50 protein-coding genes, 3 pseudogenes and 1 riboswitch (2 of these 54 cut by a window edge) are annotated in these 56,981 nt (G+C 71.3%); of the genes and pseudogenes, 25 read left to right on the forward strand and 28 right to left on the reverse strand.

Annotated elements, in window-relative coordinates; translation table 11 throughout:
* Positions 1–510: the start of a glycosyltransferase 87 family protein gene (locus tag CP973_RS36305; protein ID WP_150248427.1), read on the reverse strand. The gene continues 792 nt to the left of window position 1, outside the view; 510 of the gene's 1,302 nt are visible here — the first part of the coding sequence; it begins with the start codon at positions 508–510; its stop codon lies off the left edge, out of view.
* A 247-nt stretch (positions 511–757) separates the two neighbouring features.
* Positions 758–952 carry a hypothetical protein gene (locus CP973_RS36310; RefSeq protein ID WP_150248429.1) on the reverse strand — a complete coding sequence of 65 codons (195 nt, stop codon included), beginning with the start codon at positions 950–952 and terminating at the stop codon, positions 758–760.
* 357 nt (positions 953–1,309) lie between these two features.
* Here CP973_RS36310 and CP973_RS36315 point away from each other — a divergent pair, with 357 nt between their 5' ends.
* The gene (locus CP973_RS36315) at positions 1,310–3,397 is read left to right on the forward strand and encodes a HelD family protein (RefSeq protein ID WP_150248431.1); all 2,088 of its coding nucleotides are present in this window, start codon (positions 1,310–1,312) and stop codon (positions 3,395–3,397) included.
* A gap of 123 nt (positions 3,398–3,520) precedes the next feature.
* On the opposite strand, the gene CP973_RS36320 is transcribed toward CP973_RS36315, so the two are convergent.
* Positions 3,521–4,225 (reverse strand): copper homeostasis protein CutC, encoded by a 705-nt coding sequence (locus CP973_RS36320; RefSeq protein WP_150248433.1) that lies wholly within the window; start codon positions 4,223–4,225, stop codon positions 3,521–3,523.
* A 199-nt stretch (positions 4,226–4,424) separates the two neighbouring features.
* On the opposite strand from CP973_RS36320, the gene CP973_RS36325 reads away from it, so the two are divergent.
* Positions 4,425–5,156 carry an HD domain-containing protein gene (locus CP973_RS36325; RefSeq protein ID WP_244410209.1) on the forward strand — a complete coding sequence of 244 codons (732 nt, stop codon included), beginning with the start codon at positions 4,425–4,427 and terminating at the stop codon, positions 5,154–5,156.
* Here the strand turns inward: CP973_RS36325 and CP973_RS36330 are convergent.
* A complete protein-coding gene (locus tag CP973_RS36330) occupies positions 5,143–5,952 on the reverse strand; it encodes a cytochrome c oxidase assembly protein (protein WP_150248435.1) in 810 nt (269 codons plus the stop codon). The genes CP973_RS36325 and CP973_RS36330 overlap by 14 nt on opposite strands.
* Positions 5,949–6,419 (reverse strand): DUF2243 domain-containing protein, encoded by a 471-nt coding sequence (locus CP973_RS36335; RefSeq protein WP_150248437.1) that lies wholly within the window; start codon positions 6,417–6,419, stop codon positions 5,949–5,951. The genes CP973_RS36330 and CP973_RS36335 overlap by 4 nt, the downstream gene beginning before the upstream one ends.
* Before the next feature lie 233 nt (positions 6,420–6,652).
* Here CP973_RS36335 and CP973_RS36340 point away from each other — a divergent pair, with 233 nt between their 5' ends.
* Complete coding sequence (locus tag CP973_RS36340; RefSeq protein ID WP_150248439.1) at positions 6,653–7,876, forward strand: Cmx/CmrA family chloramphenicol efflux MFS transporter; 1,224 nt, start codon at positions 6,653–6,655, stop codon at positions 7,874–7,876.
* Between the two features lie 105 nt (positions 7,877–7,981).
* Here CP973_RS36340 and CP973_RS36345 read toward each other — a convergent pair whose 3' ends face one another.
* Both CP973_RS36345 and CP973_RS36350 read right to left on the reverse strand, forming a co-directional pair.
* Entirely contained in the window at positions 7,982–8,254 is a 273-nt protein-coding gene (locus CP973_RS36345) for a DUF4031 domain-containing protein (protein WP_150248441.1), read from the reverse strand.
* A gap of 1 nt (position 8,255) precedes the next feature.
* Positions 8,256–8,618, reverse strand: a complete 363-nt coding sequence (locus CP973_RS36350) for a hypothetical protein (RefSeq protein WP_150248443.1) — start codon at positions 8,616–8,618, stop codon at positions 8,256–8,258.
* Between the two features lie 111 nt (positions 8,619–8,729).
* Here CP973_RS36350 and CP973_RS36355 point away from each other — a divergent pair, with 111 nt between their 5' ends.
* The 3 genes from CP973_RS36355 to CP973_RS36365 all read left to right on the forward strand — a co-directional run bounded on the left by CP973_RS36355 (position 8,730) and on the right by CP973_RS36365 (position 12,370).
* Complete coding sequence (locus tag CP973_RS36355; protein WP_150248445.1) at positions 8,730–9,677, forward strand: MurR/RpiR family transcriptional regulator; 948 nt, start codon at positions 8,730–8,732, stop codon at positions 9,675–9,677.
* A gap of 102 nt (positions 9,678–9,779) precedes the next feature.
* Positions 9,780–10,739, forward strand: a complete 960-nt coding sequence (gene murQ, locus CP973_RS36360; protein WP_150248447.1) for an N-acetylmuramic acid 6-phosphate etherase — start codon at positions 9,780–9,782, stop codon at positions 10,737–10,739.
* A gap of 56 nt (positions 10,740–10,795) precedes the next feature.
* Positions 10,796–12,370, forward strand: coding sequence for a PTS transporter subunit EIIC (locus CP973_RS36365; RefSeq protein WP_150248449.1), 1,575 nt, complete (start codon positions 10,796–10,798; stop codon positions 12,368–12,370).
* Here the strand turns inward: CP973_RS36365 and CP973_RS36370 are convergent.
* Positions 12,360–13,283 carry an alpha/beta fold hydrolase gene (locus CP973_RS36370; RefSeq protein WP_150248451.1) on the reverse strand — a complete coding sequence of 308 codons (924 nt, stop codon included), beginning with the start codon at positions 13,281–13,283 and terminating at the stop codon, positions 12,360–12,362. The genes CP973_RS36365 and CP973_RS36370 overlap by 11 nt on opposite strands.
* Before the next feature lie 120 nt (positions 13,284–13,403).
* Here CP973_RS36370 and CP973_RS36375 point away from each other — a divergent pair, with 120 nt between their 5' ends.
* Positions 13,404–13,994: a CGNR zinc finger domain-containing protein gene (locus CP973_RS36375; RefSeq protein WP_150248452.1), complete on the forward strand. Its 591-nt coding sequence runs from the start codon at positions 13,404–13,406 to the stop codon at positions 13,992–13,994.
* Between the two features lie 13 nt (positions 13,995–14,007).
* Here CP973_RS36375 and CP973_RS36380 read toward each other — a convergent pair whose 3' ends face one another.
* The 6 genes from CP973_RS36380 to thrC all read right to left on the reverse strand — a co-directional run bounded on the left by CP973_RS36380 (position 14,008) and on the right by thrC (position 21,144).
* Positions 14,008–15,483: an alanine/glycine:cation symporter family protein gene (locus tag CP973_RS36380; RefSeq protein WP_150248454.1), complete on the reverse strand. Its 1,476-nt coding sequence runs from the start codon at positions 15,481–15,483 to the stop codon at positions 14,008–14,010.
* Positions 15,484–15,651: 168 nt separating this feature from the next.
* Positions 15,652–16,527, reverse strand: a complete 876-nt coding sequence (locus tag CP973_RS36385) for an SDR family NAD(P)-dependent oxidoreductase (protein WP_150248456.1) — start codon at positions 16,525–16,527, stop codon at positions 15,652–15,654.
* 168 nt (positions 16,528–16,695) lie between these two features.
* Positions 16,696–18,321, reverse strand: coding sequence for a chaperonin GroEL (gene groL, locus CP973_RS36390; RefSeq protein WP_030678850.1), 1,626 nt, complete (start codon positions 18,319–18,321; stop codon positions 16,696–16,698).
* 529 nt (positions 18,322–18,850) lie between these two features.
* On the reverse strand, positions 18,851–19,054 hold the full coding sequence (locus CP973_RS36395; protein ID WP_003986833.1) for a cold-shock protein: 204 nt from the start codon (positions 19,052–19,054) through the stop codon (positions 18,851–18,853).
* Positions 19,055–19,511: 457 nt separating this feature from the next.
* The gene (locus CP973_RS36400) at positions 19,512–19,790 is read right to left on the reverse strand and encodes a MoaD/ThiS family protein (protein WP_150248460.1); all 279 of its coding nucleotides are present in this window, start codon (positions 19,788–19,790) and stop codon (positions 19,512–19,514) included.
* Between the two features lie 64 nt (positions 19,791–19,854).
* Entirely contained in the window at positions 19,855–21,144 is a 1,290-nt protein-coding gene (gene thrC / locus CP973_RS36405) for a threonine synthase (RefSeq protein WP_150248463.1), read from the reverse strand.
* 17 nt (positions 21,145–21,161) lie between these two features.
* Positions 21,162–21,320, reverse strand: a riboswitch (SAM riboswitch).
* A 163-nt stretch (positions 21,321–21,483) separates the two neighbouring features.
* On the opposite strand from thrC, the gene CP973_RS36410 reads away from it, so the two are divergent.
* The gene (locus CP973_RS36410; protein ID WP_150248466.1) at positions 21,484–22,431 is read left to right on the forward strand and encodes a glucosyl-3-phosphoglycerate synthase; all 948 of its coding nucleotides are present in this window, start codon (positions 21,484–21,486) and stop codon (positions 22,429–22,431) included.
* 106 nt (positions 22,432–22,537) lie between these two features.
* Positions 22,538–23,998, forward strand: coding sequence for an alpha,alpha-trehalose-phosphate synthase (UDP-forming) (locus tag CP973_RS36415; RefSeq protein WP_150248469.1), 1,461 nt, complete (start codon positions 22,538–22,540; stop codon positions 23,996–23,998).
* Positions 23,999–24,031: 33 nt separating this feature from the next.
* Here the strand turns inward: CP973_RS36415 and otsB are convergent, their stop codons facing one another.
* From otsB to CP973_RS36430, 3 genes are all read right to left on the reverse strand, one after another.
* Entirely contained in the window at positions 24,032–24,889 is an 858-nt protein-coding gene (otsB, locus tag CP973_RS36420) for a trehalose-phosphatase (protein ID WP_150248472.1), read from the reverse strand.
* Positions 24,890–24,990: 101 nt separating this feature from the next.
* The gene (locus tag CP973_RS36425) at positions 24,991–25,260 is read right to left on the reverse strand and encodes a DUF3263 domain-containing protein (RefSeq protein ID WP_150250772.1); all 270 of its coding nucleotides are present in this window, start codon (positions 25,258–25,260) and stop codon (positions 24,991–24,993) included.
* Between the two features lie 91 nt (positions 25,261–25,351).
* Positions 25,352–26,620: an extracellular solute-binding protein gene (locus CP973_RS36430; RefSeq protein ID WP_150250774.1), complete on the reverse strand. Its 1,269-nt coding sequence runs from the start codon at positions 26,618–26,620 to the stop codon at positions 25,352–25,354.
* Between the two features lie 259 nt (positions 26,621–26,879).
* Between CP973_RS36430 and CP973_RS36435 the strand changes: the two genes are divergently transcribed.
* From CP973_RS36435 to CP973_RS36445, 3 genes are all read left to right on the forward strand, one after another.
* Positions 26,880–27,812, forward strand: a complete 933-nt coding sequence (locus tag CP973_RS36435) for an ROK family protein (protein WP_150248475.1) — start codon at positions 26,880–26,882, stop codon at positions 27,810–27,812.
* Positions 27,812–29,020: an N-acetylglucosamine-6-phosphate deacetylase gene (gene nagA, locus CP973_RS36440; RefSeq protein WP_150248479.1), complete on the forward strand. Its 1,209-nt coding sequence runs from the start codon at positions 27,812–27,814 to the stop codon at positions 29,018–29,020. The genes CP973_RS36435 and nagA overlap by 1 nt, the downstream gene beginning before the upstream one ends.
* 507 nt (positions 29,021–29,527) lie before the next feature.
* Positions 29,528–30,457, forward strand: coding sequence for a 1-phosphofructokinase family hexose kinase (locus tag CP973_RS36445; RefSeq protein ID WP_150248483.1), 930 nt, complete (start codon positions 29,528–29,530; stop codon positions 30,455–30,457).
* Positions 30,458–30,545: 88 nt separating this feature from the next.
* Here CP973_RS36445 and CP973_RS36450 read toward each other — a convergent pair whose 3' ends face one another.
* Entirely contained in the window at positions 30,546–31,484 is a 939-nt protein-coding gene (locus CP973_RS36450; RefSeq protein WP_150248486.1) for a carbohydrate-binding protein, read from the reverse strand.
* A gap of 211 nt (positions 31,485–31,695) precedes the next feature.
* Entirely contained in the window at positions 31,696–33,384 is a 1,689-nt protein-coding gene (gene cdgB / locus CP973_RS36455) for a diguanylate cyclase CdgB (protein ID WP_150248489.1), read from the reverse strand.
* 404 nt (positions 33,385–33,788) lie between these two features.
* Here cdgB and CP973_RS36460 point away from each other — a divergent pair, with 404 nt between their 5' ends.
* Positions 33,789–34,289 (forward strand): flavin reductase family protein, encoded by a 501-nt coding sequence (locus CP973_RS36460; protein WP_150248492.1) that lies wholly within the window; start codon positions 33,789–33,791, stop codon positions 34,287–34,289.
* 216 nt (positions 34,290–34,505) lie between these two features.
* On the opposite strand, the gene arfB is transcribed toward CP973_RS36460, so the two are convergent.
* A complete protein-coding gene (gene arfB, locus CP973_RS36465) occupies positions 34,506–34,943 on the reverse strand; it encodes an alternative ribosome rescue aminoacyl-tRNA hydrolase ArfB (protein ID WP_150248497.1) in 438 nt (145 codons plus the stop codon).
* A 372-nt stretch (positions 34,944–35,315) separates the two neighbouring features.
* Here arfB and CP973_RS36470 point away from each other — a divergent pair, with 372 nt between their 5' ends.
* Entirely contained in the window at positions 35,316–35,891 is a 576-nt protein-coding gene (locus CP973_RS36470; protein WP_030604881.1) for a TerD family protein, read from the forward strand.
* A gap of 300 nt (positions 35,892–36,191) precedes the next feature.
* On the opposite strand, the gene CP973_RS36475 is transcribed toward CP973_RS36470, so the two are convergent.
* Entirely contained in the window at positions 36,192–36,626 is a 435-nt protein-coding gene (locus tag CP973_RS36475) for a type II toxin-antitoxin system Phd/YefM family antitoxin (RefSeq protein WP_150248499.1), read from the reverse strand.
* A gap of 607 nt (positions 36,627–37,233) precedes the next feature.
* Here CP973_RS36475 and CP973_RS36480 point away from each other — a divergent pair.
* Complete coding sequence (locus CP973_RS36480) at positions 37,234–38,544, forward strand: erythromycin esterase family protein (protein WP_150248502.1); 1,311 nt, start codon at positions 37,234–37,236, stop codon at positions 38,542–38,544.
* 264 nt (positions 38,545–38,808) lie between these two features.
* On the opposite strand, the gene CP973_RS36485 is transcribed toward CP973_RS36480, so the two are convergent.
* Positions 38,809–40,155, reverse strand: coding sequence for an SGNH/GDSL hydrolase family protein (locus CP973_RS36485; RefSeq protein WP_150248505.1), 1,347 nt, complete (start codon positions 40,153–40,155; stop codon positions 38,809–38,811).
* A 352-nt stretch (positions 40,156–40,507) separates the two neighbouring features.
* Here CP973_RS36485 and CP973_RS36490 point away from each other — a divergent pair, with 352 nt between their 5' ends.
* Positions 40,508–41,005, forward strand: coding sequence for a hypothetical protein (locus CP973_RS36490; protein ID WP_150248508.1), 498 nt, complete (start codon positions 40,508–40,510; stop codon positions 41,003–41,005).
* A 66-nt stretch (positions 41,006–41,071) separates the two neighbouring features.
* On the opposite strand, the gene CP973_RS36495 is transcribed toward CP973_RS36490, so the two are convergent.
* Entirely contained in the window at positions 41,072–41,716 is a 645-nt protein-coding gene (locus CP973_RS36495; protein ID WP_150248511.1) for a pentapeptide repeat-containing protein, read from the reverse strand.
* A 472-nt stretch (positions 41,717–42,188) separates the two neighbouring features.
* Here CP973_RS36495 and CP973_RS36500 point away from each other — a divergent pair.
* Together CP973_RS36500 and CP973_RS36505 are read left to right on the forward strand one after the other, a co-directional pair.
* Positions 42,189–43,334 (forward strand): annotated as a pseudogene (locus CP973_RS36500) (FAD-dependent oxidoreductase); the annotation flags it as partial.
* Positions 43,335–43,758: 424 nt separating this feature from the next.
* Positions 43,759–44,772: a zinc-binding dehydrogenase gene (locus CP973_RS36505; RefSeq protein WP_150248513.1), complete on the forward strand. Its 1,014-nt coding sequence runs from the start codon at positions 43,759–43,761 to the stop codon at positions 44,770–44,772.
* Between the two features lie 123 nt (positions 44,773–44,895).
* On the opposite strand, the gene CP973_RS36510 is transcribed toward CP973_RS36505, so the two are convergent.
* The gene (locus CP973_RS36510) at positions 44,896–46,029 is read right to left on the reverse strand and encodes an aminopeptidase P family protein (RefSeq protein ID WP_244410211.1); all 1,134 of its coding nucleotides are present in this window, start codon (positions 46,027–46,029) and stop codon (positions 44,896–44,898) included.
* A gap of 144 nt (positions 46,030–46,173) precedes the next feature.
* Between CP973_RS36510 and CP973_RS36515 the strand changes: the two genes are divergently transcribed.
* Entirely contained in the window at positions 46,174–47,214 is a 1,041-nt protein-coding gene (locus CP973_RS36515; protein ID WP_150248517.1) for an AraC family transcriptional regulator, read from the forward strand.
* A 126-nt stretch (positions 47,215–47,340) separates the two neighbouring features.
* On the opposite strand, the gene CP973_RS36520 is transcribed toward CP973_RS36515, so the two are convergent.
* From CP973_RS36520 to CP973_RS36530, 3 genes are all read right to left on the reverse strand, one after another.
* Complete coding sequence (locus CP973_RS36520; protein ID WP_150248520.1) at positions 47,341–47,778, reverse strand: nuclear transport factor 2 family protein; 438 nt, start codon at positions 47,776–47,778, stop codon at positions 47,341–47,343.
* A gap of 306 nt (positions 47,779–48,084) precedes the next feature.
* On the reverse strand, positions 48,085–49,188 hold the full coding sequence (locus CP973_RS36525) for a sensor histidine kinase (RefSeq protein WP_150248523.1): 1,104 nt from the start codon (positions 49,186–49,188) through the stop codon (positions 48,085–48,087).
* Positions 49,188–49,763: a response regulator transcription factor gene (locus CP973_RS36530; RefSeq protein ID WP_150248526.1), complete on the reverse strand. Its 576-nt coding sequence runs from the start codon at positions 49,761–49,763 to the stop codon at positions 49,188–49,190. Before CP973_RS36530 ends, CP973_RS36525 begins: the two co-directional genes overlap by 1 nt.
* A gap of 152 nt (positions 49,764–49,915) precedes the next feature.
* Between CP973_RS36530 and CP973_RS36535 the strand changes: the two genes are divergently transcribed.
* From CP973_RS36535 to CP973_RS36555, 4 genes and pseudogenes are all read left to right on the forward strand, one after another.
* On the forward strand, positions 49,916–50,695 hold the full coding sequence (locus CP973_RS36535) for a BPL-N domain-containing protein (RefSeq protein ID WP_150248529.1): 780 nt from the start codon (positions 49,916–49,918) through the stop codon (positions 50,693–50,695).
* Positions 50,696–51,299: 604 nt separating this feature from the next.
* Positions 51,300–52,355, forward strand: a pseudogene (locus CP973_RS41875) (IS630 family transposase).
* Positions 52,356–53,370: 1,015 nt separating this feature from the next.
* Positions 53,371–54,960, forward strand: a complete 1,590-nt coding sequence (locus CP973_RS36550) for an alpha/beta hydrolase (protein WP_150248532.1) — start codon at positions 53,371–53,373, stop codon at positions 54,958–54,960.
* 105 nt (positions 54,961–55,065) lie between these two features.
* Positions 55,066–55,524 carry a hypothetical protein gene (locus CP973_RS36555; protein WP_150248534.1) on the forward strand — a complete coding sequence of 153 codons (459 nt, stop codon included), beginning with the start codon at positions 55,066–55,068 and terminating at the stop codon, positions 55,522–55,524.
* A 277-nt stretch (positions 55,525–55,801) separates the two neighbouring features.
* Here CP973_RS36555 and CP973_RS41880 read toward each other — a convergent pair whose 3' ends face one another.
* Positions 55,802–56,152: a UTRA domain-containing protein gene (locus tag CP973_RS41880; protein WP_150250778.1), complete on the reverse strand. Its 351-nt coding sequence runs from the start codon at positions 56,150–56,152 to the stop codon at positions 55,802–55,804.
* A 222-nt stretch (positions 56,153–56,374) separates the two neighbouring features.
* Between CP973_RS41880 and CP973_RS41260 the strand changes: the two are divergent.
* Both CP973_RS41260 and CP973_RS36570 read left to right on the forward strand, forming a co-directional pair.
* Positions 56,375–56,698: pseudogene (locus CP973_RS41260) on the forward strand (UTRA domain-containing protein); the annotation flags it as partial.
* Between the two features lie 43 nt (positions 56,699–56,741).
* On the forward strand, positions 56,742–56,981 hold the start of the coding sequence (locus CP973_RS36570; RefSeq protein WP_150250780.1) for an FkbM family methyltransferase. 684 nt of this gene lie beyond the right edge of the window; only the first 240 of its 924 coding nucleotides appear in the window; the start codon lies at positions 56,742–56,744; its stop codon lies beyond the right edge, outside the window.

The raw sequence follows: 56,981 nt of genomic DNA on the forward strand, positions 1-56,981 counted from the left end.
GGCCAGGTCCCACAGGACGAGGCAGGTGAGGGCGAGGTTGATCTGCCCGAACGCGATGGTCTGGAAGACCGGTTCGAGCCAGATGGCTAGCGCGGTCCCGGCGAGGACGACGGGCAGTGTGCGCGCGGCGCTCAGCCGGGCCGTGCCGCCGCGGTCAGCGGTGCCGGGGGTGTACGCGGCCTTGTACGACAGGTGCAGCAGCACCGGGATGAGGGCCACGTTGACGAGGACGGAGACGACCTTGAGAGCGCCGAGCGGGAGCCAGGTCGTCGGGATGAACAGCAGGGCGGCGAAGGGCGGGTAGGTGGCGGGCAGCTTCCACTCGGTGACGGTGAAGCCGTACAGGTCGCCGCCGCTCGCCGCGGCCTCGCCTTCGGCCCGGTAGACCGCTATGTCCGACATGGACAGCGAGACCAGCCGGAACACGGCGGCCAGCGCGCCCGCGGACGACACCACCAGCAGCAGTACGGCGGTGATCGTCTTCCTGTCGGGGCGCGTGATGTGACGCACCCACGGCCGTCTCTGTGGTACCGGTCGCGTCCCCTCGGCGGCAGACACTTGTTTGGCCCCTCCTCGTCGCCGAACGCACGCTGTCTGCGGCGACGCTAGTCGATCGAGACCGACTGTTTGTAACGGTTTCCGGTCATCCGGTTGCTGAACAGGGTCGATCGAGGGCCGGGACGCGGAATGGTGGTCGGGACTGCGGGAGGCGGGTCAGTAGGAGGCGGGCCAGTGGGAGCGGGCCAGTGGGGGCGGGTCAGTCCTCCGCGTACTCCCCGAGGAGGACGACGCTGACCGCGGCGGCGGCGAAGACCTTCACCGCGCGGAAGACGTTGCCAACTATGTGGCGCTGGTCGTGGGAGCGGGGCGCGCGGTCGGCGGCGTCCGGGCCGAGGGCGGTGGCGCCGTGGGTCGGGTGCAGGGTGCCTGGGGTGATGGTTGCGCTGCTCATGTCCTCCATCATGGTTTTCCCGGCGGCACGGCACATCGGCCCACGGGCCCATCCCTGCCCCGGCTTTGGTCAGTCCGTGGTCCCATACCGTCCCCTACGGGAGATGGAGGCCGCCGGGCCGAAGGATCAGGGTCGGGCCGGGGAGGGCTCCCGCGGGGCGCCCTCCCCCGCTCGAAATTCGTTGGCGCCCCTGAAACCTGCTGGATACAATCGCCGGTCTTCCCGCCTCCCGCAGCGGAGTGCCACCGGCCGCACGGAAACCGGCCGGCTTCCTGTGTCACGCAGCCGCATACGTCACGCCCAGGGCTACGTCCGCCGTCAGGCCCGTACGTAGCCGGACCCGCCGGAGGCAACACCGTGCCCACGCACGCCCATGACCAAGCGCACGCCCATGACCGCACGCCCGGCCGACAGGACCCCCTGGAGCGCGAACGCGCCCACCTCGCCGCCTCCCGGAAGGCGCTGCGCGCCATGCGCCGCGACGCCGAGGCGCTCAACATCGCGGACGTCACCGCGAACTGGGTCAACGCCGAAGTGCTCCAGGGCGAGGTGGAGGCCCGGATCAAGGCGCTCGCCGACCTGGCCGACACCCCGCTCTTCTTCGGCCGCCTCGACTACCTGCACGCGCCGGGCACCGACCTGGCCGAGGGCGCGGCGGGCGAGAACTTCTACATCGGCCGGCGGCACGTCCACGACGCCGACGGCGACCCGATGGTCATCGACTGGCGCGCCCCGGTCTCCCAGCCGTTCTACCGGGCCTCCAAGAAGGACCCGATGGACCTCCGGCTGCGCCGCCGCTTCGGTTACACGGGCGGGCAGCTGACCGCGTACGAGGACGAGCACCTGACCGACCCGGCGGAGGCGGAGCAGCACAGCAAGCTGCTCCAGGACGAGATCGAGCGGCCGCGTGTCGGCCCGATGCGCGACATCGTCGCGACGATCCAGCCCGAGCAGGACGAGATCGTGCGCGCCGGGATCGGCGGCACGGTGTGTGTCCAGGGGGCGCCGGGCACCGGAAAGACCGCGGTGGGCCTGCACCGCGTCGCGTACCTGCTGTACGCGCACCGCGAGCGGCTGGCCCGCTCCGGCACCCTCGTCATCGGCCCGAACCGCTCGTTCCTGCACTACATCGAGCAGGTGCTGCCCGCGCTGGGCGAGCTGGAGGTCAAGCAGGCCACGGTCGACGACCTGGTGGCGCACGTCGAGGTGCGGGGCACGGACGACGCCGCGGCGGCGACGGTCAAGGGCGACGCGCGGCTCGCGGAGGTGCTGCGGCGGGCGGTGTGGTCGCACGTGCGCAAGCCGGCCGAGGCGTGTGTGGTGGTGCGCGGTTCGCGGCGCTGGCGGGTGCCCGCGTACGAGATCGAGGAGATCGTCGACGAGCTGCTGCGCCGCGACATCCGGTACGGCGCGGCGCGGGAGGCCCTGCCGCAGCGGATCGCGCACGCGGTGCTCGTACGGATGGAACAGGCGGGCGAGGCGCCGGACGACCGGGTGCAGGACGCGGTGGCGCGCAACGCGGCGGTCAAGGCCGTGGTCAAGGAGGTCTGGCCGCCGGTCGACCCGGCCAAGCTGGTGCTGCGGCTGCTCGGCGACGCGGAGTTCCTGGCCGCGCAGGCGGAGGGCATCCTGACGCCGGAGGAGCAGAAGACGATCCTGTGGGCGAAGCCGGCCCGCAGCGTGAAGAGCGCCAAGTGGTCGGCGGCGGACGCGGTGCTGATCGACGAGGCGGCGGACCTGGTCTCCCGTACGCCCTCCCTGGGCCACGTGGTGCTGGACGAGGCGCAGGACCTGTCGCCGATGCAGTACCGGGCGGTGGGCCGGCGCTGTACGACCGGTTCGGCGACGGTCCTGGGCGACATCGCGCAGGGCACCACGCCGTGGGCCACCGACACGTGGGAGGAGGCGCTGGCCCACCTGGGCAAGCCGGACGCCCGGATCGAGGAGCTGACGCTGGGCTTCCGGGTGCCGCGCGAGGTGATCGCGTACGCCTCGCGGCTGCTGCCCGCGATCGCCCCGGACCTGACCGAGGCCACCTCCATCCGCGAGTCGGCGGGCGACTTCACGATCCGGCGGGTGCCGGCGGCGGAGCTGGACGCGGCGGTCGTCGCCGCCTGCCACGAGGCGCTGGCCAAGGAAGGATCGATCGGCCTGATCGCGGCCGAGGCCCGGCTGCCCGCGCTGCGCGCGGCGCTGGACGCGGCGGGCCTGGCCGTCCTGGCACCCGGCGAGGAGACCTCCGCGGAGGCCCGGCTGACCCTGGTCCCCGCCACCCTCGCCAAGGGCCTCGAATACGACTACGTCGTGCTCGACGAGCCCGCCGCGATCGTCGACGGCGAACCGGACGAGCGCACGGGCCTGCGCCGCCTGTACGTCTGCCTGACCCGGCCGGTGTCCGGGCTGAGGGTGGTGCACGCGGCGGGGCTGCCGGAGCGGCTCGGATGAGCCGGCGGGTCCGTACGCCGTACGGATCCGCCCCGTACGCCGTACGGATCCGCCCCGTGCCCGTACGCGCCCGCCCCGTGCTCGTACGGACCCGCCCCGCGCTCCGTTGAACCGGTACCCCCTCTAAACCGGTACTCCCTCCAGCGCCCCCCGCCACTCCGCCACCGCCGCCGCGTCCACCGGGGCGTCCCAGCCGGACGGGCGGGCCGCGCCGCCGATGTGGAAGGCGTCCACGCCGGCCGCCTGGAGCTGCGGGAGGTGGGCGAGGACTAGGCCGCCGCCGACCAGCAGCCGCGGCTCGTAGCCGGGCTCGCCGTCCGCGGTACGGGCCCGCTCGGCCAGCAGGGTGGGCAGGCCGTCGGCGACGCCCGCGGGCGAGCCCGCGGTCAGGTACGTGTCCAGGCCGGGCAGCCCGGCCAGTTCCTTGCGCAGCGCGGCGCGGTCGGCGGCCCGGTCGATGGCCCGGTGGAACGTCCAGCGGCAGCCCTCGACGGCCCCGGCCAGCGTGCGGACGGCGGCCAGGTCGGGCCGTCCGTCCGCGTCGAGGAAGCCGAAGACGAACTCCTCGGCGCCCTCGGCCCGCAGCGCGGCGGCCGCCGCGCACAGCGCGTCCACCTCGCCGGCCGCGAACCCGTCGGCGGCGCGCAGCATCACCCGCACCGGGATGTCCACGGCCGCCCGGACCGCCGCGAAGGTGCGCGGCGTGGGGGTGAGGCCGTCGGCGGCCATGTCGCTGACGAGTTCGAGGCGGTCGGCGCCGCCGGCCTCGGCGGCCACCGCGTCCGCGGCGTCGAGCGCGATCACCTCCAGGAGTGCGCGCTTGGTCATGGGTCCCCATTCCTTCGACGTGACGACTTCACGTGACGACTGCAGCAGGACGAGACGGGATGCCGACGCGGACAGCGAGAGGACGACAGGTCTAGTCCAATGTCCAGGGTACGGGCCGGCCCGCCCCCGTGGTCCACAACGCCCCGCTACTCGACCTGAAACTCCCTCTTGACCGCCGGCCCCGGGCACAATGGCCGGTATGGCGCGCACGACACCTCCGTCCGGCTCGGCCCACACCCACTTCGGTGGCGGTGCCGATCCGTTCCCGGACCTGCACCACCGCTGGGCCAACGCCGTCGCCGGGGCCCGGGGCGGCAGCGGCCCCTCGGACCCGGACCCGGCCCCGTACGCGGACAACCTGCTCTCCCGCTGGTCGGAGCCGCAGCGCCGCTACCACACCACCGATCACCTGCTCGCCGTCCTGGACCGCGTCGACGAGCTGGCGGTGCACGCGACGGACCTGGACGCCGGGGTGCCGGTGGACTGGGACGCCGTCCGGCTGGCCGCGTGGTTCCACGACGCCGTCTACCGGCCCGAGCGCTCCGAGAACGAGGAGCGCAGCGCGGCGCTCGCCGAGCGCGCCCTGCCCGAGCTGGGCATCGACGACGCCTGTACGGCCGAGGTCGCCCGCCTGGTACGCCTGACCGCGACCCACGACCCGGCGCCGGACGACCACAACGGCGCGGCCCTGTGCGACGCGGACCTGGCGGTCCTGGCGGGCGCGCCCGAGCAGTACGCGGCCTACGCCGCCGCCGTCCGCGAGGAGTACGTGTTCATTCCGGACCGGGAGTTCCGCGCCGGGCGTGCGGACGTGCTGCGCCGGCTCCTGGACATGGAGAGCCTCTTCCGTACGCCGTACGGCAAGCAGCAGTGGGAACGGGTGGCGCGGCGCAATCTGACCACCGAGCTGGAACTGCTCACGGCCGGGTAGCGGCGGCGGCCGCGCCGCCGGCCCCCGCGCGCCCCGCGCGGCGCAGGGCGCGGCCCCCGGCCCGGTACCACTGCCACGCCACGACGGCCGCCAGCGCCAGCTCGACCGCGTCACCGCCGTAGTACATGACCTGGGATGCCAGGTGCAGGTCGGCCGTGCCGAAGGAGGTGCCGGGCGGGCCCGCCGCGTACAGGGACTTGGCGAGGACGGCGTGGGCCGTGCCCGCGGTCAGCAGTACGACGGCCCGCAGCCCGTAGCCGGGGCGGTGGCGTACGGGGTCCAGGGCCAGCACCCCGAAGGAGAACAGGACGCCCGCGAGCAGGATGTGGACGTGCACGAGCGTGTTCAGCCAGGGGCTGTGGTGGCTGACGGACAGCAGCGGGGTGCGGTAGAGCAGCCACAGCCCGCCGAAGTCGAGCAGGGCGGCCACCGGCGGCAGGGCCGGGACCGTCGCCCAGCGCGATCGGGTCAGCGCCACCAGGCCGCGGCGCAGCGGTACGGGCGCGGTGCGCAGGAGCAGCGTCAGCGGGCGGCCGAGCACCAGGAGCAGCGGGGCGAGCATGCCGACGCACAGGTGCGTGAGCATGTGCGCGGTGAACGGCGGCGCGGTGCCCCAGGGCTCGGCGACGCCCGCGACCAGCACCGCGCCGCCCGCGGCGACCAGCGCGTCGCGCCCGTACGGCCAGGCGTCGCCGCGGGCCCGCAGCCGGGCCGCGGCGGTCAGGTAGGCGAGGCAGCCCAGGACGGTGGCGGTGGCGACGGCCACGGTGAAGGGTGCGGGCAGGGCGGACGTCATCGGGTGCGGGACGGGGTGCGCGGTTCCGTACGCGGGGCGGCGCGTGACGGCGTACGGGAGGCGCGGACGAGCAGCAGCGCGCCGACCACCAGGAGGAGTACGGCGATCCCGTTCCACGTCCAGTCGTACGGCGCCAGGTCCACGCCGTAGCGGATCTGGTGGATGCCCAGGCCCTTGTGCTGGAACGTGCCGTCGTAGAGCTGGAAGCCGCCCAGCCCCAGGAACAGCCCGCCCCACCACTTCCGGGGCACCAGCGTCCCGCGGCGCCGCACGTCCGCGTACAGGACCAGGCCGGCCACCATGGCGAGCCAGCTGCCCGCGTGGAACAGCCCGTCGGAGACCAGACCGATGTCCGTGGTGGACTTGTCGTAGAAGTGATGCCAGTGCAGCAGCTGGTGGAACACCGTCTCGTCGATGAACGCAGCCGTGCCGATCCCCGTGAGTACGCCACTGAGCACCGACCGCATGGGACCTCCTCGCTTCGTGGGCCGGGCGGAGCCGCCGGGGTACCCCTGGCCCGGACGGCGAAACGCCGGTGCGACGCGACCCGGCCACGGGTGCGGAACCGGCCGGTACCGTTGCGGGGTTTACGGCCCGGCCGGGAATGTCAGGCGCGTCGGTGCTGTTCGTGCCTGACATGCCAGACCATCCCGCTCCCACTTCTGCCCCTGCCACCCCACCCGCCCCTGCCCGCACCCGTATGCCCTTGGCCGTCTACGTCCTCGGCCTGTCCGTCTTCGCCCTCGGGACCAGCGAGTTCATGCTCTCAGGCATCCTCCAGCCGCTGGCCCGGGACATGGGGGTGTCCATTCCGCAGGCCGGGCTGCTGGTCTCCGCCTTCGCGATCGGCATGGTGGTCGGCGCGCCGGTGCTCGCCGGGGCCACCCTCCAACTGCCGCGCCGCACCACGCTGATCGCGCTGCTCACGGTCTTCGGGCTCGGACAGGTGGCGGGCGCGGTGGCGCCCTCGTACGGCGTGCTGTTCGTCTCGCGTGTGGTGAGCGCGCTGGCCTGCGCCGGGTTCTGGGCGGTCGGCGCGGCCGTCGCGGTGTCGCTGGTGCCGGTCACGGCGCGGGCCCGGGCGATGGCCGTGATGGTCGGCGGGCTGAGCATCGCCAACATCGCGGGCGTCCCGGCGGGCGCGCTGCTCGGCCAGCACGCGGGCTGGCGGTCGGCGTTCTGGGCCGTGGCGGTCCTGTCGGCGGTCGGCCTGATCGGCGTGATCGCGCTGGTGCCCCGTACGGCCGTGCCGACCGGTGACGATCGTCCCGCGCTCCGCCGCGAACTGAGCATCTACCGGGACAAGCAGGTCTGGCTGGCGCTGATCGGCACCGCGCTGAACGGCGCGGCGGTCTTCGCGCTGTTCTCCTACCTGGCGCCGCTGCTGACCGACACCGCGGGGCTCTCCGAGGGCAGCGTGCCGACCGTGCTGGCGCTGTTCGGCGTGGGCGCGCTGATCGGTACGTTCGTCGGCGGGCGCATCGCGGACGCGCACCCGTTCGGGACGATCCTCGGGGGCATCGGCTCCTCGGCGACCGTGCTGGCGCTGCTGGCGCTGACCGCGCACAGCCCCGTCGCCGCCGTCACGCTCTCGCTGCTGCTCGGCGTGACCGCGTTCGCCACCGCGCCGGCCCTGAACGCCCGGATGTTCAACGTGGCGCACGCCGCGCCCACGCTGGCCGGGGCGACCACCACGTCGGCCTTCAACATGGGCAACACCATCGGGCCGTGGCTCGGCGGGCTCGTCATCGGCGCCGGCTGGGGCTACCCGGCGGTCGCGTGGACGGGCGCGCTGCTCGCGGCGCTGGGCGTCGGCACCACGGCCGTCGCCCTGCGGCTGCACCGTACGCGCAGCGCTTCCCGCCTGGTGGCCTCGTCGGAGGACGCACGGCGCGCACCGGTCGAGGCGGCCCACCGGGGCTGACCCCCGGGGTCCTGCCCCGGGCAGGACCCCGCCCTACCGGCTCGCCTGCCCGCTCCCCCCCCCGGATGGCCACCGCCCCACCTGCCGGATCGTCGGCCGGCTCGGCTACCTGCTCGTCTCCCGGCTCTTCGGCCTGCGCAGCCCCGCCGCCCGCAGCCGGTGGACCAGTTCCCTGCTGCCGATCTCCGCGGCGCCCGCGCGCACCGCGGCGCCGTACCGCTCCGCCGGTATGTCGTAGTGATCGCGGTCGAAGGCCTTGCGCGGGCAGCCCAGGCGCTCCGCGAACGCGTGCAGTTCCTCGAACGAGGCGTCGCTGACCAGGTGGGACCACATCCGGCCGTGGCCCGGCCAGGTCGGCGGGTCGATGTAGAGCGCCATGTCAGCCTCCCGAGGCGGCGCCCAGCGAGCCGACCCGCGCCACCGATACGGCCGTCTCGGGACAGACCCAGTGCGGGTCGGGGCCCAACTCGGGCTGCACGTCCAGGGCGTGGGGCTCGCCGCCGTGCAGGCACACCGGGCACAGGGGCCAGCGGCCGTACCGTTCCAGCAGGGCGTCCTGCACGTCCTGCGCTATCAGCCCGGCCACATACGCGGCGCCCTCGGGCCACTGCTCGACCCACCATCGGCGGTGCGTCACGGAGTCCTCGACGAGCGAGACGATCTCCGCGTCGGCGACTTCGCCCGCCACCAGGTCCGCGAGGACCAGCGCACGGGCCGCGTGCAGTGCCTGTTCGAGCTCCATGCCCCCATTCTCTCCCGCACCACCGACAACCGCTCCGGCGTCACCGGTCACGGGCGCCGCGGCTGTCCACAGGGTATTGACGCGGACCGGCCGTGAAATTACTTTTCAGCTGTGCGCCCAGATGTGAAGGAAACTTTCAAGGACTCCGGTGCCGCGCTCCGGCCCGCCCCGAGCCCGCCCGCCCCCGCGGCCCTGGCCGCCAAGGTGCGCACGCTCGCGCCGTCCATGACCCGCTCCATGCAACGGGTCGCGGAGGCCGTCGCGAGCGACCCGGCCGGGTGCGCCGCGCTCACCGTCACGGGCCTGGCGGCGCGCACGGGCACCAGCGAGGCCACCGTCGTGCGCACCTCGCGCCTGCTCGGCTACCCCGGCTACCGCGACCTGCGGCTCGCCCTGGCCGCCCTCGCCGCCCAGCAGGCCACCGGCCGCGCGCCCGCCGTCACCGCCGACATAGCGGTCGACGACGCGCTCCCGGACGTGGTCGCCAAGCTGGCCCAGGAGGAGCAGCAGTGCCTGGCCGACACCGCCGCCGGGCTGGACCTGACGCAGCTGGAGGCGGCGGTCGGCGCACTGGCCGCCGCCCGGCGCATCGATGTGTACGGCATAGGCGCCTCCAACCTCGTCGGCCAGGACCTGGTCCAGAAGCTGCTGCGGATCGGCCTGATCGCGCACGCCCACTCCGACCCGCACCTCGCCGTGACGAACGCGGTCCAGATGCGCGCCGGTGACGTGGCCATCGCGATCACCCACTCCGGGCGCACGACCGATGTCATAGAGCCGCTGCGGGTGGCCTTCGACCACGGCGCGACGACCATCGCGATCACCGGCCGCCCGGACGGCGACATCGCCTCGTACGCCGACCACATCCTCACCACGTCCACCGCCCGCGAGAGCGAGCTGCGCCCCGCCGCCATGTCCTCCCGGACGAGCCAACTGCTGGTGGTGGACTGTCTTTTCGTCGGCGTGGCACAGCGTACGTACGAGACCGCCGCGCCCGCCCTGTCCGCCTCCTACGAAGCGCTCGCCCACCGCCACTCGCCCCGCGCCCCCACCCGCTGACCCCGGGCGCGGCCCGCCCCCGGCCACCGCCCGCCGCTCCTCCTCCCCCGTCTCCGTCCCCCCGTACAGAGCCGTACGAGCCCGGAAAGAGCCGCCACCGCCATGACCTCCCCCGCCGAGTACGCCCGGTTGCGCGCGCAGCTGGACACGCTGACCACCGAGGCCTTCCGGCCAGACCTGGCCGAGATCGACCGGCTGTCCACCCTGGAGATCGCCCGCACGATGAACGGCGAGGACGCCACCGTGCCCGCCGCCGTCGCCGACCAGCTGCCCGCGATCGCCGCCGCCATCGACGCCACCGCCGAGCGGATGGCCCGCGGCGGACGGCTGATCTACGCGGGCGCCGGTACGGCCGGGCGCCTCGGCGTGCTGGACGCGAGCGAGTGCCCGCCCACCTTCAACACCGACCCGGCCGAGGTCGTGGGCCTGATCGCGGGCGGCCCCGCCGCCATGGTCGCGGCCGTCGAAGGTGCCGAGGACCGCCCGGACCTGGCCGCCGCCGACCTGGACGCACTGGGCCTGACCGGCAACGACACGGTCGTCGGCATCTCCGCCTCGGGCCGTACGCCGTACGCGGTCGGCGCCGTCGAGCACGCCCGCGCGGCCCGCGGCGCGCTGACCATCGGCCTGTCCTGCAACGCTGGCTCCGCGCTGGCCGCGGCCGCCGACCACGGCATCGAGGTCGTCGTCGGCCCCGAACTCCTCACCGGGTCCACCCGGCTGAAGGCCGGCACGGCGCAGAAGCTGGTCCTCAACATGCTCTCGACGATCACCATGATCCGGCTGGGCAAGACGTACGGGAACCTGATGGTGGACGTCCGGGCCTCCAACGAGAAGCTGCGGGCCCGTTCCCGCCGGATCGTGGCGCTGGCCACCGGCGCCGGGGACGCGGAGATCGAGGCCGCGCTCGCCGCCACGGACGGGGAGGTCAAGAACGCCATCCTCGTCGTGCTCGCCGGGATCGACGGGCCGGCGGCGGCCCGCCTGCTGGCCGAATCCCGCGGCCACCTCCGGGCCGCCCTGCACACCGCCCTGCACACCCCGCCCCTTCAGGACGGCTGATCCACGCGCTTCCCCGCCCGTCCCGTCCCGGCACGCACAGCAAGGCAGCACCACTCATGTCCGACGACAAGAACCGCGCCACCGCCGCCGCGCTCCTCCCCCTGGTCGGCGGCGCCGCCAACGTCACCTCCGTCACCCACTGCATGACCCGGCTCCGCCTCGGCGTCCGGGACCGCTCGCTGGTCCGGGACGCGGCGCTGAAGGCGCTGCCCGCCGTGCTGGGCGTGGTGGAGGACGACACGTACCAGATCGTGCTCGGCCCCGGTACGGTCGCCCGCGTCACGCCGGAGTTCGCGGCGCTGGTGGAGGCGGGGGCCGATGGGGCGGAAGCCGGCACGGCGGCGGCCGGAGAGACGGCAGCCGGAGAGGCCGGGAGCGCCCCGGCCACCGACACCACCGCACCCGCTACCACCTCCGCCTCCACCGCCCCCGCCACCGCCGACGAACTGGCCGCCCAAGGCGCCACCCTGAAAGCCCGCCAGAAAGCCCGCAACGCCACCCCGGTCAAGCTCTTCCTGCGCCGGATCGCCGACATCTTCGTCCCGCTGATCCCCGCCCTCATCGGCTGCGGCATCATCGCCGGGCTGAACGGCCTGCTGACCAACTTCGGCGTGCTCCCCGCCCTGGTCCCGGCGCTGGCCGCCATCGCCTCCGGCTTCATGTCGCTGATCGCGGTCTTCGTCGGGCACAACACCGCGAAGGAGTTCGGCGGCACGCCCGTGCTGGGCGGCGCGGTCGCCGCGATCATCGTGTACGTGGGCGTCGCCAAGGTCACCGCCTTCGGGCAGCAGCTCTCGCCGGGCCAGGGCGGCGTCCTGGGCGCGCTCGGGGCGGCGCTGCTCGCCGTACAGATCGAGAAGTGGTGCCGCCGGCACGTCCCCGAGGCGCTGGACGTGCTGGTCACCCCCACCGTGACCGTGCTGCTGTCCGGCCTGGTCACACTCTTCGGGCTGATGTTCGTGGCCGGTGAGGTCGCCACCGCCATCGGCACCTGCGCGAACTGGCTGCTCGCCCACGGCGGCGCCGCGGCCGGGTTCCTGCTCGGCGGCCTCTTCCTCCCGCTCGTCATGCTCGGCCTGCACCAGGCCCTGATCCCGATCCACACCACGCTGATCGAGCAGCAGGGCTACACGGTGCTGCTGCCGATCCTCGCGATGGCCGGGGCCGGCCAGGTGGGCGCCGCGCTGGCGGTCTACTTCCGGCTGCCGGGCAACCGCTCGATCCGTACGACCATCAGGTCCGCGCTGCCCGCCGGCCTCCTCGGTGTCGGCGAACCCCTCATCTACGGCGTCTCGCTGCCGCTGGGCCGCCCGTTCGTCACCGCCTGCGTGGGCGGAGCGTTCGGCGGCGGCTTCGTGGGCCTGTTCAACCAGCTCGGCACGACGGCGGGTTCGACCGCCATCGGCCCGTCCGGCTGGGCCCTGTTCCCCCTCCTGAAGGGCAACGGGTCCCTCGGCGCGACACTCCTCGTCTACGCCCTGGGCCTGCTCATCGGCTACGCGGCGGGCTTCCTGGCCACGTACTTCTTCGGCTTCGGCAAGCAGGCCCTGGCGGATCTGAACACCGTCACCCCCGCGCCCGCCACCGGCGTGCCGGCCGCGTCCCGGCCGGAGGCGCAGGTCAGTCCCTGAGGAACGGCAGCAGGTGGCCGAGGAGCGCGTCGGGCTGCTCCTCCGGTACGTAGTGTCCGCAGTCGGGCAGGACGACGCTGTCGAGCCGTTCGGTCACCGGACCGAGGAGAGCGCCGAGACGTTCCCCCTGGCTCCGGTCCCCCGCCACGCCGAGCACCGGCATGGCGAGCGGCCGCCGCCTGCGCCGGGTGTTCTGGGCGATGTTCTCGTCGGTGGCCCGGTAGTAGTCGAAGCTGGCGCGCAGCGCCTCGGGGTCGCGGGCGAGGGTTTCGACGTAGAAGTCGACCGCGGAGTCCGGCAGCGGGCGCGCGGCCTTGTGGCGGAACTGGTCGCCGTAATAGATGTGCTCCCGGCGGCGGACGAGCTGTTCGTTGAGGGACCGCTTGCGGTTGAAGGCGAAGTGCCACAAAAGGTCGTTCTGTGCCTCGGGCCCGAACAGGTCCACCGGCGGCGCGAGGCCGGGGATGGTGGCGTCGAGCAGGGCGAGGCGTTCGACGGCGTCCCCGTGGTCGGCGGCGAGGGCGTAGCCGAGCCACATGCCGACGTCGTGCCCGGCCATCGCGAAGCGCTGGTGGCCGAGCGTGCGCATGAGGGCGGCGAGTTCGGCCGCCACGGTGCCGGTGTCGTAGCCGCCGTGGGGCTTGTCGGAGCGGCCGACGCCGCGCGGGTCGACCGCCACGACGCGGAAGTGCTCCGCCAGGCGCGGCATGACGTGGCGCCACACGTACCAGTTCTGCGGCCACCCGCCGACGAGCAGGAGGGGCCGCCCGGCGCCGCCCTGCACGGTGTGCAGCCCGACCTCGCCGACGCGGACGAGGGTGCTCTCGAAGACGTCCGTGAATCCGTCCGGGAGCCAGGGGACGCCGGTCACGGTGCCGAAGCCGGTGAGCGGGCGGACGGTCGTCGGGGTCATGTCTCCTCCTGGACGGTCGTTGAACCGTTTCAAGCGGTTCATGAGAACCGATTAAGACGGTTCGAGTCGCAGAAGTCAACCGTTGGCCCGGCCACGGCGGAGCGGCTACCCTGAACCCCCATGACCGGTTCACCCACCCCCCAGCCCGCGCAGCGCGCCGCGGACGGCTTCCGGCTCGGGAACGAGATCCTCGCGTTCCGCTTCGTCGCCACGCTCGGCGAGCGGCGCGGCGCCCCGGTGGAGCGGATCGCCACCCCGGACCGGCTACGGGCCTGGCTCGTCGCCAACGGGCTCGGCGATACGGGGATGCCGGTCTCCGAAGCCCTCCTGCGGGACGCCCGTGCCCTGCGCGAGGCCGTCCACCGGGCCGGTACCGCCGTCGCCTCCGGCAGCGCCCCGGACCGGGCGGACGAGGAACTGCTCAACCGCTGGAGCGCACGGCACCGGGCGCGGCTCGTCCTTGAGGGCGGGCAGGCGCGGTGGCACCTCCCGGAAGCCGACCCCGCGCGCGCCGCGCTCGCCGTCGTCGCGCTGGACGCCGTCGCGACCCTCGGCGGTCACCGCGACGGCGTGGTCAAGCGCTGCGAGCAGGACACCTGCGACGGGCTCTTCGTGGACACCAGCCGCGGCGGGCGGCGGCGCTGGTGCTCCATGGCGACCTGCGGGAACAAGGTGAAGAAGGCCAACCTCAAGGCGGCCAGGGGCGGGTGACGCACGCAGCGGCTCAGCGCGCGCCCGCGCCCACCCGTTCCCCGCGCTCCGCCGCGGGCGCGGGCCGCTCGTCCGGCCAGCACTCCACCCCCTTCAGGTCCGGCATCCGCGAGGCCGTGAAGACCGGGTCGCGCCCCGCCCGGCGCTGGGCCTGGTAGTCGTCCAGCAGACGGAAGGCGATGGCCGAGAGGGGGAGGATCGCGAGCAGGTTGATCAGCGCCATGACGCCCATGAACACGTCGGCGAGGTTCCAGACGACGCCCACCGAGCCCAGCGCGCCCAGGAAGACCACCGCCAGGACGATGGCGCGATAGACGGGCAGGACCCAGGCGCGCCGCGTCAGGAAGCCGATGTTGGACTCGCCGTAGTAGTAGTTCCCGATCATGGAGCTGAAGGCGAGCAGGAAGACGACGGCCGTCAGCACGTGCCCGGCCCAGCCGCCGAGCGTGTCGGTCAGCGCGGTCTGGGTGAGGTCGGCGCCCTGCCGGCTGCCCGGCCGCGGGCTCGTCGTCAGGATGATGAAGGCGGTCATCGAGCAGATCAGCAGGGTGTCGAAGAAGACGCCGAGGGACTGCACGAGGCCCTGCTTGACCGGGTGGGTGACCTCGGCCGCCGCGCCCGCGTTGGGCGCCGAGCCCAGGCCCGCCTCGTTGGAGAACATGCCGCGCCGGATGCCCTGCTGGATCGCCGCGCCGAGCCCGCCGGCCGCCAGTTCCTTGAGGCCGAAGGCGCCGCCGACGATGTCGCCGAGGACGCGCGGCAGGTCGTCCAGGTTGAGGAGGACGACGGCGGTGCCCATCAGCAGGTAGACGACGGCCATGACCGGCACGAGGACGGTCGTGACCGAGGAGATGCGGCGCACACCGCCGCAGATCGCGATGCCCAGCAGTACGGCCAGCAGCAGGCCGACCGCCGGGGCGAACCACCCCGGCCCGCCGCCGGACACCGACCCCGAGGCGACGGCCGTGATCGTGTTGGACTGCACGGCGTTGAAGACGAAACCGAAGGTCACGGTGATGGCGACGGCGAACAGGACGCCGGGCCAGCGCTTCCCGAGGCCGCGCTGCATGTAGTACGCGGGGCCGCCCCGGTACGTACCCGACCCGTCGCGGTCGCGCACCTTGTAGAGCTGGGCCAGCGCCGACTCGACGAACGCAGAGGCGCCGCCGATGAGTGCCATCACCCACATCCAGAACACCGCGCCCGCGCCGCCCAGGGTGATGGCGGTGGCGACGCCCGCGATATTGCCCGTACCGACGCGCGCCGCCGCCGAGATGGTGAAGGCGCCGAAGGACGAGACCGGCTTGGAGCCGTCCGCCCGGGGCCGCGACCTGTCCTTGAGCACCCGCAGCATCTCGGGGAAGAGCCGCAGCTGTACGGCCTTGGACCGGACCGTGAAGTACAGGCCCGCGCAGATCACCAGCGGTATCAGCAGGTAGGACCACAGACCGTCGTTGAGGCCGACGATCAGGGAGTCGAGCGTGCTCATGGGCGTCCTCGCGGGGCGTCCGGGGGCGGGGGGCGGCCGTACCGGAAGATCGTCTTCCGGGGAGGCTCCGGAAAGTATGGCCGCCATCCCCATACCAGGACCAGAGGCGCTTACATGCCGTATCTCACAGAAAGCGACATAACGACATGACGCCCCGGCGACACCCTCTCACAGCGCGCAGCCGTGCAGCCCGCCGTCCACCACCAGGTCCTGCCCGTTGATGTACGACGCCTCGCCGGACGCGAGGAAGGCGACCGCGTCGGCGATCTCCTCCGGGTGCCCGAACCGGCCCGCCGCCGTCTGCGCCCGCAGCTTCTCCGCCTCCGCCGGATCGATGTCCGAGCCCGCGAACATCGGCGTGTCGACATAGCCGGGGCTGACCGAGTTGACGCGGATGCCGCGCCCGGCGAGCGCCGCCGCGAGGGTCCGGGCGAGGTTGTGCGCGGCGGCCTTGGTCGCGGAGTGCAGGGTGGCGTCCGCCTGCCCGCGCTGGAGCAGCGACGAGGCGTTGATGACGACCGCGCCGCCGTCCCGCAGCAGCGGCAGCGCGCGCTGGACGGTGAAGAAGACGCCCTTGAAGTTCACGCCGACCGCGCGGTCGAAATCCGCCTCGGTGATCTCTTCGAAAGGGGCCGCGGCGTACATACCGGCGTTGGCGAAGATGATGTCCAGGCGCCCGAAGTGATCCCGTACGGCCCGCACGACGGCGTCGAGGTCGGCGACGGAGGCGGTGTCGGCCCGTACGGCCAGCACCCGGCCGGCGGCCACGCCGGCGACGCCCGTACCGCCGCCGGGGACGCCCGTCGCACCGGCCGCGGCGGCCGGCTCGCCGCCCGTCACCGCCGCTTCCGCCCGCTCCCTCAGATGCGCGGCGGCCGCGTCGAGCCGGCGCTCGTCGCGCCCGCACACCACCACCCGCGCGCCGTCGTCGAGCAGCCGCCGCGCGGCCGCCAGGCCCACGCCGCTGCTGCCGCCGGTGATCAGCGCGACGGTGTCCGCGTCGAACCGGTCCGGTCGGGCGGTCCGCCCGTTTCGAGTCGTCATGGGCCGATCGTGCACCGATGGCCCGGGGGCGGCGCAAGGACCGCCGTACGGAACCGGCGGACCTCAGCCGTACGAGACCCATGCACGCCGGACGAAAACGCCGCCGGGGCGGCACCCCCTGGAAGGAGGGTGCCGCCCCGGCGGTCGAGGACAGGTGATCCGGGAGGATCAGAAGTCCATGTCACCGCCCGGCATGCCGCCCGGAGCACCGGCCGCGGCGGCCTTCTCCGGCTTGTCGGCGATGACGGCCTCGGTGGTCAGGAACAGCGCGGCGATCGACGCGGCGTTCTGCAGCGCGGAACGGGTGACCTTGGCGGGGTCGATGATGCCCTCGGCGATCATGTCGACGTACTCGCCGGTCGCGGCGTTCAGACCGTGGCCGACGGCCAGGTTGCGCACCTTCTCCACCACGACGCCGCCCTCAAGGCCGCCGTTGACGGAGATCTGCTTCAGCGGGGCCTCCAGCGCCAGCTTCACAGCGGCGGCACCGGTGGCCTCGTCGCCCTCCAGCTCCAGCTTCTCGAAGACCGAGGAGGCCTGCAGCAGGGCCACGCCACCGCCGGCGACGATGCCCTCCTCGACGGCCGCCTTCGCGTTGCGCACGGCGTCCTCGATGCGGTGCTTGCGCTCCTTGAGCTCGACCTCGGTGGCGGCACCGGCCTTGATGACGGCCACGCCGCCGGCCAGCTTCGCCAGACGCTCCTGGAGCTTCTCGCGGTCGTAGTCCGAGTCGCTGTTCTCGATCTCGGCGCGGATCTGGTTGACGCGGCCCTGGACCTGGTCGCTGTCACCGGCACCGTCGACGATGGTGGTCTCGTCCTTGGTGATGACGACCTTGCGGGCGCGGCCCAGCAGGTCGAGACCGGCGTTCTCCAGCTTGAGGCCGACCTCCTCGGAGATGACCGTGCCACCGGTGAGGATGGCGATGTCGCCGAGCATGGCCTTGCGGCGGTCGCCGAAGCCCGGGGCCTTGACGGCGACGGACTTGAAGGTGCCGCGGATCTTGTTGACGACCAGGGTCGACAGGGCCTCGCCCTCGACGTCCTCGGCGATGATCAGCAGCGGCTTGCCCGACTGCATGACCTTCTCCAGCAGCGGGAGCAGGTCCTTCACGTTGCTGATCTTGGAGTTGACGATCAGGATGTACGGGTCGTCGAGCGACGCCTCCATACGCTCCATGTCGGTGGCGAAGTACGCCGAGATGTAGCCCTTGTCGAAGCGCATACCCTCGGTGAGCTCCAGTTCCAGACCGAAGGTCTGGGACTCCTCGACGGTGATGACGCCTTCCTTGCCGACCTTGTCCATGGCCTCGGCGATCAGCTCGCCGATCTGGGTGTCGGCGGCGGAGATGGAGGCGGTGGAGGCGATCTGCTCCTTGGTCTCCACGTCCTTCGCCTGCTCCAGCAGGGCGGCGGAGACGGCCTCGACGGCGCGCTCGATACCGCGCTTGAGGGCCATCGGGTTGGCGCCGGCGGCGACGTTGCGCAGGCCCTCGCGGACCAGGGCCTGGGCCAGGACGGTCGCGGTCGTCGTGCCGTCACCGGCGACGTCGTCCGTCTTCTTCGCGACCTCCTTGACCAGCTCGGCGCCGATCTTCTCGTACGGGTCCTCCAGCTCGATCTCCTTGGCGATGGACACACCATCGTTGGTGATCGTGGGGGCGCCCCACTTCTTCTCAAGGACGACGTTGCGGCCCTTGGGGCCGAGGGTGACCTTTACGGCGTCGGCGAGCTGGTTCATCCCGCGCTCGAGACCGCGCCGTGCCTCCTCGTCGAACGCGATGATCTTGGCCATGTGAAGTGGTCCTCCCGGACTGGGGGTCCCCCCGGACGGAGTCTGGGGGAGGGTGGATACTCCGGACCGCGCTGGCGCCCGCGACGGACGGTCTGCGACCCTGTGGTTCCTTGCCCCACCGGCCCGCCGACCTCACCGAGTCGGTCCTTAGCTGTCACTCTCACTCGTAGAGTGCTAACGCAATGATTAGCACTCGGCACACGAGAGTGCAAGCGGCTTCGCAGAAGCCTCCTACAGGGGTGGCGGTCGGGCGACGGGAGGGAGCAAGCGGCTTCGCAGGAGCCTCCTCCAGGGGTGGCGGTCGGGCGACGGGAGGGAGCAAGCGGCTTCGCAGAAGCCTCCTACAGGGGTGGCGGCCGGGCGACGGGAGGGAGCAAGCGGCTTGGGGGAGCCTCCCCGCCGCGTCCCCGGCGTCAAACCGGGCGGGGCCGGGCGACCCGGCCTCCCCCGCAAGATCCACCCCAACACAGAAGGTCCGCGCCCCCACGGGAGGACGCGGACCTTCGTACGCAGCAGTCGGTCGGCGCTATCAGCCGGCCACGCGGACCATGTCCGCCTGCGGCCCTTTCTGGCCCTGCGAGATCTCGAACTCGACCCGCTGACCCTCCTCAAGGGTGCGGTAACCGTCCATCTGGATCGCGCTGTAGTGGACGAAAACATCCGCACCACCGTCGACCGCGATGAAGCCGTACCCCTTCTCCGCGTTGAACCACTTGACGGTGCCCTGAGCCATGCCTAACTCCCCTATTACTGGCCCTTGCACAGGACCGCACTCCGCGGACCCGGGTCAGACCTCACCCCCCGACAGGAGGGGGTGTGCGCCGGAACGCGTCGACCGCCGCTGAATGTATCTGTCCAACTGCCCAGCGCAACAGGTCAATCGGACGAGAATTCTGCTCGCGAACAATCGCAAAAATGCGGTTATAAGCCCTTACTCCCGGGCAAGTCGGGCCGGGCAAAGCTCACCAATGGGACGAACCACGTCCGCACTTCGCCCGCAACTTGCCGGGGTCTCAGATGCGTTCGGCACGGGCTCGACGAGGGGTCACCCCAACTGTATCGCCTTTAACAACACGGAATCGCCCCGTCCGCTTCGCGGTGGACGGGGCGATTCCGGCCGTCGGCCCCCGAAAGGGCCGGAAACGATCCTTACGATTTCCCGGCGCTGTTCCCGGTGCTCTGCCCGGCGCTCAGCAGCCGCCGGCCACCGCCGGGATGATCGAGACGCCCGCGCCGTCCGGCGTCGGGGTCTCCAGGCCCTGCTCGAAGCGCACGTCGTCGTCGTTGACGTAGACGTTCACGAAGCGGCGCAGCTTGCCGGTGTCGTCCAGGACGCGTGCCGCGATGCCGGCGTGGTTCTTCTCCAGGTTCTGGATGACCTCGGAGAGGGTCGCCCCTTCGGCGGGCACCTCGGCCCGGCCGCCGGTGTAGGTGCGCAGGATGGTCGGGATGCGGACGTTGACGCTCATGGTGTTCTGCCTTCCAGGTCGCGGGAGGAGTGGGCGGAGGGACGGGCGGACCGGGGTCCGGCGGTCAGCCCGCCAGGCCGGCCGCGCGGAACGCGTCCAGGCTCGGCCGGATGGTGGCCGTGGGCCCGGTGGTCGGCGCGACCGCGTCCAGCGTCTTGAGCCCGTCGCCGGTGTTCAGCACGACGGTGGTCAGCGCCGGGTCGAGCAGGCCGTTCTCGATCAGCTTCTTGGTGACGCCCACGGTCACACCGCCGGCGGTCTCCGCGAAGATGCCCTCCGTACGGGCCAGCAGCTTGATCGCGTCCACCACCTGCGCGTCGTTGACGTCCTCGACCGCGCCGCCCGTACGCCGGGCGATGTCGAGCACGTACGGGCCGTCGGCCGGGTTGCCGATGGCCAGCGACTTGGCGATGGTGTCCGGCTTCTGCGGCCGTACGACGTCGTGACCGGCCTTGAAGGCGGTCGAGACCGGCGAGCAGCCCTCGGCCTGGGCACCGAAGATCTTGTACGGCCGGTCCTCGACCAGTCCGAGCGCGATCAGCTCCTTCAGACCCTTGTCGATCTTCGTGAGCTGGGAGCCCGACGCGATCGGGATGACGATCTGGTCCGGCAGCCGCCAGCCGAGCTGCTCGCAGATCTCGTACGCGAGGGTCTTGGAGCCCTCGCCGTAGTACGGGCGCAGATTGACGTTGACGAAACCCCAGCCCTCGCCGAGCGGGTCGCCGATCAGCTCGGAGCAGAAGCGGTTGACGTCGTCGTAGGTGCCCTCGATGCCGACCAGCTCGCCGCCGTAGACCGCGGCCATGACGACCTTGCCCGCCTCCAGGTCGTGCGGGATGAAGACGCAGGAGCGGAAGCCGGCGCGGGCCGCCGCGGCGCCCACCGCGCCGGCCAGGTTGCCGGTGGAGGAGCAGGACAGGGTGGTGAAGCCGAAGGCGCGGGCGGCCTCGACGGCGATGGCGACGACGCGGTCCTTGAAGGAGTGCGTCGGGTTGCCGGAGTCGTCCTTGACGTACAGGCCGCCGGTGACGCCCAGCTCACGGGCCAGGTTGTCGGCCTTGACGAGCTTGGTCAGGCCCGGGTTCAGGTTGGGCTTGTCCGCCACGTCGGCCGGGACGGGCAGCAGCGGCGCGTACCGCCAGATGCTGTTCGGGCCCGCCTCGATGCGCTGGCGCAGGCCCTCGGGGTCGCCGGCCGGCAGGTCGTACGCCACCTCCAGCGGACCGAAGCAGGCCGCGCAGGCGAAGATCGGGCCGAGGTCGAAGCGCTCGCCGCACTCGCGGCAGGACAGCGCGGCGGCGGGGCCCAGGGAAACAGTGGGGCGGGTGGTGCTTTCAGCAGACTGCACAGCCATGGAGGCGAGGCCCTTTCTCCTCATCTTCCTCGCGGCGCATCTCGCCACGAGACGGAATTGGCACCTTCCCTAGCCGGGAGCCTCGCGGGCCGCGTGCGATGCCGCGGCGACGGAGACCGGCTGGAGGGTTGCCGGGGCTTCAACGGGCCGTATCCCTCTGCCCCTCTGGATGAGCGGTATGGCGCTGGGCCGGAGCCCAGGCGTTTGTCGCGCCGACCCCGGCATGCCCGGGACGATCGCGTTGTTCAAGACTGTAGCCGAAGGGCCGGGCGGTCGAGACAGTCGTCCGCACCGCGAGATGGATCACACCGTGGTCCCGGGAACGAAGGAGACGCGCAGGTGCTGCAAGAGGTGGAGCGCTGGCTGGGCAGCCGGTCCTGGTCGGCCGCCGACCGCCCGCTCGACCGGCTGCTGGCCGCCAGGCGCGAGACGGGGCAGACGGTCTCCGTCGTGCTGCCGGCGCTCGACGAGGAGGCGACGGTCGGCGCGATCGTCGAGACGATCCGCACGGAACTGATGACACCGTCGGTGCCGCTCGTCGACGAGCTGGTGGTGCTGGACTCCGGGTCCACGGACGGCACGGCCAAGGTCGCGGCCGAGGCGGGCGCGCGGGTGGTCCACCGGGACGAGGTGCTGCCGCGGCTGCCCGCGCTGCCCGGCAAGGGCGAGGTGCTGTGGCGCTCCCTGCTGGCCACCCGCGGTGACATCGTCTGCTTCATCGACGCCGACCTGCGCGAGTTCTCCGCCACGTTCGTCTCCGGGATCGTCGGCCCGCTGCTGACCGACCCGGGCGTGCAGTTCGTCAAGGGCATGTACGACCGTCCGCTGGGCGAGGCGGCCGGACAGGGCGGCCGGGTCACCGAGCTGGTCGCCCGCCCGCTGCTGAACCTGCACTGGCCGCAGCTGGCCGGGTTCGTGCAGCCGCTGGGCGGGGAGTACGCGGCCCGCAGGTCCCTGCTGGAGCGGCTGCCGTTCCCGGTGGGGTACGGCGTGGAGCTGGGCCTGCTGGTCGACGCGCTGCACACGGCCGGGCTGGACGCGCTGGGCCAGGTGGACATCGGCGTACGCAAGCACCGCCACCAGGGCGGTCAGGCGCTCGGCCGGATGGCCGCGGCGATCTACCGCACCGCGCAGCTGCGGCTGGCGCGCGGCCATCTGGTGCGCCCGCGGCTGACCCAGTTCGAGCGCGGCGAGGCCGGTTTCGTACCGCGCACCTGGGACGTGGACACCGAGGAGCGGCCGCCGATGGCGGAGATCCCGGAGTACGCGGAGCGGCGCGCGGCCTGAGGCGGGGCCCCGCCCCGGAGGCGCGGCGCCGGGTCCCGCGTAAACCGTGACGTTCCCCCTCCGCTCCGCACGTTTGAGCGGATCGGCGGCGGGCTAGTCTCGCAGCATGGTCTCCGAGCGTTCTGGTGCCCAGGTTCTCGTCGCGTCCAACCGCGGCCCGGTGTCGTACACGAAGGGGGACGACGGCGCGCTCACCGCCAAACGGGGCGGTGGCGGGCTGGTCTCCGGCCTCTCCGCCATCGGGTCCGACGCCGGGGCGGTGTGGGTGTGCGCCGCCCTCGGGGACGGCGACCGCGAGGCGGCCCGGCGCAGCGGCGGCCACCTGGACACCGCCGACACGGGCGGCCAGCACGTACGCATGCTGGACATCCCCGCCGAGGTCTTCACCGACGCCTACAACGGCATCGCCAACTCGGTGCTCTGGTTCGTCCACCACATGCTCTACCAGACGCCCCTGGAGCCCTCCTTCGACGAGGCGTTCCGCGCGCAGTGGGCGTCGTACGAGGCGTACAACGCGGCCTTCGCGGACGCGCTCGCCGACGAGGCCGCGCCCGGCGCCGTGGTGCTGGTGCAGGACTACCACCTCACGCTGGTGCCGGGCCTGCTCCGGGCCCGCCGCCCCGACCTGCGCATCGGGCACTTCTCGCACACGCCGTGGGCGCCCGCCGACTACTTCCGCATGCTGCCGGACGACGTGGCCGAGGCGGTGCTGCGCGGGATGCTGGGCGGCGACCGGGCGGCGTTCCTGACCCGGCGCTGGGCCGAGGCGTTCGCGGACTGCTGCGCGGCGGTGCTGGGCGCCGGGGTGGCGCGCGACGCGGACGGGGAGCTGAGCGTCACGCACGAGGGCCGGACGACCCGGCTGGGCGTGCACGGCCTGGGCGCGGACGCGGAGTTCCTGCGGGAGCGGGCGCACCGGCCGGACGTGGACGAACGGCTGGCGGCGCTGCGCGAGCAGATCGGCGGCGAGGACCGCAAGACGATCGTGCGGGTGGACCGTACGGAGCTGTCGAAGAACATCGTGCGCGGGCTGCGCGCGTACCGGGCGCTGCTGGCCGGCCACCCGGAGTGGCGCGAACGGGTCGTGCACATAGCGTTCGCCTACCCCTCCCGGCAGGACCTGGAGGTCTACCGCGCGTACACGGACGAGGTCGGGCGGCTGGCCGAGGAGATCAACGCCGAGTACGGCACCCCGGGCTGGCAGCCGGTCGTGCTGCACGTGAAGGACGACTTCGCGCGGTCGCTGGCCGCCTACCGGCTCGCCGACGTGGCGCTGGTCAACCCGATCAGGGACGGCATGAACCTGGTCGCCAAGGAGGTCCCGGTGATCTCGGAGCGGGGCTGCGCGCTGGTGCTGTCCCGGGAGGCCGGGGCGTACGCGGAGCTGGGCGACGACGCGTTCTGCGTCAATCCGTACGACATCACGGGCACCGCCCGCGCCCTGCACGAGGCGCTGTCCCTGGAGGACGGCGAGCGGGCCGAGCGCACGAAGCGGCTGGCCGCGGCGGCCACCGCGCTGCCGCCGGACCGCTGGTTCCTCCAGCAGTTGCAGGCGCTGGAGCGGTAGCGGCCGGTCTTCCCGGCGGGGGCCGCCTCCCGTTCAGGCGGGCGGCGCCCCGAGCCGGTCCGCGAGGGCGTGCAGCAGGGCGACCACGCCGGGCGGGCCGTCGACCACGAGGTCGGCCCGGCCCGCCAGCTCGGCGACCTCCGCGCTGCCGCTGCACACCAGCACCCCGGCCAGGCCGTCCGACCGCAGCTTGTCCACCGCGGAGTAGGCGGCGAGATCGCCGAGGTCGTCACCGCCGTAGAGGACGGTGGTGGCGCCGGTCTCGTGTACGTGGTCGGCCAGGGCGACGCCCTTGTCCATGCCGGGCGGGCGCAGTTCCAGGACGTAGCGGCCCGGTTCGACGATCAGGCCGTGCCGCTCGGCGAGCGCGTACAGGGGCTCGCGCAGCAGCTCGAAGGCGGCCTGCGGGTCCGCGGCGCGGCGGGTGTGGACGGCGATGGCGCGGCCCTTGTCCTCCACCCACGAGGCGTGCCAGGCGCCCAGTCCGTCCAGCACGCCGGGGAGTTCGGCCTGGACGGCGGCGACGCCGGGCGGCGGGGCGGGGGCCTGGACCGTGCCCGTGGCCGCGTCCCAGCGCTCGGCGCCGTAACCGCCGAGGACCACCAGCCGCTCCAGGCCCGGCGCGTCCGCGAAGCCGCCGAGGCGGACCGCGACGCCGGCCGGGCGGCCGGTGATGACCACCAGCGAGCCCAGCAGCGGCGCCAGGCGGGTCAGCGCCGCCACGGCTCCGGGGTGGGCGCGGGCCTTTTCGGGGTCGGGCACGATACCGGCGAGTGTGCCGTCGAAGTCGAGCGCGAGCACGGCGCGGCCGGGACTGTCCAGCAGCGCGGCGAGACCGTCCCGGCCCGCTTCGGTGACCGGCGTCGGCAAGGTGTTCGGGGGGCTGCCCATGGCGACGAGATTACCGGTCGGGCGCGGGCGCGTGCCGGGGGTACCGGCGCATCGGCGTTCCGTGCCGTCGCCGCCGGGCCGGGCGACCGGCTCCGCCACGCTCAGCGGCGGCTGCGCCGGGCCTCGCGGACGCGGCGCAGCCGGTTGACGGTGACCGGGTCGTGGGCGAGCGCCCGCGGATCGTCCAGCAGGGCGTTCAGCAGCTGGTAGTAGCGGGTCGGCGAGATGCCGAGCCGCTCGCGGATGACCCGCTCCTTGGCGCCCGGCCGGGGCCAGGAGCGGCGCTCGACACCGAGCACCGCCTCGTCCTGGGGGGACAGTGCTCCTATGTCACCGCCTCCGGTGCCGCCCCGGGTGCCGTCGCTCGTCATCACCCGTCCACGATAAGGCCGCGGTACGACAATCCCCGCCGCACGCCCGCCCACCAGGGCCGGGTGCGGCGGGGCCGGGCCGCGGGCCGGCTCACTGGCCCGCGTTGTCCGCCTCGTTCGCCGTGTTCTGGATGTCGCTGAGCACACCGGCCGGGTTGCCGTTGGCGCCCACCGCGGTGCCCATCTTGGCCTTGACGGTCTTGCTGACCAGCGGCCAGGAGGTCTTGTTCGCGGGGTAGAACTCGGCGCCGCCCAGCTGGCGCAGGAAGCTGTGCAGCTTGGCGTACTTGCTGTCGGCGAGCATCGCCTCGGAACCGGAGGTGGTGACGGGCAGCAGGCCGTACTCGCCGGAGAAGTCCATGACGTTCTTCTCGTTGTAGACGAAGTCGAGGAACTTGCCGACCTGGTCGCGGTGGCCGCCCTGCTTGAAGGCCGTCATCCAGTCGGCGACGCCCATGGTCGCCTTGGCCTTGCCGTCCACGCCCGGCAGGTCGACGGTGCCGTAGTCGATGCCCTTGGACTCGGCCTGCTTCATCAGGGTGGGGTGGCCGTTGAGCATGCCGACGTCACCGGCCGCGAAGGCGTTGAAGGCGTCCTGGCGGTTGAGCTTGGCCGGGTCGCCGCCGGTCAGCCCCGGGCCGACCAGGTTCTTCTTCAGCCATTCGAAGGTCTTGACGTTCTGCGGCGAGTCGATCGTGTACTTGCCGATGCTGTCGGTGTAGCTGCCGCCGCCGCTGAGCATCCACATCAGCGTCTCGGCCTGCGTCTCCTCGGGGCCGAGCGGCAGCGCGTACGGCATCTTCACGCCCTTGGCCTTGAGCTTCGCGGCGTCCGCCGCGACGTCCGACCAGCTCTGCGGCGGGTCGGTGATGCCCGCCTCGGCGAAGAGCTTCTTGTTGTAGAAGAGGCGGCGGGTGCTGGCGCCGAAGGGCATGCCGTACTGGATGCGCTGATACTCCCCCGCCTCCGCGAGAGCGGGCACGAAGTCGGCGTGCACGGGTATGGAGAGCAGTTGGTCGGCGCTGTAGAGCTTGCCCTCGGCGGCGTAGTCCGCGTACGCGCCGATCTGTGCCATGTCCGGTGCCTTACCGGACTTGACCATGTCCTCGACCTTCTTGTCGACGTCCTTCCAGCTGTAGACCGAGACCTCGACCTTGATGTTCGGATTCTGCTTCTCGAAGTCCTTGACGAGCTTGTCCCAGTAGTGCTGGGAGGAGTTCGCCTGGGTGTCGCCGTAGTCCGCCGCGACGAGCTTGAGCGTGACGTCGCCGCCGTCCGCGCTGCTGCCGCAGGCGGACAGGGAGAGCGTCATGGCCGTGGTGAGTCCCGCTGCCGCCAGGCTCAAGTACCGCCGCTGCACTGCCATTACCGCCTTTTGTCCCGAATGTTCCGTGCTTGCCGGGGATACCCCGTGGCTTCAGGGGTTCGCCCTCAACCGGCATGAACGCCGAGTCTCCCCCGTTTACCCACACAAGGTCTACACCACCCCTCATATCGCTTGCGCATCGGCTGTCACACACGCAGGTCACACCGGTTTGATCAGCACAGTTGCCGGCGGAACCGGACCATCCCCGCGAGTGGACTAGACCTTTCACGGCGGATCGCGCCAGACTGGTCCCGTGAGACACGTCATCGCCCTTGATGTGGGCGGCACCGGAATGAAGGCCGCCCTGGCAGGCGCGGACGGCACACTGCTCTACGAGGCACGGCGCCCCACCGGCCGGGAACGCGGCCCGGAGGCGGTCGTCGCCACGATCCTGGACTTCGCCGGGGAACTGCGCGAGACCGGGCGCCGGCGGTTCGGCAGCCCGGCGGTGGCGGCCGGCGTCGCCGTGCCGGGCATCGTCGACGACGCCCGCGGCATCGCCGTCTACGCCGCCAACCTCGGCTGGCGCGACGTACCGCTGCGCGCCCTGCTCTCCGAGCGGCTGGGCGGCGTCCCGGTCGCGCTCGGCCACGACGTCCGCACCGGCGGCCTGGCCGAGGGCCGGATCGGCGCCGGCCGGGACGCCGACCGCTTCCTGTTCGTCCCGCTGGGCACCGGCATCGCGGGCGCGATCGGCATCGAGGGCCGGATCGAGGCGGGCGCGCACGGCAGCGCGGGCGAGATCGGCCACATCGTCGTCCGGCCCGGCGGGCCCGAGTGCGGCTGCGGGCAGCGCGGCTGCCTGGAGAAGCTGGCCTCGGCCGCCGCGGTCGGCCGCGCCTGGGCCGCCGCCTGCGGCGACCCGCAGGCCACCGCCGCGGACGCCGCCAAGGCCGTCGAATCCGGCGACGAGCGGGCGCGGGCGGTGTGGCAGGACGCGGTGGACGCGCTCGCCGACGGCCTGGTCACCTCGCTGACCCTGCTCGACCCGGGCACCCTGATCATCGGCGGCGGGCTCGCCGAGGCGGGCGACACGCTGTTCGAGCCGCTGCGGGCGGCGGTCCGCGCACGGGTGACCTTCCAGCGGCTCCCCCTGATCGTTCCGGCGGCGCTCGGGGACGCCGCCGGCTGCCTGGGCGCAGGTCTGCTCGCCTGGGATCTTCTCTCCACGGAGGTAACTGCCTGATGCCGCTGCAACAGTCCGGGGACAGCGCCCCGAGCCCCCGGCGCACCGTCCTGACCGGCGCCCGGGTCGCCCTGCCCACCGGCGTGGCCGACGGGGGCCGGGTGGCCTTCGAGGGCACCCGGATCACCGAGGCCACCGGCGCCGACGCCACCGCCCCGGCCGCCGGGGACCAGGTGGTCGACCTGACCGGGCACCTCGTCGTCCCCGGCTTCGTCGACATCCACGTACACGGCGGGGGCGGCGGCTCCTTCTCGTCCGCCGACCCGGAGGAGTGCCTGACGGCCATCCGCACCCACCGGCGGCGGGGCACCACCTCCATGCTCGCCTCGACCGTCACCGGCGACCTGGACGACCTGGCCCGGCAGGCCGCCGTGCTGTCCGAGCTGACCGAGCAGGGCGAGCTGGCCGGCATCCACTTCGAGGGCCCGTTCATCTCCCCGCACCGCTGCGGCGCCCACCAGCCCGAGCTGCTGCGCGACCCCGACCCGGCGGACGTCCGCAAGCTCGTCGACGCCACGCGCGGCACCGCGAAGATGATGACCCTGGCGCCGGAGCTGCCCGGCGGCCTGGAGTCCGTACGGCTGCTGGCCGACGCCGGCGTGATCGCCGCCATCGGCCACACCGACTCCTCGTACGACGCGACCCGCGAGGCCATCGACGCGGGCGCCACCGTCGCCACCCACCTGTTCAACGCGATGCCCCCGCTCGGGCACCGCGCGCCGGGCCCGATCGCCGCCCTCCTGGAGGACGAGCGGATCACCGTCGAGCTGATCAACGACGGTACGCATCTGCACCCCGCCGTCCTGGAGATGGCCTTCCGCGACGCGGGCGCCGACCGGGTCGCCTTCATCACCGACGCGATGGGCGCGGCCGGCATGAACGACGGCATGTACCCGCTCGGCCCGATGACGGTCGAGGTCACGGACGGCGTCGCCCGGATCAGCGGCGGCCCGACCGCCGGCTCCATCGCGGGCTCCACCCTCACCCTCGACCGCGCCTTCAAGCGCGCCGTCACGATCGACGGACTGACCATCGGCCAGGCCGTGCGCGCCCTGTCGGCCAACCCGGCCCGGCTGCTCGGCATCGCCGACCGCACCGGCTCGATCGAGCCCGGCAAGGACGCCGACCTGGTCGTCCTGGACGCGTCGTACGACCTGGTGGGCGTCGTGCGGCGGGGCGAGTGGGTGGTGCGGCCGCAGGGGGTGTGACGGAGGCGTACGGATGGTGGGGGCGTACGGATGGTGGGGGCGTATGGACGGTGGGAGCGTACGGAGGGGGGACGGCAGGCGGGTATCGCCGGGTTACGGGGACGGTAGACGGGTACCGCCGGGACGTACGGGGCGGCAGGCGGACGTACGGCGATGCGCCTGACGGCTACCGCGGGAACGTACGGGAAGGCGGCAGACGGCTACCGCGGGAACGTACGGGAAGGCGGCAGACGGCTACCGCGGGGCGTACGGGGGACGGCAGGCGGGTACCGCTGGGACGTCCGTACCGCGGTACGGAGCCGGACGGCCCCGGGCGCCGGAGGCCGGACGGCCCCGTCCCGGTCGTGGCGGTGCGGCGGTTGGCCCAAGGGGTGGGCCAACCGCGGCTCGCAATGACATGATCGCTGCGCACTCGCGCACCCGCGCGCCTGTCCGTCCCGTACGGGCCCACCGGTCACCGGCCCGGTGTGCCGCGTTCGTCCACGTATGTTCCGGGGAGGGGGAGCCATGATCCTCACGGTCACGCTGAACGCAGCCCTCGACGTCACCTACCGCGTGCCCCGGCTCCAGCCGCACACCACCCACCGCGTCACCGAGGTCGTCGAGCGCCCCGGAGGCAAGGGCCTGAACGTCGCCCGGGTGCTGACCGCGCTCGGCCACCCGGCGGTCGCCACCGGCTTCGTGGGCGGCGGCACCGGCGACGCGGTGCGCGCGCTGCTCGCCCAGGAGACCGCGGTGACCGACGCGCTGGTCCCGGTCGGCGGCTCGACCCGGCGCACCGTCGCCGTCGTGGACGAGTCCACCGGCGACACCACGCAGCTCAACGAGCCGGGCCCGACCGTGACGCCCGCCGAGTGGGACACGTTCATGGCCACCTACCGGGAACTGCTCGCCGACGCGCGGGCGGTGGCCCTGTGCGGCACCCTGCCGCCGGGCGTCCCGGTCGACGTCTACGCGCGGCTGACCCGTGCCGCCCGTACGGCGGGCGTACCGGTCCTCCTGGACACCAGCGGCGAACCGCTGCGCCGCGGCCTGGCCGCCCGCCCCGACCTCGCCAAGCCCAACGCGGACGAACTCGCCGCCCTCACCGGCTCCACCGAACCGCTGCGCGCCGCCCGCGACGCGCGCCGCCGCGGCGCGCACACGGTCGCCGCCTCCCTGGGCGCCGAAGGCATGCTGGTGGTCACCTCGGACGGCGCCTGGCAGGCCGCCCCGCCCCGCCGCATCGCCGGCAACCCGACCGGGGCCGGCGACTCCGCGGTGGCCGGACTGCTCTCCGGCCTGGTCGAGGGCCTCTCCTGGCCGGCCCGGCTGACCCGCGCGGTGGCCCTGTCGGCGGCGACGGTACGGGCCCCGGCGGCGGGGGAGTTCGACCGGGGGACGTATGAGGATTTGCTGGGGGAGATCAGGGTTGTGGAGCAGCCGGTAGGGGTGTGAGAAGCGGGGCAGCACCGCCCGGCCCGCCTGGAATGCGTGTGCGCCGACCACCCCTGAGGGGTCGTCGGCGCACTCCGCGGCCGGTCCGTCAGCCCTTCACATGCCCCGCCTTGAGCTGGACGCGGTCGAGGTTGACCTCGCACTGGTCGCCCTGCTCACAGGAGATCTTGAGCGTGTTGGTGCCCTTGTTGAGCTTGATCCAACGGTAGGTGAACGTCCAGCCTTTGTCCCAGGCACCTTCGGAGGCATGGGCGAAGTTCGACATGTTGATCTTGTCGGGCGACCCGCCGTTCACCGACAGCGATGTCTTCGCGTCCTTGCCCGGGACGCCGTAGTTGATGAGCAGCGTGTAGTCACCGCCGTCGGGGACGTCGACCGACCAGGTGGCGGCGGCACCGACCTTGTTCAGCGACACATACGCGCCGTTCGCCGCCTTCGCGCCCGGCACCGACTTGTCCGTGGTCGCCTCCGGGCTGAGCGACAGCGAGGCCGCCGCCTCCTTGGGGAGCGGGGCCTTCGTCGGCTTGTCGGACGGCTTCTCGCTGGGCTTCACGGACTCGCCCGCCGTCGGCGTCGGGTCGCCGCCGCCCGCCTCGTCCTTCTTGTCACCCTGATTGGTGAGCACCGCCACGCCGATGCCGACGCACACCACCGCGACGACCGCGATCGCGCCGATCAGCAGCCCCTTGTGGTTGCGCCGGGGCGGACCGTCCTGACCGTGCCCCGGGGGCGGACCCTGGCGGGTGCCGTTGCCGCCCGGGAGCGTCTCGGGGGCCGCGTAGTGGGCGTTCTGCTGGCCGTAGGGCTGCTGCGCGGGGACCTGCTGCTGGCCGTACTGGCGCTGCCCGTACTGCCGCTCGCCGACCGCGCGCACCTGGTTGTACGAGGCCCGCGGTACGCCCGGCCGCCGCGCCGCCGAGCCGCCCGCCGCGCCCTGCGCGCCGCTCTCGCCGCCCTCGGAGCGGTAGAGGTGGGCGAACGGGTCGTCGTCCTCGGGCGTGCCCGCGCCGTTGTTGCCGGCCGTCATTCCGTGTCACTCCCCAGCGGTCTGTACGAGATGGCTGTACTGATCTTCAGGCCCCGGCGGCGCCCCGCCGCATCGGCGCAGCCTACCCCGTTCGGGGGATGCCACGCCGAGCCGGAACGTGCCCGCGAGCGCCGCGGACGGCTCACGGCCGGCGCGCCGCACGGCCACGTCCCGGCGTGCGCGTCGGCTCGCCCGCCGGCGCGCGCTCCGCTCAGCCCGCGCGCCGGCCCGCCTTCGAGCGGGACCGCTTTTCCACGTACATCCGCTGGTCGGCGGACTGCAGGACCTCCTCGGCGGACATCCCGCAGGCGGCCCAGCCGATGCCGAAGCTGGCACCGACCCGTACCGCCCGGCCGTCCACCCGGATCGGCGGGATGATCCCGTTGCGCAGCCGGACCGCGAGGTCCTGCGCGTCGGCCTTGCCCAGGCCGTCCGCGAGCACCACGAACTCGTCGCCGCCGAGCCGGGCGACCGTGTCGCCGTCCCGCACGCCGTTGGTCAGCCGCCGGGCCACCTCGATGAGCACCGCGTCACCCGTGTGGTGCCCGAACCGGTCGTTGATCGACTTGAAGCCGTCCAGGTCGCAGAAGAGCACCGCGAGCCCCTTGGCGCCGTCGTCCTCCGGCCCGTCCGAAGGTGCGATGACGTGCACATGATGGTCGTACGGGCCGGCCGGCACCGCGTCCGGGCCGTCGACGGCGTCGTACCCGTCGAAGACCTCGGAGGTGTCGGAGCCGAAACCGTGCGCCTCCTGGAACGCGGCGACCGAGGCGGCGGACGCCGCCGAGGCGTACGCGTCCGCGTCCGAGCCGGGCGGGCGCGAACACAGCCGGGCGCCGAGCCGGGCCCGCAGCTCGGCGCTGTTGGGCAGCCCGGTCAGCGCGTCGTGGCTGGCCCGGTGCGCGAGCTGGAGCTCGTGGCGCTTGCGCTCCTCGATGTCCTCGACGTGGGTGAGCAGGAAGCGCGGCCCGTCGGCGGTGTCCGCGACGACGGAGTTGCGCAGCGAGACCCACACGTACGTGCCGTCGCGGCGCGCCAGGCGCAGCTCGGCGCGCCCGCCCTCGGCGGAGGTGCGCAGCAGCGTGCCGATGTCCTCGGGGTGGACGAGGTCGGAGAACGAGTAGCGGCGCATGGCGGAGGCCGGGCGGCCCAGCAGCCGGCACAGCGCGTCGTTGGTCCGGTGCAGCCGGCCGTGCTGGTCGCCGCCCATCTCGGCGATGGCCATGCCGCTGGGCGCGTACTCGAAGGCCTGCCGGAAGCTTTCCTCACTGGCGCGCAGGGCCTGCTGCTCGCGCTCCAGGCGCACCAGCGCGCGCTGCATGTTGGCGCGCAGCCGCGCGTTGCTGATCGCGATGGCGGACTGGAACGCGTACATCTGGAGCGCTTCCCGCCCCCACGCGCCGGGCCGGCGGCCGTTGCGCGGCTTGTCGACGGAGAGCACTCCGAGGAGTTCGCCGCCGCCGTTCGCGGCCGTGTACATGGGCGCGAAGAGCCGGTCCATCGGATGCCACTCGTCGGGGAAGCGCGGCTCGGGCCCGGCGGCGTGCCACTGCGGCACATCGTCGTCGTCCAGCACCCAGCCCTCGGTGTGCGGGATGAAGCACAGGCCGCCCCAGCGCTCGGCCATGTTCAGCCGGCGGTCCCACGAGGCGCGGGAGCCGACCCGGCCGGCCATCAGGGCCTCGGCACCGGCGCTGCCGGCCACCGCGGCCACCACGAGGTCACCGTCGGGCCGTACGAGGTTGACCGCGGCGAGCTCGTACCCGAGCCCCGTGATCACTCCGTCGGCGACGGTCTGCAGGGTGTCTGCAAGGCTGCGTGCGGTGTTCAGATCGGCGACCACTTGGTGCAGCTGCCGCAGGGTCGCAAGACGGACGTATGGCTCCGACTCGGTCTCCATCGCTCGCTCTCCCCGAGACCTCGACAGCAACTCCAGGATTGGGTGTCGTCCGATTGCCACGGCCACTGAATCACAGTGAGCTGTTCACTCGGTACACAGGGTCAACAATTACTGGCTGCTGTGACTCAAGTCACAGAGCGTGGCGGCTGCTTGATGATCTTCGAATGGGCGCCACTGGAGGGACTTCTACAATTCCTGAACGCAAATCCGGACGCAAGGGAGGGCTCCGCCGCCGGACCTAGGGCGCGCCTGGTTCCCGAGCCCGATGCGGAGCCGCCACGCCCCCCGTTAGCGTTCATGGCGTGTTCACGAAAACCTCCGCCGCCACCTCCGGCAATCGCTCCGCCGCGCCCGTTCCACCACGCTCCGCGCCCGGTGGAACGGCGATCCCCCATCCTGGTGGGGTGAGTGACGACGAGTTCCGCGCCGCCCTGTCCCGGCTCGCCGCCGGGGTCGTACTGATCACCGCGCACGATCCGGAGGACGGTCCGCGCGGCGAGGACGTGGGCATGACCGCCACGGCCTTCCTGTCCGTCTCGCTCGAACCACCCTTGGTGATGGTGAGCGTTCGCAACGACTCCCGCATGGACGACCTTCTGGAGCGCCAGCCCCTATGGGCGGTTTCGGTGCTGTCGGAAGGGCAGCGGCACATCGCGGGCCGGTTCGCCATGAAGAACCGCATCAGCGACAGACTGCTCTTCGCGGACATTCCCACGGAACAGGGCGAAGCAACCGGCGCCCCGCTGATCGGCGGCGCACTGGCACGCCTGGAATGCCGCACGGAACAACGAGTGGTCGCCGGCGATCACACGCTGGTCATCGGCCGGGTACTGACGGCGCACACCGCGGAGGAGGACCGGGGGCCGTTGATGTACTTCCGGGGGAAGTATCGGCATTTGGGGTGAGGGGGGCTTTTTACTGGTGAGGGGGCGCTGGCGAGGGGGGTTCGCTGGCCGCTGGCGAGGGAGCGCTGGCGAGGGGGGCGCTGGTCGCCGGTGAGGGGGAGCTGGCGAGAGGGCTCTTTACTGGTGAGGGGTGGGGGAAGGCGCTGGGGGCCGGAAGGTGTACGGCCGGGGGATCAGATCGAATCGGATCGGATCGGCGCGGGCGCGGTCCTTCCCTCACGTCCAGTCGCGGCCGGAGCGCCCGCGCTTGATGTCGCCCCGCTGCTTCTTCTCCCGCAGCCGGCGTTCGTTGATGCCGCGCGGTATGCGCTTCTTGCGCCGCGGCTTGGGCGGCGGCGCGGTGACCTCGGCGAGCAGGGCGGCGAGCCGCACGGCGGCGGTCTCCCGGTTGCGCCACTGGGAACGGTGCTCCGAGGCCCGTACGGACACCACTCCGCCCTGGAGCAGCCGCCCGCGCTCGGCCAGCCGCTGGAGCGCCCGCTCCTTCCACACCTCGGGCAGCGCTTCCGTCGCGGCCAGGTCGAAACGCAACTCGACCTGGCTGTCCGACGTGTTGACGTGCTGGCCGCCGGGCCCCGAGGAACGCGAGAAACGCCACGTCAGCTCGGCCTCCGGGAGAGCGACCGAGCCGCGGATGACATAGGGCCCTGACATGCCCCCATGATCTCGCGTCCGCCGGATCACGTCACGTCGTTTTGCGGGGCCGCTCCTGCCGCCCCCGGGATTCTGCGCTCGTGGGCTTGTGCGCTCGTGGGCTTCTGAGCTCGTGGGCTTCTGAGCTCTGGGCTTCCGCGCCCCTGGGGGGCACCTGGGCTCCTGGGCTCCTGGGCTCCTGGGCTCCTGGGCTCATCGATCCTTGGCTCTTCTGCCGACGTGGGGAGCCGGCGGAAGGATGTGGCATCAGGATTTGGCAAAGAAAGTAAAGGGAGCTGGAACCTGACGGTCCCTTCATCACGTTGTCCAGGGTGACGGTAGCTTCGTCCGGAGTACGGAGCCCGACGATTCGACGAGGAAAGGGACATCCCCATGGCTGTAAGCCTGTCCAAGGGCGGCAACGTCTCGCTCACCAAGGAGGCACCGGGCCTGACCGCCGTCACGGTCGGCCTCGGCTGGGACGTCCGCACCACCACCGGCACGGACTTCGACCTCGACGCGAGCGCCATCGCGGTCAACGCGGCCGGCAAGGTCTACTCCGACCAGCACTTCGTCTTCTTCAACAACAAGGTCACGCCGGACCAGTCCATCGAGCACACCGGTGACAACGTCACCGGTGAGGGCGAGGGCGACGACGAGCAGATCAAGGTCAACCTGGCCGCCCTCCCGGCCGACATCGACAAGATCGTCTTCCCGGTCTCGATCTACGACGCCGAGAGCCGCAGCCAGAACTTCGGCCAGGTGCGCAACGCCTTCATCCGCATCGTCAACCAGGCCGGCGGCGCCGAGATCGCCCGCTACGACCTGAGCGAGGACGCGGCGACCGAGACCGCCATGGTCTTCGGCGAGCTGTACCGCAACGGCGCCGAGTGGAAGTTCCGCGCCGTCGGCCAGGGCTACGCCTCGGGCCTGGCCGGCATCGCCAAGGACTTCGGCGTCAACGTCTGACCTCGTAGCCGTACGCCTTGCCCCGGGCGCGCGGTGGGCGACTGGTGCCAGGTGAACGATTGATGCCCGGTGGGCCCAGTGTCCCCTGTGGGCCCAGTGTTCCCTGCGGGGCTGGTGTCCCCTGTGGGCCTGGTGTTCTCTGTGCGCCCGGTGTCCTCTGCGCGCCCGGTGTCCTCTGCGCGCCCGGTATGACGTCGGTCCGTACGGCCTTTCGTGGTCGTGCGGGCCGACGTCGGCGTTTACAAACGCACACACCAGGGAGATCGCCCGCCGGCCGCCCGCCCCGGCCGCGCCCGTCCATCACTGCTCACCGACCGGTGGCTGACGGGCCAGGAACTCGGCGAACGCCGCCGCCTGCTTCGGGTCCATATACCCCTGCCGCCCATGGACCGCCTGCCGCTCCAGCCAGTCGAGCCACCCGGCAGGGCGCAACTCGACCACCACCGTCCGCCCCCGGGTGAACGTCATACGCTCGCCGTCCGCATGCACGTATCGTGTGTACGGACCATGCCGCACCGGTCCGGGCGGCCGTTCCTCAGCCGCGTCCGGCAGTGGTATCGGCGCACCGAGGAACCGCTGCGCCCAGTACTCCAGTTTGGCCAGTTCGGCCGCCGGGAGCAGCACGCTGTGCGGTAGGTCGCCCTGGGTGAGGAGTACGCGCTCTCCCGTCTGCTCGACGTGAGCGACCAGGTGACCGAAGTCTTCGACGGTGTCCGGCAGTTCAGCGCTTCTCATGGGTGCCGACATTACTGGCCGCCGCCGCCAAAAGATTCGGCCGTGGCCGGAGGGGCGCCGGAGGGTTGCCGGAGCGATGCCGCAGTGGGGGTAGCCCCCTAGAGAAGGTACCTCTCAGGTGAGGGCATCCCCCTGGTGAGAGCACCTCTCCGGTGGGTGTGTCCCCTGCCGAATCGGGCGGCTGGCCACAGCGCGCCGCCATGTGCCCGCAGGCCATGATCCTTCTCAAGCCACCGCGCACAAGCCGAGGACGGACATCATGGCCAAGCACCGGAACCGCGTCAGCCGACGGAGACTCCTGACGACGACGGCGATGATCACGCTGGGAGCGGCGGCCCTTGCCCCCGCAACGGCCCAGGCAAATCCGACTCGGGATCCGTCTCCAGCGCCGACTCGGTATCCGACTCCAGCTCCGGCTCTGTCGTCGGCCTCAATGACCTCATCGGCTTCAAATGCGTCAAATGCCTCAGCCACCTCAACCGCCCCGGCCGCTTCGGTCAGCGCCTACGGGAACCAGAGCCCCGTCCGTGCCCTGGAGCAGGCAGCCCACCCGCTCCGTTCAACCGGCCCCGGCCGTAACACGGCCGATCTGCGCGCCCTCTCCGCGATGATCGGCAACGCCAAGGTGGTGGGTCTCGGCGAGGCCACGCACGGCTCGCACGAGTTCTTCACCATGAAGGAGCGTCTCTTCCGCCACCTGGTCGAGGAGAAGGGCTTCACCACCTTCGCCCTGGAACTGAGCTGGTCCGCCGGTCTTGAGATAGACGAGTACCTACAGACCGGTAAGGGCGACGGCCGCCAGATCGCCAAGCGGGCGCTGGCCAACTCGCCGTGGGACCGCGAGGAATTCGTCAGCCTCATCACCTGGATGCGCGACTACAACCGCCGCCACCCCCACCGCACCGTCCACTTCATGGGCGACGACATCGGCGCCCCGTCGATCAACGACGCGTTCTTCGCCCGGGTGACCGGCTACGTACAACGCACCCACCCGGAGTCGCTGCCACGGCTCAACGACCTGTACGCCGGGCTGCGCCCGATCGACGATGTCTTCGCCTACTTCCGCAAGCCGATAGCGGAACGACAGCGGCTGGCCGACAAGGCACAGCAGGCTCTGAAACTGATCACCAGCCTGAAGGACACCGAGGCCAGGCCCGGGGCCAGCGCTGGAACCAGGCCCGGGTCCGGCTCCGGGGTCCAGTCCGAGTCCGGCTCCGGGTCCGAGCCCAGGACCGGCTCCGGGGGCCAGTCCGAGCCCGGCTCCGGGGCCGAGCCCAGGACCGGCTCCGGGTCCGGGTCCGGGTCCGGGTCCGGGTCCGGTGGAGACGCCTACGCGTGGGCCGTGCAGAACGCCCGGTTCATCGCGCAAACCGCCAAGTTCCTCACCATGGACATCAACGACCCGGCCTCGGTCACCGCCGCCCAGCGCTTCCGCGACGAGGTGATGGCCCGGAACGTCACCTGGTGGCAACGGCGTACCGGCCACAAGATCCTTCTCTCGGCGCAGAACGACCACGTCGGCTACGCCGCCGGCGATCCCGAGCTGTACCCCAAGACACAGGGCTCGTTCCTGCGCGACATGATCGGCAGGAACTACCTCCCCATCGGCTTCACCTTCTACCAGGGCTCTTTCCTGTCGAAGGACGCCGCCCTCACCGGCGATTGGAAGAAGTTCACCGTGGGCGCTCCCAAACCCACCACGAACGAGTACGTCCTCGACAAGGTCCGCCACCGGGACTTCTACCTCGACGTACGCCACGCCCCGCCGGCCGCCCGCACCTGGCTGAACACCACTCGCCCCACGCGCAACATCGGCACCGAGTTCCCCCACCCGGACGCCCACGTCGCGATCGCCCGCTCCTTCGATGTCCTCGTCCACCTCCACAAGATCAACGCGGCCACGAGGACAAAGCCGTAACGCCCGTCCCCGATCTCTCACCCGACCCCGGCCCCGACCCCACACCCAGCTCCGGCCCAGCCTCGGGCCCGGTTCCGGCTGCGGCTCCGGCTCCGGCCATGCCGCAGTCGCCGCGGTCCGTGCGGCACCGGCCAGGTGGGAAATGGCCGGTGCCGCATCGGGCCTTACGCCGAACCCGACGGGGGCCGCGCCCTATCCGCCCCCGGAGAGCGCCACCGCCTCACCACCTCAGCGCCTCACCCTCACCGCCTCACCCTCACCGCCTCACAGCTCGTCCAGATCCACCGCCTCGGCCATCGCGCGGTACCCCGCGTCGCTCGGGTGCAGGTGGTCACCGGAGTCGTAGGCCGGGGCGAGGCGGTCACGGTCGGCCGGGTCGGACAGGGCCCGGTCCAGGTCGACCACGGCGTCGTACTCGCCGGAGCTGCGTATCCAGGCGTTGAGCGCGTCGCGCTTGGCCTCGCCGCGCTCGGAGTAGTAGGCGGCGCCCTTGAACGGTGTGACCGTCGCGCCGATCACCTTCACCCCCGCGGCGTGCGCCTGGCGAATCAACGACCGCTGCCCTTGCACGAGTTGGGCGAGCGAAACGTCAGGGGCCGAGCCATCGGGCCAATTGGGCGACGCGCTGGCGCCGATGTCGTTGATCCCCTCCAGCACGATGACCGAGCCCACGTTCGGCTCACCGAGCACGTCGTGCCGGAAGCGGGCCACGCCCTTCTCCCCGGCCCACGACGAGTCCGCGGTGATCCGGTTGCCACCGATGCCCTGGTTGAGCACGCCGCGCGGGCGTCCGGTGGCCGCGAAGCGCTCGGCGAGCGCGTCCGGGTAGCGGCGGTTCGCATCGGTGGTGGAGCCGTACCCGTCGGTGATGGAGTCGCCGAACGCCACCACCGCCTTCCGGCGCGCGTCGTCCTTGCCGCCGGAGACCTCGACGCCCGACAGGTAGTACCAGGACTGGGACTTCTCCGTGAAGGCCGCCGCGCCGGTGTCCGACCGGTGGTCGCCCTTCGCGCGGTAGGTCGTGGCCAGGGCGGCCTGGTGGAAGGTGGCCGGACCGGTCGGCCCGGCCACGTACAGCGTCACGGTCAGCGAATCCAGCGCCCGGACCTTGAACGGCAGCCCGTCACTGCGCACCTCGCCGCCCGCCGGTACGGTCACCGACCGGTGCCGCCCGAAGTACAGGTCCCGTACGGAACCATGCTGCACCGACGCCCCCTTGCCCGCTCGGGCGATGGTCGCGCCGGTCACCTTCAGCGGCGTACGGCCGTAGCGGTTGGACAGCTCGATACGGGCCTTGGTGCCACCCGTGCTGACCCGGACCACCTGCCGGACCGTGTGGTCGGTGAAGCCCGCCACCGACCAGTTGGGCATCAGTGCGTGCGGCGCCTGCGGCGAGGTGGCCCAGGCGCCCCGCCACCGCTGCCCACTGCCGCGATCACCGGGCGAGGCCCCCTTCTCCCCCGCCCCCGCGCCCGCTGCCGCCGGTACCGACGGCGACGCGGCCACGGCGGCCGCATCCCGCTCCGTACCGAGCACCGGCAGCGCTATCAGCGCCGCGGCGGCGAACAGTGCGACGCCCGAGCGTCTGGCCTTGGTACCTGACATGATCATCCCCACCCTCTGACTGATCGGATGCACAAATTGCACAAATCTGAGTCCGTTGATCCGGTTCGTTGATCCGGTTCGTCGGTCCAGCTCGTTGACCTGGCCGGTTTCGTTGCTCCGGCCGGTGTCGTCGGTCCGGTCGGTTCCGTTGCTCCGCCCGGCTTCGCTGCTCCGGCCGGTGTCGTAGCTCCGCCCGGTTTCGTTGCTCCGGCCGGTGTCGTAGCTCCGCCCGGTTTCGTCGCCTCGGCTCGTTGGTCCGAGCCGCTACGCGTGTGCCGTGCCGGTCGGCCGACGCCCCCGGATGCTGCACCGACCGCGGAGGCGCGGACGAACGTACGAGCGTGACACCATCGAGGACGTGATCGACCTCGGCTACTCCCTTTCCCGCCGTTTTCCGGACCCGCCGCAAACGGACTACCGCTCCGCGGACGTACGGGCCCTGCGCCACGACCTCTTCTGCGGCGACGTCTATCTGGCCGATACCAAGGCGGACCGTGAGGTCTCGACCGCCTGGGGCTGGGTGCCGGTGCTGGACTTCGCCTGGGCCCTGTGCGACATCGTGGAACGGATCGACCGCGATCCGCTCGGCAACCGCGCCGCTCAGCCGCAGTACGCCGAGCTGGATTTCACCGAATCGGCGGACCGCTTGTACTTCGAGCGCCGCTTCGGCTGGGTGGAGGTCGACGCCGACTGGATGCCGGCCGACGAGGCCCCGCTCACCTTCCAGCACTCCGAGCTGCGCCGTGAGGCCCGCGACTTCCTGCACGACCTGATCGCCGACCTCACCGACATGCACGACGGGCTCGCCGACAACCCGACCGTATGGGACCTCCAGGCCCGCTTCCCCCGTGTGTGAGCCGCGGCCGGGCCGCCCGTACGGGCGGTCCCGCTCCGCCCCACGCTCCCGTCCCCACCCGTAGCCTCATTCGACCCGCACCCCCATCTCCGCCGCGAAGGCCGGAGCCAGATCCATCAGCTGGGCCGGGCTGATCACCGCGCCCGACAGCCGGTCGATGCCCCGGGCGATGTCCAGGCGGGCGACTCCGCGCAGGTCGACGTCCCGCATCCGTACGGCGCTGAAATCCACCCGGGACAGCGTGCAGTCGTCGAAGCTCACCCGCTCCAGCTCCGCGCCGGCGAAGTCTGCCTCGACCAGGACGCAGCCCTCGAACGCGACATCCTTGAGCTTCGCCTTGCGCAGGTTGAGGAAGTCGGCTTTCCCGCCACGCACCACGACCCGCTCCAGCACCGCTCCGTGCATCTGAACGCCACCGAGCCGGGCGTCCAGGATCTCCACATCGCGCAGCGATACCTGGGACAGGTCCGTGCCCACGCCGCGTACCCCGTCCAGCACGCTGTCGATGAAGCGCGCCCGGCTCAGAACCGTGTCGTTCAGCGCGCACCGACGGACCGCGCAGTCCATGAACCGCGCCCCGCGCCCCACCTGCCCCGTCAGGTCGGTGTCCGCGAGCTCCAGCCCGTCGTAATCCCCCTCGGTCTCCAACTCCGCGCCGGTGTACGGGCTCAGCTCCGGCAGCCGAACCGACGGCCGCCGTACCTCCCGCACGGCGCGCCCCGCATCCGTCGTGCGCGCCCCCCGATCGGCAGCCGGCCCCGAACCCGCCGCTCGCCCCGTACGCGCCCCTCGCCCCTCCCGCACTGAACGACCATCCCGTACGGAACGGCCCTCCCGTACGGAACGCCCCTCCCCCGCCGAACGGCCCTCCCCAGCCGCCCGCCCCATCCGCTTCGCCCGCCCCATTCGCTCCGACCCCTCATCGCGTTCCCACACGCCCGCCCACCGCCTTCCTGCCCGTGCCTGCCGCTTCCGCCCGCGCACCGCCGACTGACCCCATCGTGAACCACCCCACTGACAATCGCCGGAATCAGGCCTCTGACCAGCGCAGATACCCCTCCCCCGCACGCATGTCACAAGCGCGGCCACCCCATTCGTCGCATCCACGAGGGCCACCCGACCACCCGGGGCGCCCAGCGACCCGCAGATCCGTCGCTTCACCTCGACCCAAGGAGGACCCACCATGCGACGACCCACCATCACCGTCATCGGAGGCGGCTTCGCGGGGCTGACCGCGGCCATCTCCTGCGCCGAGGGCGGCGCCGCGGTCACCCTGTACGAGGCGCACCGTTCGCTCGGCGGCCGGGCCCGTACCGCCGACGGCCCGTACCGTACGAACGAGGGCCCGCACGCCCTCTACAACGGCGGCCCGCACTGGACCTGGCTCAAACAGCGCGGCCTTCTCAAGCCGCTCGCCCCGCTGCCGCCCCTCCAGGCGTCCCGGTTTCGCTTCCACCGCGACGGCGTGCCGCGCCGCCTGCCTCCCGCCGGCCTCCTCAAGCTGCGCGGACGCAAAAGCGCACCGGTTGACCGGGACTTCTTCAGCTGGGCCGCCTCCCAGGAGGGCGAGGCGGCGGCCCGCGCCGCCGCCAACTACGTCGGCGTCGCGACGTTCCACCACGACTCCGGCATGCTCTCCGCCGCCTTCGTCCAAGAGCGGCTACGCCGTACCACCTCGTTCCCGCCCGAAGCGCACTACATTCGAGGCGGCTGGGGTGAACTGATCGCCCGTATGGCCGAGCACGCGCGCCAGTCGGGCGTACGCATCGAGACCGGAGCCCGCCTCGACACACTGCCCGAGGACGGCCCGGTGATCGTCGCGACGCACCTCGAAGCCGCCCGCGCGCTCCTCAAGGACGAGCGTCTGACCTGGGACAGTGCCCGTACCGTGCTGCTCGACGTCGCGCTGCGCTCCCGGCGCGGCGACCTGTTCGCGATCTCCGGTCTCGACTTCCCCGGCTGGGTCGAACGCTTCACCGCCCAGGACCGCTCCCTCGCCCCGCACGGCGAGGAACTGCTCCAGTGCCAGGTCGGCATCGGCCCGGACGAGAACCGCGCCGACGGCGTCGCCCGCGCCGAGCGCCTGCTGGACGCCGGTTTCCCACAGTGGCGCGAGCGCCTTGTCCAGCGCCGCGAAGCGCTTTGCCTCGGCCGTACGGGCGCGGTGGACCTGCCCGGCACCACCTGGCGCGACCGGCCCGCCGTCGAACGCGGCGACGGCGTCTACCTGGCCGGCGACCAGGTGGCGGCGCCCGGCGTACTCAGTGAGGTCTCGTTCAGCAGTGCCCTGGAAGCAAGCACTCTGGCGCTCCGTTCCGCCAGGGCCGACCGCGCGAAGCCGTACGCACCTTCCAGCACCGGCCGCGGGACCGGCACCAGCACCGGCACCGGCACCAGCACCGGCACCAGCCCTACTTCAAGCCCCAGCCCCACCCCCACCACTGGCGGCACCTCCGCCACTAGCGGCACCCCCACCACTGGCCACACCACCACCGGCGACACCGCCAAGGCCGACAACACCGCCGCCGTCCCGCGTCTCAGCTCGTCGTGAGTCTGCCGTGACGCCCCTCCAGAGGAGCCCGGACAGCAACCGACCTTGACCTCAACCAAAGTTGAGGCTCCAGAGTGAGGGCCATCAGTCCCGGACGGCCACGCCTCTCCAGGCCCCGTCCGCAGGCCGCCGTCCACCAGTCCACCAGTTCACCAGTCCACCTGCCGTACCTCGCCCTTCCCGCCCCACCCTGGAGACCACCATGCACGCCATCCGCCTGCACGCCTTCGGCCCCGCCGAGAACCTCGTATACGAGCGGACCGAGACCCCGCTGCCAGGCCCCGGCCAGGTCCGGATCGCCGTGGCGGCGGCCGGCGTCCACCTGCTCGACACGGCGCTGCGCGAGGGCCTCTCGGGCGGCCCGGCCCCGCTCCCCGACCTGCCGACCATCCCCGGCCGGGAGGTCGCGGGCACGGTCGACGCCCTCGGCGAAGGCACGGATCCCGCGTGGCTGGGCCGCCGGGTCGTCGCCCACCTGGGCATGAACCCCGGCGGCTACGCCGAGCAGGCCGTCGTCGACGCCGAAAAGCTCCACGACATCCCCGTCAACCTGGACGAGGCCCAGGCCGTCGCCATGATCGGCACCGGCCGCACCACCATGGGCATCCTCCGTTTCGCCGATCTCACCGCCGAGGACGTGGCCCTCGTCCCGGCTGCGGCCGGCGGCATCGGCTCGCTGCTCGTCCAGTACGCGAAGAATGTCGGCGCCACCGTCATCGGCCTGGCGGGCGGCCCGGCCAAGGTCGAACGCGTACGGAAACTGGGCGCCGACCTCGCGATCGACTACACCAACGCCGGCTGGACCTCGGTGGTGCGCGCGTTTCTGAAGGTACGCGGGATACCGGGCGCCACCGTCGTCTTCGACTCCGTGGGCGGCGAGTCGGGCCGCGCCGCCGTGGACCTGCTCGCCCGGGGCGGACGGCACCTCGTCTTCGGCTGGTCCTCGGGCGGCCCGCTCACCGGCGGTCCACTGGAGTTCGCCGAGGGCGAGCTGGCCGAACGCGGCATCACCTCCGAGTCCGTACTCGGCCCCGCCATGCTGGCCAAGGCAGGCGGCGACAATCCGATGCGCACCCTGGAGACCGCGTCACTTGCCGAAGCGGCAGCGGGCCGCCTCGTACCGGACGTACAGCGCTTCCCGCTCGCGGAAGCGGCGGCAGCACACCGGGCCCTGGAGAGCCGGGGAACGATGGGGAAGGTTGTGCTGATTCCGTAGAGGTGCTGTGGGGCGGCTGTCCCCTACAGCTGCCCCTCCCCTTCCCTGCTCTCTTCCCTGCTCTCTTCCCTGCTCCCTTCCCTGCTCTCTCCCCGCCCTTCCCCTCCCTCCCGATCGCCTCCCTCAGTTCACCACCCCCGCCCCCTCCCGATCGCTGCCGTTCAGCCACCGTCCGCCGGCATCCGTGCAGGTCACGACATCCCCGATCCGCACGCCGAACCGTCCCGGAAGGTAGATCCCCGGCTCGATCGAGAAGCACATTCCGGGAACGAGGGGCAGCTGCTCGCCCTCCACGAGGTACGGCGGTTCGTGCGGGACGCAACCGATTCCCCGGCCCGTACGGTGGGTGAAGTACTCCCCGTACCCCGCCGCCTTGATCACCCTCCGGGCCGCCCGGTCGATCTCCTGGCAGGCCGCACCCGGCCGTACCGCCTCGAAGGCCGCCTGCTGCGCCTCCCGTACGACCTCGTACACCTTGCGCTCCTCCGCGGACGGCGGCGCCCCCACGCGTACGGTCCGGCCGGTGCTCGAACAGTAGCCGTCCTTCAGGCCGGCGAAGTCGAGCACGACCATGTCACCGTCTTCGATCACCCGATCGCCCGCCTCGTGCTGCGGATCGGCACCGTTGGGGCCGGACCCCACGACCGTGAAGGCGACCACCTCGTGTCCGTTCCCGGTGAGCAACCGCGCGACTTCGGCGGCCACTTCACGTTCGCGCCGCCCGGCGAACCGCAGGCCGAGGGCCGCCTCGTACGTGGCATCAGAGGCCGCCGCCGCGGCCGCCAGCAGCGCCACTTCGTGCGCGTCCTTGACGGCGCGCAGCATCGGCAGGGCTTCCGTCACCGCGAGATACGAGGTCCCCGGCGCGGCGCGCTGCAAGGCCAGCAGATCGCGTGCCCATGTCATGTCCGAGATCGCGTAACGCCCATCCGGAACCAGCCAGTTCACCAGTAGGGCATACGGGTCTGCCGCACCCGGCGCCCAAGCGGTCAGCTCCAGCGCATCCGCGCCAGGAGCCTGCTCCGCGACGGTCTTCTCGTCCGCGGGCACCAGCAGCCGCGGCCGCCGCTCCGCGGGCCCCGAGCTGATGACCAGCGCGGTGACCAGCCCCCTGACGTGCGCAGGGAGGTACCCGCACAGCCACACCATCAAGGGCCCAGGCGTCACGATCAGCCCGGCCAGCCCGGCGTCCTCCGCGGCCCGGGCCGCCCGCATCATCCGCCGCTCGTGATCCACACGCCCCGTCGAAGTCACCATGCCGGTGAACCTACGCCGTCGCGCGTCCGGCGCACCCGATGAAACACGTCACCGATGAGGCCCTGACCGGACCGGGCACGGAATGTCGGGCCCGGCCACGTGCGATCTTCCTAACGTGGTGAGCGCAAACAAAGGGAGGCCGGAGTGCTGGAGCGGCTGAACGAGGCCCTGGAACACATCGAGAACCACCTCGTCGAGACCGACCCCGACCAGCGGATCGAGGTGAGCGAGCTGGCGCGGATCGCGATGACGTCGGAATACCACTTCCGCCGGATGTTCTCCGCGCTGGCGGGGGTCTCGCTGTCGGAATACATCCGGCGCCGGCGGCTCACCGTCGCGGGTGCCGAGGTGCTCGCCGGCGAACGGACGCTGCTGGAGATCGCGGTGCGGTACGGCTACGGCTCGGGCGAAGCGTTCGCCCGCGCGTTCCGGGCCGTACACGGTGTCGGACCGGGTGAGGCCCGGCGGACCGGCGCCGCACTGCGCTCCCAGCCCCGGATGTCCTTCCGTCTCATCATCGAGGGGAGCAGCAGCATGCGGTACCGGGTCGTGGAGAAGGAACAGTTTTACGTCATCGGCAAGAAGGCCCGCGTTCCGCTCGTCCACCAGGGCGTGAACCCGGCGATCGCGGACTTCATCCGCAGCATCGGCCAGGAGACCCTGGACCGGATCACAGCACTGTCCGACCAGCAGCCGGAGGGACTCGTCGCGGTCTGCGACGACCTCGACCCGAGCCGGGCGGAGGGTACCGAACTCGACTACTACCACGGCGTGGTGAGCCGGTCACCCGCTCCGGACGACACGGATGATCCGGGTGCCACGGGTGGCCCAGGTGCCACGGGTGGCCCGGGTGGCCCGGGTGCCCCGGATGCCACGGACGACCCGGATGCCACGGACGACCCGCACGGCCTGGGCGACTCGGGCGCCCTAGATGCCCTGGACACCCTGGTCGTCCCGCCCGGCACCTGGGCAGTATTCGAGAACTCCGGCCCGTTCCCGGAGGCACTGCAGTTCCTCTGGCGCGACGTGTTCACCCAGTGGTTCCCGTCCAACCCGTATCAGAGCCGGCCGGGACCGGAGATCCTGCGCACTCGGCTGTCAGAGGACGCGTCGGGTACATCGCGGGCGGAGGCGGAGCTGTGGATTCCGGTGGAGAGGGTGAGAGAAACCGGAAGCGGAGCGTAAGACCAATCCCTAAGCCGGAGCGCGAGCCCCAAGCCCGGGCCCCAAGCCGGAGTGCGAGCCCCGAGCCGGCACGCGAGCCCCAAGCCCGAGGGCGAGCCCCCCGTTACCCAGCCCCCGGCTATCCAGCTACCCGGCCTCCCCCTGCCCGGCCGACCGCAAACGCTCATAACAATCATAGTTACGCTGAGCGATGATCCGGCCATCACGGAACTCCAGAAAAACCGCGATACGCGCACGCAGTACATGCCCGGAGGGCAGGTCCCCCAACGCCACCGCCAACGTCCCGGCCCAGTCCACCTCAAGGGCCACCTGATCACCCACCGCGACAGCGTTGAGCACGTCAAACCTCTGACACCGCAACACACCACGCCCACGCTCGGCCGCCTCAAGAATGGCAGGCAGATCCCGCACCGCCCCGCCGGGGATGAGGACGTTGGGGTACTCACGCTGCACAACGTCCTCATGAAAGAACCCGGCCAGTTCCTCCCCGACAGCGCCACGAGCAACAGCCTGGTGATAACGAACCGCCGTCTCCACAAGTGGATGTCGCTGCAGACCAGCCATACGCACCAGCCTAGGCCGAACCCCCACCACCAAGACCACACTTCCTCGTCCCACCTCACCCCGCCCGGTCCCCGCACCCTCCCGAACAGCGAAAACACCCCTCGCAGTCACCCGCCTGGCCAGCGACGACACCCGATGTTCCTGCCGGTGCCGCTCGCTTCGCGCACTTGACGGTTCAGCTCCGGTCACGCCGTCCACCTGACGGAGGGGACGGTCATCCCTTCATGATCACCAGGTTGCGACCTTCCGAGGAGCGGCGTGGGCAAGGCACGGGTGTTCGGTCTGGAGGCGTTCCAAGAGTGGCGATCAGCTGTGGCGGTCCGGGAGGCACAGCCGGACCCGCCAGCCACCGTCCCCGGACGGCCCCGACTCCAGGCTGCCGCCCAGCAGTTCGGCGCGCTCGCGAAGGCCGACGAGGCCGTGGTGCGCGCTGGGCAACGGGAGGGCAGGGCGGACCGGGGTGCCGTTGGTGATGGTGACACCGTATGCCGCGCCGTCGTGCCAGAGGTCGACGGTCGCGGCGGCTCCGGGGGCGTGCTTGCGCACGTTGGTGAGCGCCTCCTGAACGGTGCGGTAGAGGGCGCGCTGGGCCGGGGCGGGAACGGCGTCCGGGTCCGGGAGTTCGCCAGTCAGCTCGGCCTCCAGGCCGCTGTTGTGGACGAGATGGCGGAGGTCGGCGAGGGTGGGCTGCGGGGCCAGCTCCGTGCTGTCGCCGCTGGAGGCGCGTAGCAGGGTGACCATGGTGCGGAGCTCGTCGAGGGTGTCGACGCTGAGCGTGCGGATCGTACGCGCCGTCTCGCGGGCCTCGTCGTTGGCGGCGGCGACCTGCATGGCCCCTGCCTGTACGGCGATGAGGCTCACCTGGTGCGAGACGACGTCGTGCATCTCCCGGGCCAGCTGAGCCCGTTCGCGGGCCAGGACGGTCTGCGCGTGCAGTTCCCGCTCGTGCTCCTTGGCCGCCTCGGTCTCCACCAGCTGTCGCCCCAAGTCCCGTCGGGTCTGCACCAACTGCCCCAGCAGTACGGGGGCAGCGGCCATCGCGAGCATGTAAACGAAGGTGACCAGCGTCCACGTGCGCTCCTCGCCTGCGAAGTCCGTCAGTGGCCAGGGAGCAGCAGTGGTGAGCGCAAAGAGGGCAACGTACAGGGCGAGCAGCCGCCGGTCGCGGGTGCGCGCGGCGAGGGTGTAGAGCGCGACGATCGGCGCGATGAGTACGTCCTGGACGAGGGAGCCGGGGAGGCAGAGCAGGAAGGCGGACAGGGGAAGGCAGTGGCGCAGGGGCAGCACCGCGCAGGACAGAACGCCGAGGGCGAGACCGTAGGGGGTGTCGTCCTCCAGGTTGAGCCAGAGGTCGAGCCCGGCGAGGGCGACCAGGGTGGCGTCGGCGAGTGCGGTGGGGATCCTGTTCATCACTGTCCCAGCAGCCCTGCCCACTGTCCCAACAGCCCAGCCCGCTGCCCCAGCAGCCCTACCCACTGTCCCAGCAGCCCTACCCGCTGCCCCGACAACCCAGCCCGCTGCGCGAGCAGCACCGCCTGGACGCGGCCGCCGACCCGCAGCTTGGTGAGGAACGCGCCGATATGGCCCTTGACCGTCCCGCTGCCCAGATGGCTCCGACCCCCGATCTCGACATGCGAGAGCCCTTCGGCGACCAGCACGAGCACGTCCCGTACCCGCTCGGACAGCCGCTCGACCCTCGCGGTGGCCTTGTCGGCCCCTCCTGTACCGGGATGGCCGCTGGACAGGGAACGGGTCGCCTTCGGCGACATCACGACACCAGCCAGGACGGCGAGGCCGTCCACGTCCGGCATACGGCTTTCGCAGCTATCGGGGAGGATGACGCCGGACACGTGCTCCCGGACGGCTGCGAGGGCCTTGCCACCGGTGACCGCGGCGACCGCCTCGATGTCCTCGGCGGCGTCGAGGATGAGCCGGAAACCGGAGGGCACGAACGCCTCATCGTCGACCACCACGGTCCGGATCACGTGCGCGGTCCCCTGTACGTCGTCACATCGCCAACTCTATGACCCGTACGGCCCCGGCGGCCGCTCGGGCGAAGGACTCCGGCTGGTCGGGGGAGCCCTACCCGCCGACCGGCGGGTACCGGGCACGAGCCGTGGAGCGGGAGGTTGAGGCCATGGCCGACACGCGCCCCACTCGTAGCCCACTCGCCCTCCTCGCCACCCTCGTGGCCGCCGCCTTGCTGGCTGCGAGCTGCGCCCCGTCCTCGGCCGCTGGGAAGCAGCAGCCCACCGAGCGCCCCCTAGCAGTGATCTACGACGGTCCGCAGGGCTGCCCCGACTGCGCGCCGTCGGTGGCCAAGGTGCTGCGCGTGGCGCCGCAGCACTACCGGATCAGGTACGTGAAGGCTCCGCTGAAGGCATCCGACCTCGCCGGGGCGAAGCTGTACGTGCAGCCGGGCGGCGGCGCTGACCTGGAGCGGACCTGGCGGGACCTGAAGGGCTCCGCTGACGTTCTTCGCACGTGGGTCCGGGAGGGCGGCAGCTATCTGGGGCTGTGCTTCGGCGCCTACCTGGCGGGCCGTAATCCGGGCTTCGGCCTGCTGCCCGGCGACGCGGGCGGCTACACCGACTCCCGCGGCGCCGTGGTCGACGACGACCGCGATGCCGTCCTGAAGGTGGCGTGGCGGGGCAGGCCGCGCCACATGTACTTCCAGGACGGCCCGGTCTTCTACTTCGACCGGGGCGCCGCCGCCAAGGACGTCGAAGTCCTGGCGACCTACCCCGGCAACGATCTCCCCGCCGCGGCCGTCGCCCGCTACGGGAAGGGCCGTGTCGGGGTGAGCGGCCCTCACCCGGAGGCCGATGCGTCGTGGTACGAGCGCGCAGGACTGAAGAACCCCGACGGGGTCCACCCTGACCTGGCGTACGACCTGATCAAGGCGACCACCGACTGACTTGGGGGGAGGGGGAGGAAGGGAGGGGCCGCGAACTCCGCGGTACCTGGCGCATGCGGCCCTGAGTTGGCGGCTTGTCAAGGCGGGTGCGGGAGGACGAGACCCTACAACTCGGCTGGTGGGCGTTGCACCGCGGAGCACTGATACACGCCCAACCCGGACCACAGCGCCGCCCCGGACGCCCCCGACACCATCACGGCGTACGACGACGCCCCCGAAGTGCACGCCGGCGGCCGCCGCGGAGCCCAACACCACCGCAGTCAAGGCAACTCACCGGCTCGCCCAGCACGACCGCGAGCGCGGCGGCGGCCCGCTCGGCAAGACCAACGGGCCGGTCCCGCCGGACTCCCCGCTCTGGCACCCGAGCTACCGCCCGTACGTACGCCAGAAGTACCCGGCCTGGTTGCAGATGACCTGCTGAACCGCAGCGCAGACACGGCCCTCAACCAAGCCGACAAGTGTGGAGGGCACTTCGGCTCCACTCTGTACGACGACCGCAGAGTTGGAGCTGGAGATCTTTAACGGTGGGAGTTCTCTGTCCAGGTGATCCGGCTGGTGGTGTACTCGGTATGCCGGAGGGACGAGGTATCCCGACGGTGGCGGGCTGACCGCCGGGGAGCGCGCCCGGCGCGAACGCGTGCGCTGGAAACCGCTGAGTGGATCAAGGCAGGCGCCGGTGACCAGGAAGTGGCCCGGCGGTTTCGGGTCACCCGGATGTCGGTCAGCCGCTGGCGCCGGGCCCTGGCCAGCAGCGGACGGGAGGCGCTGGCATCCGAAGGGGCCGGTGTCGCCCGCTGCCGGCTCAGCGACCGTCAGCTACGGCAACTGAAGGACACGTTGAACGCCGGTCCGGTCGCCCACGGCTGGGGCGAGGATTGCTGGGGCGAGGATTGCTGGACCCTGGCGCGGATCGGCGCAGTCATCCACCGGCGGTTCGGGGTCCACTACACGCTGGCCAGGGTGGGCCTGCTGCTGCACCGCATCGGCTGGAGCGTGCAGATCCCGGCCCGCAGGGCGGCGGAGCGGGACGAAGCACGCATCGCCGAATGGAAGGACGGGCAGTGGCCGGCATTAAGAGGACGTCGGCGCACCTGGGCGCCTGGCTCAGTTTCGAAGACGAGGCCGGCCAGCGGCTGAGACCGCCGCGGGGCCGCACCTGGGGCCGCCGCGGACACACCCCGGTGGTGCAGATGACCGCGGCAGGCACCAAACGGTCTCGCTGGCCGCATTGGTGTGCACCCGGCCCGGCCGACGGCCGCGGCTGCTCTATCGCACGCGGGTGCACCACGGTCCGGCTCGCGGGGGGCGCAAGGGTTCACCGAGACCGACTGCACCCGGCGGCTGGACGCCGCACATCAGCAACTCGGCGGACCGATCCTGCTGGCGCGGGACAACCTGAACACCCACCGAAGCACCACCATGCGGACATTGTCGCCGCTCGGGCCTGGCTAACCGTCGCCCACCTGCCGCCGTACGCACCCGAACTGACCCGTCGAGGCCGTCTGGGCCCACCTGAAGCGCTCCCTGGCCAACCTGGCCAAGCACGGCATCGCCCAGCTCACCCTGCTGGTCAAAGATTCGTCTCAAGCGGATGCGACACCGCCCCGACCTGATCGACGGCTATCTCACCGGAACCGGACTGAGCTCCGACCTCACGTAACCCCAGCCATCGAAGACCTCTAGCAGCTGCTGCACCACCCTCCTAACCTCGCGGCTAGAGCCCTCCGGCCGCTGCCAGAAGACCGGTCGCCCCTGGCGGCCATCCCGCAGGACTCTGGGTGCTACCCGCTCGATGGCGAAAAGGAGAAATTTCAGGCCTCTTTGTCTTTCTGGGGCAAGCCGTTGGCCAATGACTTCCGCCACGTCTGCATGAGCCAAAAGTAACCTTGTTGGCAGGCCCGAGGGGCTTCGGAACTGCCGTCCAAGGGGGTGCGGTGGATCGATTGGTAGCGTGACCTTGCTTTGAGTCACTGGGGAGGGGACACACAATGTCGGATCAATTGTCGGTCCAGCCTGATTTGCTACGCGCTTCGGGGCGTGCTCAAGAAGGCATAGCCAACGATGTCAAGAAGCCATTCGGTACTGCCATCAGCGATACCACCGCAGCTGCCGGAGCCGTCGAGGGTTGGTCCGTCGCATCGGCCCTGCACATGATCAGCGAGACCTGGAAGCCCGCTCTCGACGGGTTGCGTGAACGTCTGCTGTGGGGGTCGGGCAATCTCGCCGACACGGCTGACAAGCACGAGTGGAACGAAGACATGGTCAACCAGGACTTCGAAGACTTCGACGGCGACATGTCGGGCGTAATCATGTCGGCTCCCGCCTCAGGAGGCCCTCCCGGTGCTGACAGCCACGCCTCTGGTCCGCAGACGCCGGCCCGAGGTCTCCCCGACCCGAGCAGTCCGGTAGTTGACGAGTTGCCTCGCTTGGGAGCGTCTGGGCAGGACACTCTTCCCCCCGTCTACGCGGAACCGGGGCGCCCGAGCGGTGTCGACTCAGCCCAAGCTCGAACCGCTGAGTACCAGCCGCCGCCGGCTGGCACGCCCTTGCCCAGCGCGGACGATATGTTGCACGCCAAGCCGGCGATGCCCACCTATAGGCCAGACGGCGTGTTCGCGGAGCCGGGACAGGCTGGCACTCCGACTCCTGCCCAACACACCCCCTTTGGATAGGCCTTGGCTTCCGATTACGCGCGTCTGCTGAAGCAAGATTTCTCCGACATGAAGGCCGCAGCCAAGGCATGGCAAGTGGTGTCTCGCGAGATGGACACCGCATTCGACCAACATCGCACAAAGGTTACCGGCCCGCTGCACTCGGCCTGGGAGGGGAAGGACGGAAAGGCTGCTCTGACCTTCCTCGAAGACGTCGAGACCCGCATCAACGTGGTCCGCGTCGAGGCAATGACCATATCCAAAGCGATCGACACGGTTCGTTTCCGTATGGAGCAGGCCCAGACGGACTTGCGTAATGCCGTACGCAACGCTGAAGCAGAAGGATTCACCGTCAACGACTCCGGTGGCGTGACAGAAGCAGCATGTGAAGTGAACCCGGACGCCGAGGCCAGGGCCAAGCTGGAGCGGATGAAACATTTCCAGGATGAAATCAATGACGCCTTGAAAGACGCACAAAAGGCCAGCGATGACGGACAGAAGGCATTGTCCGAGCTGCGCGGAGAGATTCTTGACCGCAAAAACAAGGGTATGGCATCCGAAAGTCGCGCCGACACGCAAGAAGCCATGAAAGACCTGGGAATCAAGGGTCCGCAAATCCCCAAGGATCCAAAAGATGCTGCGGCATGGTGGAAGGGGCTCGACGAGACGTCGCGCCAAGAGTACGTCGACCTGTACCCAAAGCAAATAGGGAAGGCTAACGGCCTCCCGAGCGGCGTCCGAGATGATGCGAATCGGATAGCCCTTGAACAGGACCTCAGTATGGCCACCGCGAGCGATCAGGCTGTTCCGGGCATCCCGGAGTACAAGCACAACCTTCAGACCCTGAAGGAAGAGCTCGACAGGAATGACGGCGCCAAGGGCAACAAGCAGCTATACCTGCTCGACTTCGAGGGATCCGACGACGGGAAAGCCGTAATCGCTATGGGAAACCCGGATACGGCTGACAATGTGGGTGTGCAGGTTCCCGGCACTGCTACCACGATGGACTCCACCAGAGGCCAGTTGGCACGCATAGGAAAGCTTCAGGATTCGGCCCAAAGCGCCGATCACTCGGCAGAGACGTCGATGATCTATTGGCTGGGATACGACGCGCCAGAGGTTCCTCTCGCGGAAGCTCCCAACTTGGGCATCGCCGGCACAGGGCGTGCCGACGAGGCAGCTCCCCACTTGCGAGATTTCACGCATGGTTTGCGCGCATCACACGAAGGCCCGGAACGAGCGAATCTGACGGTTCTCGGGCATAGCTACGGGTCCTCTGTCGTGGGCGACGCTGATTCTGGTGGTGACGGGCTCGATGCAGACCGCATTTCTGTCGTCGGCAGCCCGGGAGTAACCGTTGGCAAAGCATCCGACTTGCACGTCGGCGCCGACAACTTCTACACAGGACTCGCTGACGACGACCGCATCAGTTTGGCGCAAAACCTCACGCTTGGCCCTGACCCCAACCAATACGGGTTCGGTGGTACGCGCTTCGCCACCGACACTAGTGGGCATAGCGGTTACTGGGACGAAGGAAGCCAGAGTCTAACCAATCAAGGAGCGATCATTGCTGGCCTCACGCCGACAAAGACGCTTCCCAACCCCTTGTGGTGACCAAAAAATGCGATGCGAGGCCCCATCGTGAGGAACAAATCACCTCGGAACAGGTTCCGCCTGCTTGCATTGGTAGCTTCGATCACTTTCCTAACTGGAGCTTGCGTGACTCAGAACACACAAGACGACCCTAATCGGCCACTGCCCAGAAAAAGCCGGGAGGACTCTGAGGCGTGGGCCAAACAGTACGTCTCAGCGATGGCGCACTACGCTGGGGTGACACTGGACACCGCCACGGCCCCTCACGTTGACTTTCAGGACTGCGTCGGCCGTAACGACGAGGTGGCGGATGATGGACGCTACACGTTGAAGTACACCGCATATGCGAATCTTCCGCTAGCAGACCACGAAAAGGCCGTCGGCAAACTCCGCGAAGCACTGGAAAAAGACGGTGAAGTGAGGATCACCGCATACGAGGAGAAGCCCCGGGTCATTCTTTACGGCCATCATTCCAAAGAAAAGTTCGACATCATCGCTGACAGCGTGAAACCTCCCAACACCCTACGCCTGTCTGTCGGTACGCCCTGCTTTCTCCCTCCGGGAGCGAAGCAGCAGAGATTCTGAGCGGCTGCCTGTATCCGGGCTTGAAACGAAGCGTTTTCGCAGGGCTGAATGCCGAATTCGCAGGGCTGAATGCCGAAGTAGAGCGCTTCTGGCATCAGGCGCGCTGACAGGAGACTGCCGTACATCCAGATGGCCGAACTTTCAAGCGCTGCCGGCTCAACTCTGCGTTCCCAGGCCCGTGGAGAGCGGCTTGTTGCACTCTAAAGTGAGCAGCTATTCGTAAAAGGGGCCGTACCGAAGGGCTGCTCTCGGTACGGCCCCTGTAGAAGATGCTGGTTCAGCAGGGCTGGCCCGCGCGTGCGGAGTGGGTGGAGCAGACCGCCGCTACTCGGTCTGCTGACACCACCAGGTCAGGTGTCTCCACCACCTCGCCTCGGGTATCGATCGATGTGCGCTGAATCGCGATCACCGCCACACCGGGAGCGGTGCCCAGTTCCAACGCTTCCTGCCCGCTCGGGGGCCTCGCCGTAAGGCGTACGACTACATGGTGTGTAGATCGATGCCGGCCTTGGACAGCCAGTCCACTCGCTCGCGAACTCGATCTTTTGGCCTGCTGCTCGTACGAATTACCCCGCCCATGGCGCTTCCCGATCAGTTCCCCCCGTCTGGGCGACCTACTCGTACCGATGAGCCACGCGGGGTCATCGCCTCCTCCAGCTCGGGTGCAGGGAGTCTCAGGGTCTCCTCGTGTAGGCGTTCACGGATTCATATCCTCGTCGCGTCTGTTGGGGCTACCCGAGCCGACATCGTCCGGACCAGGGCCCAGGCGGTGAGCCCGTACTCGTTCCCTCGGAGGCGAATCGGTCAGCGCGGTCTAATGCAGCAAGGAGGGCCCGCCAGCGAGCCGGGGATGTCGACCAGTTGGGAGCCGTACAGCATCACCGAGGGCACGATCGTGGTGCTGCCCGAGGGCGGACCGTACGCCGGCCGAGGTGTCATCGAGCGGATGGCCGCCATTGGCGTGGTGATCACTCACGCCGTCGAGCAGCCGGAGCCGCGGCGGGCCACCGCCGCGGAGGCGGACCTTCTCGGCATCCAGAAGAGCGCGCTGGTGACTCATATCCGGCGTACGTACATCTCCGAGGACGGCCGGCCGGTCGAGACGGCGGACATCGTCGTACCGGATGCGTACTGCGAGATCGTTTACGAGGTCCCCATCGGACGTCGTACGTAGGGTGATCCGCACGACCGTCGGCTCGACCTCTTCGGGGACTCAGATGACTTCTTTACTCACGCAGTTCAAACTCGACCTCTCCCGCTGGTACGTGCGCTACGTCCCCGGCACGCTCGGCAAGGCCGGCATTGTGAACGGCTTCCTCAATTCCGAGCTGCGTGACCATCCGCGTATCCGCCGGGCCCGTGCGCGCTTCGGCGCGACGTTCGTGACCGACACCCAGGACCTGATCCAGCGGTACATCTACCTTTTCGGGGTGTGGGAACCGCATCTGACGCGTTGG

The organism is Streptomyces albofaciens JCM 4342, assembly GCF_008634025.1.
GTDB classification, from domain to species: Bacteria; Actinomycetota; Actinomycetes; order Streptomycetales; family Streptomycetaceae; genus Streptomyces; species Streptomyces albofaciens.

Coding starts and splice junctions, on each gene's coding strand:
- CP973_RS36310 (WP_150248429.1), bottom strand. CDS start 952: ATGAGCAGCGCAACCATCACCCCAGGCACCCTGCACCCGACCCACGGC.
- CP973_RS36320 (WP_150248433.1), bottom strand. CDS start 4,225: ATGACCAAGCGCGCACTCCTGGAGGTGATCGCGCTCGACGCCGCGGAC.
- CP973_RS36325 (WP_244410209.1), top strand. CDS start 4,425: ATGGCGCGCACGACACCTCCGTCCGGCTCGGCCCACACCCACTTCGGT.
- CP973_RS36330 (WP_150248435.1), bottom strand. CDS start 5,952: ATGACGTCCGCCCTGCCCGCACCCTTCACCGTGGCCGTCGCCACCGCC.
- CP973_RS36335 (WP_150248437.1), bottom strand. CDS start 6,419: ATGCGGTCGGTGCTCAGTGGCGTACTCACGGGGATCGGCACGGCTGCG.
- CP973_RS36340 (WP_150248439.1), top strand. CDS start 6,653: ATGCCCTTGGCCGTCTACGTCCTCGGCCTGTCCGTCTTCGCCCTCGGG.
- CP973_RS36345 (WP_150248441.1), bottom strand. CDS start 8,254: ATGGCGCTCTACATCGACCCGCCGACCTGGCCGGGCCACGGCCGGATG.
- CP973_RS36350 (WP_150248443.1), bottom strand. CDS start 8,618: ATGGAGCTCGAACAGGCACTGCACGCGGCCCGTGCGCTGGTCCTCGCG.
- murQ (WP_150248447.1), top strand. CDS start 9,780: ATGACCTCCCCCGCCGAGTACGCCCGGTTGCGCGCGCAGCTGGACACG.
- CP973_RS36365 (WP_150248449.1), top strand. CDS start 10,796: ATGTCCGACGACAAGAACCGCGCCACCGCCGCCGCGCTCCTCCCCCTG.
- CP973_RS36370 (WP_150248451.1), bottom strand. CDS start 13,283: ATGACCCCGACGACCGTCCGCCCGCTCACCGGCTTCGGCACCGTGACC.
- CP973_RS36375 (WP_150248452.1), top strand. CDS start 13,404: ATGACCGGTTCACCCACCCCCCAGCCCGCGCAGCGCGCCGCGGACGGC.
- CP973_RS36380 (WP_150248454.1), bottom strand. CDS start 15,483: ATGAGCACGCTCGACTCCCTGATCGTCGGCCTCAACGACGGTCTGTGG.
- CP973_RS36385 (WP_150248456.1), bottom strand. CDS start 16,527: ATGACGACTCGAAACGGGCGGACCGCCCGACCGGACCGGTTCGACGCG.
- groL (WP_030678850.1), bottom strand. CDS start 18,321: ATGGCCAAGATCATCGCGTTCGACGAGGAGGCACGGCGCGGTCTCGAG.
- CP973_RS36395 (WP_003986833.1), bottom strand. CDS start 19,054: ATGGCTCAGGGCACCGTCAAGTGGTTCAACGCGGAGAAGGGGTACGGC.
- CP973_RS36400 (WP_150248460.1), bottom strand. CDS start 19,790: ATGAGCGTCAACGTCCGCATCCCGACCATCCTGCGCACCTACACCGGC.
- thrC (WP_150248463.1), bottom strand. CDS start 21,144: ATGGCTGTGCAGTCTGCTGAAAGCACCACCCGCCCCACTGTTTCCCTG.
- CP973_RS36415 (WP_150248469.1), top strand. CDS start 22,538: ATGGTCTCCGAGCGTTCTGGTGCCCAGGTTCTCGTCGCGTCCAACCGC.
- otsB (WP_150248472.1), bottom strand. CDS start 24,889: ATGGGCAGCCCCCCGAACACCTTGCCGACGCCGGTCACCGAAGCGGGC.
- CP973_RS36425 (WP_150250772.1), bottom strand. CDS start 25,260: ATGACGAGCGACGGCACCCGGGGCGGCACCGGAGGCGGTGACATAGGA.
- nagA (WP_150248479.1), top strand. CDS start 27,812: ATGCCGCTGCAACAGTCCGGGGACAGCGCCCCGAGCCCCCGGCGCACC.
- CP973_RS36445 (WP_150248483.1), top strand. CDS start 29,528: ATGATCCTCACGGTCACGCTGAACGCAGCCCTCGACGTCACCTACCGC.
- CP973_RS36450 (WP_150248486.1), bottom strand. CDS start 31,484: ATGACGGCCGGCAACAACGGCGCGGGCACGCCCGAGGACGACGACCCG.
- cdgB (WP_150248489.1), bottom strand. CDS start 33,384: ATGGAGACCGAGTCGGAGCCATACGTCCGTCTTGCGACCCTGCGGCAG.
- arfB (WP_150248497.1), bottom strand. CDS start 34,943: ATGTCAGGGCCCTATGTCATCCGCGGCTCGGTCGCTCTCCCGGAGGCC.
- CP973_RS36470 (WP_030604881.1), top strand. CDS start 35,316: ATGGCTGTAAGCCTGTCCAAGGGCGGCAACGTCTCGCTCACCAAGGAG.
- CP973_RS36475 (WP_150248499.1), bottom strand. CDS start 36,626: ATGAGAAGCGCTGAACTGCCGGACACCGTCGAAGACTTCGGTCACCTG.
- CP973_RS36480 (WP_150248502.1), top strand. CDS start 37,234: ATGATCGGCAACGCCAAGGTGGTGGGTCTCGGCGAGGCCACGCACGGC.
- CP973_RS36485 (WP_150248505.1), bottom strand. CDS start 40,155: ATGATCATGTCAGGTACCAAGGCCAGACGCTCGGGCGTCGCACTGTTC.
- CP973_RS36505 (WP_150248513.1), top strand. CDS start 43,759: ATGCACGCCATCCGCCTGCACGCCTTCGGCCCCGCCGAGAACCTCGTA.
- CP973_RS36510 (WP_244410211.1), bottom strand. CDS start 46,029: ATGGTGACTTCGACGGGGCGTGTGGATCACGAGCGGCGGATGATGCGG.
- CP973_RS36520 (WP_150248520.1), bottom strand. CDS start 47,778: ATGGCTGGTCTGCAGCGACATCCACTTGTGGAGACGGCGGTTCGTTAT.
- CP973_RS36525 (WP_150248523.1), bottom strand. CDS start 49,188: ATGAACAGGATCCCCACCGCACTCGCCGACGCCACCCTGGTCGCCCTC.
- CP973_RS36535 (WP_150248529.1), top strand. CDS start 49,916: ATGGCCGACACGCGCCCCACTCGTAGCCCACTCGCCCTCCTCGCCACC.